Origin of the sequence: Rhodococcus sp. ACPA4 (assembly GCF_002300185.1) — a bacterium.
Taxonomy (GTDB): domain Bacteria; phylum Actinomycetota; class Actinomycetes; order Mycobacteriales; family Mycobacteriaceae; genus Rhodococcus_F; species Rhodococcus_F globerula.
Genome location: NZ_NSDY01000001.1, coordinates 3,860,903 through 3,917,795, shown reverse-complemented (window position 1 = coordinate 3,917,795; position 56,893 = coordinate 3,860,903). Strand labels below are relative to the sequence as shown.

At 61.3% G+C, this 56,893-nt stretch carries 54 protein-coding genes and 1 pseudogene (2 of these 55 cut by a window edge); 38 read left to right on the top strand and 17 right to left on the bottom strand.

The features are described from left to right. Positions 1–813: the 5' portion of a mycofactocin-coupled SDR family oxidoreductase gene (locus CJ178_RS17780; protein WP_095887260.1), read on the bottom strand. The gene continues 24 nt to the left of window position 1, outside the view; only the first 813 of its 837 coding nucleotides appear in the window; the start codon lies at positions 811–813; its stop codon lies off the left edge, out of view. A 105-nt stretch (positions 814–918) separates the two neighbouring features. Further along, positions 919–1,698 carry an IclR family transcriptional regulator gene (locus tag CJ178_RS17775; RefSeq protein WP_045065136.1) on the bottom strand — a complete coding sequence of 260 codons (780 nt, stop codon included), beginning with the start codon at positions 1,696–1,698 and terminating at the stop codon, positions 919–921. Between the two features lie 216 nt (positions 1,699–1,914). Here CJ178_RS17775 and CJ178_RS17770 point away from each other — a divergent pair, with 216 nt between their 5' ends. Beyond that, positions 1,915–2,730 carry a mycofactocin-coupled SDR family oxidoreductase gene (locus CJ178_RS17770; RefSeq protein ID WP_045065134.1) on the top strand — a complete coding sequence of 272 codons (816 nt, stop codon included), beginning with the start codon at positions 1,915–1,917 and terminating at the stop codon, positions 2,728–2,730. 6 nt (positions 2,731–2,736) lie between these two features. Here CJ178_RS17770 and CJ178_RS17765 read toward each other — a convergent pair whose 3' ends face one another. Together CJ178_RS17765 and CJ178_RS17760 are read right to left on the bottom strand one after the other, a co-directional pair. Then, a complete protein-coding gene (locus CJ178_RS17765; protein ID WP_095887259.1) occupies positions 2,737–3,375 on the bottom strand; it encodes an LON peptidase substrate-binding domain-containing protein in 639 nt (212 codons plus the stop codon). Further along, positions 3,375–3,851 (bottom strand): DUF309 domain-containing protein, encoded by a 477-nt coding sequence (locus CJ178_RS17760; protein WP_095887258.1) that lies wholly within the window; start codon positions 3,849–3,851, stop codon positions 3,375–3,377. The genes CJ178_RS17765 and CJ178_RS17760 overlap by 1 nt, the downstream gene beginning before the upstream one ends. Positions 3,852–3,939: 88 nt before the next feature. Between CJ178_RS17760 and CJ178_RS17755 the strand changes: the two genes are divergently transcribed. Then, on the top strand, positions 3,940–4,284 hold the full coding sequence (locus CJ178_RS17755; protein WP_033233427.1) for a YciI family protein: 345 nt from the start codon (positions 3,940–3,942) through the stop codon (positions 4,282–4,284). A 6-nt stretch (positions 4,285–4,290) separates the two neighbouring features. Beyond that, positions 4,291–5,532 (top strand): RNA polymerase sigma factor, encoded by a 1,242-nt coding sequence (locus tag CJ178_RS17750; RefSeq protein ID WP_095887257.1) that lies wholly within the window; start codon positions 4,291–4,293, stop codon positions 5,530–5,532. Here the strand turns inward: CJ178_RS17750 and CJ178_RS17745 are convergent, their stop codons facing one another. Beyond that, positions 5,533–6,138, bottom strand: coding sequence for a TetR/AcrR family transcriptional regulator (locus CJ178_RS17745; protein WP_095887256.1), 606 nt, complete (start codon positions 6,136–6,138; stop codon positions 5,533–5,535). It abuts the gene before it with no gap. A gap of 140 nt (positions 6,139–6,278) precedes the next feature. Here CJ178_RS17745 and CJ178_RS17740 point away from each other — a divergent pair, with 140 nt between their 5' ends. The 3 genes from CJ178_RS17740 to CJ178_RS17730 all read left to right on the top strand — a co-directional run bounded on the left by CJ178_RS17740 (position 6,279) and on the right by CJ178_RS17730 (position 8,980). Continuing rightward, on the top strand, positions 6,279–7,424 hold the full coding sequence (locus tag CJ178_RS17740) for an acyl-CoA dehydrogenase family protein (RefSeq protein ID WP_045065102.1): 1,146 nt from the start codon (positions 6,279–6,281) through the stop codon (positions 7,422–7,424). Positions 7,425–7,482: 58 nt separating this feature from the next. After that, positions 7,483–8,244: an SDR family NAD(P)-dependent oxidoreductase gene (locus CJ178_RS17735; protein ID WP_033233423.1), complete on the top strand. Its 762-nt coding sequence runs from the start codon at positions 7,483–7,485 to the stop codon at positions 8,242–8,244. Between the two features lie 97 nt (positions 8,245–8,341). Further along, a complete protein-coding gene (locus tag CJ178_RS17730) occupies positions 8,342–8,980 on the top strand; it encodes a TetR/AcrR family transcriptional regulator (RefSeq protein ID WP_095887255.1) in 639 nt (212 codons plus the stop codon). Positions 8,981–8,987: 7 nt separating this feature from the next. Here the strand turns inward: CJ178_RS17730 and CJ178_RS17725 are convergent, their stop codons facing one another. After that, a complete protein-coding gene (locus tag CJ178_RS17725; protein WP_033233420.1) occupies positions 8,988–9,446 on the bottom strand; it encodes an SRPBCC family protein in 459 nt (152 codons plus the stop codon). Positions 9,447–9,536: 90 nt separating this feature from the next. On the opposite strand from CJ178_RS17725, the gene CJ178_RS17720 reads away from it, so the two are divergent. Next, entirely contained in the window at positions 9,537–10,163 is a 627-nt protein-coding gene (locus CJ178_RS17720) for a TetR/AcrR family transcriptional regulator (RefSeq protein WP_095888028.1), read from the top strand. 37 nt (positions 10,164–10,200) lie between these two features. Here CJ178_RS17720 and CJ178_RS17715 read toward each other — a convergent pair whose 3' ends face one another. Beyond that, a complete protein-coding gene (locus tag CJ178_RS17715) occupies positions 10,201–10,779 on the bottom strand; it encodes a TetR/AcrR family transcriptional regulator (protein ID WP_095887254.1) in 579 nt (192 codons plus the stop codon). A gap of 33 nt (positions 10,780–10,812) precedes the next feature. Here CJ178_RS17715 and CJ178_RS17710 point away from each other — a divergent pair, with 33 nt between their 5' ends. After that, positions 10,813–11,790 (top strand): DMT family transporter, encoded by a 978-nt coding sequence (locus CJ178_RS17710; protein WP_257013248.1) that lies wholly within the window; start codon positions 10,813–10,815, stop codon positions 11,788–11,790. Here CJ178_RS17710 and CJ178_RS17705 read toward each other — a convergent pair. Both CJ178_RS17705 and CJ178_RS17700 read right to left on the bottom strand, forming a co-directional pair. Further along, positions 11,777–12,598, bottom strand: coding sequence for a tyrosine-protein phosphatase (locus CJ178_RS17705; protein WP_095887253.1), 822 nt, complete (start codon positions 12,596–12,598; stop codon positions 11,777–11,779). The two genes, CJ178_RS17710 and CJ178_RS17705, sit on opposite strands and share 14 nt — an antisense overlap. 32 nt (positions 12,599–12,630) lie before the next feature. Further along, the gene (locus CJ178_RS17700; RefSeq protein WP_033233415.1) at positions 12,631–13,218 is read right to left on the bottom strand and encodes a TetR/AcrR family transcriptional regulator; all 588 of its coding nucleotides are present in this window, start codon (positions 13,216–13,218) and stop codon (positions 12,631–12,633) included. A 94-nt stretch (positions 13,219–13,312) separates the two neighbouring features. Between CJ178_RS17700 and CJ178_RS17695 the strand changes: the two genes are divergently transcribed. From CJ178_RS17695 to CJ178_RS17680, 4 genes are all read left to right on the top strand, one after another. Beyond that, positions 13,313–15,091, top strand: a complete 1,779-nt coding sequence (locus CJ178_RS17695) for an ABC transporter ATP-binding protein (protein ID WP_051730404.1) — start codon at positions 13,313–13,315, stop codon at positions 15,089–15,091. Positions 15,092–15,163: 72 nt separating this feature from the next. Beyond that, positions 15,164–16,375 (top strand): acyl-CoA dehydrogenase family protein, encoded by a 1,212-nt coding sequence (locus CJ178_RS17690; RefSeq protein ID WP_095888026.1) that lies wholly within the window; start codon positions 15,164–15,166, stop codon positions 16,373–16,375. After that, positions 16,372–17,397: a phosphotransferase family protein gene (locus tag CJ178_RS17685; protein ID WP_092804230.1), complete on the top strand. Its 1,026-nt coding sequence runs from the start codon at positions 16,372–16,374 to the stop codon at positions 17,395–17,397. Before CJ178_RS17690 ends, CJ178_RS17685 begins: the two co-directional genes overlap by 4 nt. After that, on the top strand, positions 17,394–18,131 hold the full coding sequence (locus CJ178_RS17680) for an SDR family NAD(P)-dependent oxidoreductase (RefSeq protein WP_045065085.1): 738 nt from the start codon (positions 17,394–17,396) through the stop codon (positions 18,129–18,131). The genes CJ178_RS17685 and CJ178_RS17680 overlap by 4 nt, the downstream gene beginning before the upstream one ends. Here the strand turns inward: CJ178_RS17680 and CJ178_RS17675 are convergent, their stop codons facing one another. Then, positions 18,132–18,677, bottom strand: coding sequence for a ribulose-1,5-bisphosphate carboxylase/oxygenase large subunit (locus tag CJ178_RS17675; RefSeq protein WP_092804224.1), 546 nt, complete (start codon positions 18,675–18,677; stop codon positions 18,132–18,134). A 144-nt stretch (positions 18,678–18,821) separates the two neighbouring features. Between CJ178_RS17675 and CJ178_RS17670 the strand changes: the two genes are divergently transcribed. The 4 genes from CJ178_RS17670 to CJ178_RS17655 are packed head-to-tail and all read left to right on the top strand — an operon-like array spanning position 18,822 to position 21,313. Then, positions 18,822–19,322 carry a methylated-DNA--[protein]-cysteine S-methyltransferase gene (locus CJ178_RS17670; protein WP_045065083.1) on the top strand — a complete coding sequence of 167 codons (501 nt, stop codon included), beginning with the start codon at positions 18,822–18,824 and terminating at the stop codon, positions 19,320–19,322. Positions 19,323–19,365: 43 nt separating this feature from the next. Then, complete coding sequence (locus CJ178_RS17665) at positions 19,366–19,863, top strand: RNA polymerase sigma factor (RefSeq protein WP_095887252.1); 498 nt, start codon at positions 19,366–19,368, stop codon at positions 19,861–19,863. Continuing rightward, the gene (locus CJ178_RS17660) at positions 19,860–20,465 is read left to right on the top strand and encodes a methylated-DNA--[protein]-cysteine S-methyltransferase (protein WP_095887251.1); all 606 of its coding nucleotides are present in this window, start codon (positions 19,860–19,862) and stop codon (positions 20,463–20,465) included. Before CJ178_RS17665 ends, CJ178_RS17660 begins: the two co-directional genes overlap by 4 nt. Continuing rightward, a complete protein-coding gene (locus CJ178_RS17655) occupies positions 20,462–21,313 on the top strand; it encodes a DNA-3-methyladenine glycosylase family protein (protein WP_095887250.1) in 852 nt (283 codons plus the stop codon). Before CJ178_RS17660 ends, CJ178_RS17655 begins: the two co-directional genes overlap by 4 nt. Here CJ178_RS17655 and CJ178_RS17650 read toward each other — a convergent pair whose 3' ends face one another. Further along, complete coding sequence (locus CJ178_RS17650) at positions 21,314–23,539, bottom strand: MMPL family transporter (RefSeq protein WP_095887249.1); 2,226 nt, start codon at positions 23,537–23,539, stop codon at positions 21,314–21,316. It lies immediately after the preceding gene. A gap of 197 nt (positions 23,540–23,736) precedes the next feature. Between CJ178_RS17650 and CJ178_RS17645 the strand changes: the two genes are divergently transcribed. The 4 genes from CJ178_RS17645 to CJ178_RS17630 are packed head-to-tail and all read left to right on the top strand — an operon-like array spanning position 23,737 to position 27,553. Continuing rightward, entirely contained in the window at positions 23,737–24,024 is a 288-nt protein-coding gene (locus CJ178_RS17645) for a hypothetical protein (protein ID WP_033233405.1), read from the top strand. Next, entirely contained in the window at positions 24,021–24,839 is an 819-nt protein-coding gene (locus CJ178_RS17640; protein ID WP_033233404.1) for a hypothetical protein, read from the top strand. Before CJ178_RS17645 ends, CJ178_RS17640 begins: the two co-directional genes overlap by 4 nt. Before the next feature lie 25 nt (positions 24,840–24,864). Next, positions 24,865–26,796 (top strand): fumarate reductase/succinate dehydrogenase flavoprotein subunit, encoded by a 1,932-nt coding sequence (locus tag CJ178_RS17635; RefSeq protein WP_095887248.1) that lies wholly within the window; start codon positions 24,865–24,867, stop codon positions 26,794–26,796. 1 nt (position 26,797) lies between these two features. Next, positions 26,798–27,553 carry a succinate dehydrogenase/fumarate reductase iron-sulfur subunit gene (locus tag CJ178_RS17630; RefSeq protein WP_033233402.1) on the top strand — a complete coding sequence of 252 codons (756 nt, stop codon included), beginning with the start codon at positions 26,798–26,800 and terminating at the stop codon, positions 27,551–27,553. A gap of 6 nt (positions 27,554–27,559) precedes the next feature. Here CJ178_RS17630 and CJ178_RS17625 read toward each other — a convergent pair whose 3' ends face one another. Then, a complete protein-coding gene (locus CJ178_RS17625) occupies positions 27,560–28,273 on the bottom strand; it encodes an IclR family transcriptional regulator (RefSeq protein ID WP_033233401.1) in 714 nt (237 codons plus the stop codon). Between the two features lie 111 nt (positions 28,274–28,384). Between CJ178_RS17625 and CJ178_RS17620 the strand changes: the two genes are divergently transcribed. The 6 genes from CJ178_RS17620 (at position 28,385) to CJ178_RS17595 (ending at position 34,706) form a co-directional block, all read left to right on the top strand. Then, entirely contained in the window at positions 28,385–29,596 is a 1,212-nt protein-coding gene (locus CJ178_RS17620) for a 4-hydroxybenzoate 3-monooxygenase (protein ID WP_095887247.1), read from the top strand. A gap of 93 nt (positions 29,597–29,689) precedes the next feature. Then, the gene (locus tag CJ178_RS17615) at positions 29,690–31,306 is read left to right on the top strand and encodes an ABC transporter substrate-binding protein (RefSeq protein WP_257013247.1); all 1,617 of its coding nucleotides are present in this window, start codon (positions 29,690–29,692) and stop codon (positions 31,304–31,306) included. Then, positions 31,303–32,337 carry an ABC transporter permease gene (locus CJ178_RS17610; protein ID WP_095887246.1) on the top strand — a complete coding sequence of 345 codons (1,035 nt, stop codon included), beginning with the start codon at positions 31,303–31,305 and terminating at the stop codon, positions 32,335–32,337. Before CJ178_RS17615 ends, CJ178_RS17610 begins: the two co-directional genes overlap by 4 nt. After that, positions 32,330–33,151: an ABC transporter permease gene (locus CJ178_RS17605; protein ID WP_033233399.1), complete on the top strand. Its 822-nt coding sequence runs from the start codon at positions 32,330–32,332 to the stop codon at positions 33,149–33,151. The genes CJ178_RS17610 and CJ178_RS17605 overlap by 8 nt, the downstream gene beginning before the upstream one ends. Then, complete coding sequence (locus CJ178_RS17600; RefSeq protein WP_033233398.1) at positions 33,148–34,059, top strand: oligopeptide/dipeptide ABC transporter ATP-binding protein; 912 nt, start codon at positions 33,148–33,150, stop codon at positions 34,057–34,059. Before CJ178_RS17605 ends, CJ178_RS17600 begins: the two co-directional genes overlap by 4 nt. After that, positions 34,056–34,706: an ABC transporter ATP-binding protein gene (locus CJ178_RS17595; protein ID WP_033233397.1), complete on the top strand. Its 651-nt coding sequence runs from the start codon at positions 34,056–34,058 to the stop codon at positions 34,704–34,706. The genes CJ178_RS17600 and CJ178_RS17595 overlap by 4 nt, the downstream gene beginning before the upstream one ends. On the opposite strand, the gene CJ178_RS17590 is transcribed toward CJ178_RS17595, so the two are convergent. The 4 genes from CJ178_RS17590 to CJ178_RS17575 form a co-directional block, all read right to left on the bottom strand. Further along, entirely contained in the window at positions 34,703–36,253 is a 1,551-nt protein-coding gene (locus tag CJ178_RS17590; RefSeq protein ID WP_095887245.1) for a bifunctional 3'-5' exonuclease/DNA polymerase, read from the bottom strand. The genes CJ178_RS17595 and CJ178_RS17590 overlap by 4 nt on opposite strands. Positions 36,254–36,300: 47 nt before the next feature. Further along, a complete protein-coding gene (locus tag CJ178_RS17585; protein ID WP_095888024.1) occupies positions 36,301–37,914 on the bottom strand; it encodes an ABC-F family ATP-binding cassette domain-containing protein in 1,614 nt (537 codons plus the stop codon). Further along, a complete protein-coding gene (locus CJ178_RS17580) occupies positions 37,907–39,565 on the bottom strand; it encodes an ABC-F family ATP-binding cassette domain-containing protein (protein WP_095887244.1) in 1,659 nt (552 codons plus the stop codon). The genes CJ178_RS17585 and CJ178_RS17580 overlap by 8 nt, the downstream gene beginning before the upstream one ends. A gap of 793 nt (positions 39,566–40,358) precedes the next feature. Beyond that, a complete protein-coding gene (locus CJ178_RS17575) occupies positions 40,359–40,685 on the bottom strand; it encodes a hypothetical protein (protein ID WP_095887243.1) in 327 nt (108 codons plus the stop codon). A 481-nt stretch (positions 40,686–41,166) separates the two neighbouring features. Between CJ178_RS17575 and lipA the strand changes: the two genes are divergently transcribed. From lipA to CJ178_RS17510, 12 genes are all read left to right on the top strand, one after another. Next, complete coding sequence (gene lipA / locus CJ178_RS17570) at positions 41,167–42,138, top strand: lipoyl synthase (RefSeq protein ID WP_095887242.1); 972 nt, start codon at positions 41,167–41,169, stop codon at positions 42,136–42,138. A 47-nt stretch (positions 42,139–42,185) separates the two neighbouring features. Then, positions 42,186–42,533, top strand: coding sequence for a hypothetical protein (locus CJ178_RS17565; RefSeq protein WP_095887241.1), 348 nt, complete (start codon positions 42,186–42,188; stop codon positions 42,531–42,533). Positions 42,534–43,363: 830 nt separating this feature from the next. Further along, on the top strand, positions 43,364–44,788 hold the full coding sequence (locus CJ178_RS17555; protein ID WP_143547525.1) for an aromatic ring-hydroxylating oxygenase subunit alpha: 1,425 nt from the start codon (positions 43,364–43,366) through the stop codon (positions 44,786–44,788). After that, on the top strand, positions 44,785–45,192 hold the full coding sequence (locus CJ178_RS33725; RefSeq protein WP_095887238.1) for a 2Fe-2S iron-sulfur cluster-binding protein: 408 nt from the start codon (positions 44,785–44,787) through the stop codon (positions 45,190–45,192). The genes CJ178_RS17555 and CJ178_RS33725 overlap by 4 nt, the downstream gene beginning before the upstream one ends. A 55-nt stretch (positions 45,193–45,247) precedes the next feature. Continuing rightward, positions 45,248–46,249: a thiamine pyrophosphate-dependent dehydrogenase E1 component subunit alpha gene (locus tag CJ178_RS17545; protein ID WP_095887237.1), complete on the top strand. Its 1,002-nt coding sequence runs from the start codon at positions 45,248–45,250 to the stop codon at positions 46,247–46,249. Further along, on the top strand, positions 46,246–47,265 hold the full coding sequence (locus tag CJ178_RS17540) for an alpha-ketoacid dehydrogenase subunit beta (RefSeq protein WP_095887236.1): 1,020 nt from the start codon (positions 46,246–46,248) through the stop codon (positions 47,263–47,265). Before CJ178_RS17545 ends, CJ178_RS17540 begins: the two co-directional genes overlap by 4 nt. Positions 47,266–47,331: 66 nt before the next feature. Further along, positions 47,332–47,556, top strand: a complete 225-nt coding sequence (locus CJ178_RS17535; RefSeq protein WP_095887235.1) for a lipoyl domain-containing protein — start codon at positions 47,332–47,334, stop codon at positions 47,554–47,556. Positions 47,557–47,753: 197 nt separating this feature from the next. Next, positions 47,754–49,226 (top strand): 3-oxoacid CoA-transferase subunit B, encoded by a 1,473-nt coding sequence (locus tag CJ178_RS17530; protein WP_095887234.1) that lies wholly within the window; start codon positions 47,754–47,756, stop codon positions 49,224–49,226. Positions 49,227–49,484: 258 nt separating this feature from the next. Next, positions 49,485–50,693: an MFS transporter gene (locus CJ178_RS17525; RefSeq protein ID WP_095887233.1), complete on the top strand. Its 1,209-nt coding sequence runs from the start codon at positions 49,485–49,487 to the stop codon at positions 50,691–50,693. Between the two features lie 1,093 nt (positions 50,694–51,786). Continuing rightward, positions 51,787–53,538 (top strand): FAD-binding protein, encoded by a 1,752-nt coding sequence (locus CJ178_RS17520; RefSeq protein WP_257013246.1) that lies wholly within the window; start codon positions 51,787–51,789, stop codon positions 53,536–53,538. A gap of 110 nt (positions 53,539–53,648) precedes the next feature. Next, positions 53,649–54,701, top strand: coding sequence for an LLM class flavin-dependent oxidoreductase (locus CJ178_RS17515; RefSeq protein WP_095887231.1), 1,053 nt, complete (start codon positions 53,649–53,651; stop codon positions 54,699–54,701). 158 nt (positions 54,702–54,859) lie between these two features. Then, the gene (locus CJ178_RS17510) at positions 54,860–55,825 is read left to right on the top strand and encodes a phosphotriesterase family protein (protein ID WP_095888023.1); all 966 of its coding nucleotides are present in this window, start codon (positions 54,860–54,862) and stop codon (positions 55,823–55,825) included. Between the two features lie 578 nt (positions 55,826–56,403). Here CJ178_RS17510 and CJ178_RS17505 read toward each other — a convergent pair. After that, a pseudogene (locus CJ178_RS17505) lies at positions 56,404–56,893 on the bottom strand (IS256 family transposase) (its annotated part continues 785 nt past the right edge of the window); the annotation flags it as partial.

Genomic DNA, 56,893 nt, shown 5'->3' with positions numbered 1-56,893 from the left:
ACCGGCGTCGACCGGCATGACTGTTCCGCTGATGTGGGCGCTGCCCTCGGCCGCGAAAAAGAGCACCGCGCGCGTGATCTCGAAGGGATCAAGCCAGGCAACAGGCTGGCTGTGCAGTGACCGGAAGATGGGTTCCACATCGTCGGCGGTGGGGGATTCGAGGTCGGGGCGCATGTGCCGATAGAGCTTGTCGTTGTGGATCATGGGAGTGCTGATATTCCCTGGCGCAACAACATTGACGGTGATTCCGTGCTGCGCGAGATCGAGCGCAGAACTCTTGCTCAGCCCGATGACGCCCCACTTGGACGCGACGTAGGCTGCGGTGTTTGTTGCACCTTGGCGGCCGAGCATCGACGAGATGGTGATGATCCGGCCGTATCCGCGTTCGATCATCCCCGGTGCTACGGCGCCGATGGTATTGAACACTCCGGTGAGATTGCTTCCGATTGTTTCGTCCCACAGCGCCGTCGAGGTTGCTTGGACGGCACCCGTTGCGGACACTCCGGCGTTGGCGACAGCGATGTCGATACGGCCGAATTCTGAGATTCCCTGCGCTACCGCGCTGTCCATCGCAGCTCGATCAGCCACATCGGCCCGTACGATCAGCGCGCGGCGTCCGGTCTTCTCGATCAGCCGTGCGGTTTCGTCCAGGTCCTCGACAGTTGCCATGGGGTATGTGACGGTCTCACGATTTTCGCACCGATCGACAATGACGACGTCGGCGCCTCGCTCGGCAAAAGACACTGCGTGAGAACGTCCTTGGCCTCGTGCGGCTCCGGTGATCAGTGCAACTTTGCCTTCGAATTCGTCCACGGTGATTCCTCTCGTCCTCTTGGGCAGTTAGTGCCGTACTCGAATCAGTAAGCCAAAGGCTCTGTATGGACAGTCGGTGCATCTCGACTATCGAGATGGAGCAGGTCAAACGGCTGCTGCTAGGTCGTCGGCGGCCTTCCTGACCAGTGGCGTGACTCGGTCGAGATGAACCTTCTCAGCCTCGCCCGCGACACACAGTGACACCACCGCGCCGTCGGGAGTTCTTATCGCGCAACCCAAGCTGGAGATTCTTCCGGAACCGAACCCCGGGACCCTCCCGGTCGATTGATAGGCGATGCCGTGCGACGTACGAATACGTGCAAGTTCGGCGTGCAGGGCATCCAATTCTCGAGGGTCGTCAGAAGGTACAGCCGCAAGGTTTCTCTCGATCATCGGATCGACTTCTTCCGGGGAAAGCAGAGCCAGCATGGAACGCCCACCCGCGCCGCGGTGCGCGGGAAATCGTGCACCGACGCGTGAGCGCAACGCGGCGGCGAGCGGTCCACCCATCTTGTCCAGAAAGTACTCGTGTCCACCGTGGAGAACACCGAGATGAATCACCATGCCGGTGCGCAGATAGAGCTCGCGAATGATGTCGTTGGCCGCAATACGCACATGCGCTTGCGCCACTTCCGGGCCGACCGTGCCCAGCGCCCGAGGGCCGAGGCGGTACGCGCGATCGTGTCGCATGAGCCAATCCAGTTCGACCATCTCCAGGAGAATCCGGTGGGTAGTCGATCGCGGCAAACCGGTCCGCAGTGCCAGTTCTTCGAGGTTGAGCCGCTCGTGCGGTGAGGTGTATGCATCGACAATCGACGTCACGCGAGCCAACATGGATTCTCGGGTAGCTAGCCTGACCTTGGAGGTTGTGACCGTTCCATTCACGACTTTGGTGTCCTCAACTGCGTCGGAGGCAGGGAGTATCCCGCCACTCGCTGACAACAGTGGCGGTGATGCAGGACACATTCAAACGTCAGTCCCGGTGTTCGGAAGTCGAGTGCGAGGTGCGGCGCAGAGGACGTCGTCTCGACTTCCTTGTCTGCTCCCGTTGTCCGGGAGTCGACGACCTCGCCCAGTCGCAGTCGCATTACCGTCCGTGGAATGACACAACTGTTGGCAGGCAAGGTCGTTTTCATTACCGGAGCAGCGCGGGGTCAGGGCCGCAATCATGCGATTCGACTCGCTCAGGAAGGTGCCGACGTCATCGCCGTCGACGTGTGCGCGTCCGTCTCCGAGGATGTGGGCTACGCAGCTGCAACCGAGGCCGACCTCGAAGAGACGGCGCGCCTCGTTCGAGCCGAGGGGCGCGAGATCGTCACCGCAGTAGCGGATGTGCGTGACCTCGAGGCTCTGCGCGCGGCAGTGGCGTCAGGCGTCGAGAAGTTCGGTCGCCTCGACGTCGTGATCGCGAATGCCGGTATCGCAACGTGGAACCGGTTCTGGGAGATGCCGGAAGAGCAGTGGTCGACGTTGGTGGACATCAATCTCAATGGTGTCTGGCGCACGATGGCTGCTGCGGTTCCCGCGATGATCGAGGCCGGCAACGGTGGTTCCATTGTGCTTGTCAGCAGCGCTGCCGGTGTCGCCGAAGCGCCCGGTTGTGCGCACTACTCGGCGGCCAAGCACGGCCTCGTGGGCTTGGCCCGCACTGCAGCAACGGAATTGGGTAGCTTCGACATTAGAGTCAACAGCATTCACCCCGGCGCAGTGGAGACCGAGATGGGCAACGATCCCAACGTCGGCAAGGTGCTCACAACGCATCCCGAGTACATGAATTCCTACAAGTGGCCCCTCACCTCCGTTCCGCGCACGACGGTCGAGGACATCTCCAATGCGGTGGTCTACCTCGCGACAGATCTCTCCCGCGCAGTCACCGGAACGAAGATCGTCATCGATATGGGTCAGACCATGGCGTAATCGCACTCAGAGCAGATTGAACTGCGCCACCTCGATGGTGTTTTCGACTGCTTCGGACAGTGTGCGGATACGTTCGTCGGCGCCTGGCGCGGTCAATATCGCCAGGCGGTCGGCGTCGCCCATCGGAATGCTGCGGGCCAGGGCGTACAGCCGCGAACCCAACGGATCCAAGGGAGACGGTGGGGCAGGCATTCGTGGAGTCTGTTCACCCGCCCTCAGCGCAAGCTTTCCCAACATTCCGTACATGAACTCGATGCGCTCGAGCAAAGAGTCGTATTCGTAGGCGGTGACCGGTGTTCCGTTGTTCTCGTCCGGCCATAATTCGACCTCTGCACGCGGATAAGGATCATCCGGTAGCCACTGTTCGACGCGAATTCGGTCTTCCGTCCGGCAGTACAACTGATACCGCCCGGCACCCATCTCGACATGGGATTCTATGCGTGCCAGTGTGCCGACATCGTGGCGTGATTCCCCTCCGCCCACCTCGTGACCTCGAGCGATGAGGACAACTCCGAACAGTGGACCGTCGGCGGCCGCGAGAACGTTCTCGACCAGCGCCCGGTACCGGGGCTCGAAGATGTTGAGCGGCAATAATTCACCCGGTAGCAACGCGGAGCCGAGCGGGAACATCGGGAAGATAGGCATCAGGGAATTCTCAACCTCGGAATCGGTGGGGCGGGGAAATCTCCGGGCCGATCGATCTCTGCGATCAAATGCTCGGACCATGTCAGTAAACCTGCAATGTCGAGGTCGTGGGGACTTTCGATCTCGTAGTGCCTGATCCGATCGTGCCCTTGAGTCAGCAGCGATACCGCGCCGGTGGTGTTGCCGCGCAGCAAGTGCGTGAGCCCGACGGCAAGTTGGGCCATTCCCTGCCACAGGTCGCGCTCCTCGGCGGGTGCGTTTTTCCACGTTCCTTCGAGAATCTCGTGTGCGTGAAACGGCATCCCGTGATCGAGGAGGCGTTGTGCCTCGGTGATCGCCTCGTCCGGCGGTAGACGTACGTCGTCCGGAATTCGGGGAACACCTTCCGTGGAATTGCGGGGCAGTGGGCGCCCGAGACCGTCGCGCGGGCGTGCGTTGAGTGGCTTTCCGCCGACATCGCGGTCGCGTTCGGACATAAACTTCAGCCTAGCGGCAGCTCGTCGGAGTGCCTGCCAAAAGTTTTTTCGCGTCGTCTGTCGAAACAACAGACCAGGGAGTTCAGCCATGAAGTACATGTTGCTCATCTACACCGCACCCGGCGGAGACACCGAACCTCAGTGCACGATGGAGGACTGGGAGATCTACGACAAGGAAATGAAGGACGCCGGCATCTGGGTGTCCGGCGATGCCCTCGCCGACCTGACCACTACGACGACGGTTCGGGTCTCGCCGTCCGGGGAAAAGACCGTCACCGACGGGCCGTTTGCCGAAACCCGCGAGATCCTCGGCGGCTACGACGTCATCGACGTTCCTGATTTGGATGCTGCCCTGGCCTGGGCCGCGCGGTGCCCCGGCGCCCGTGACGGTGGCAGCGTCGAGGTGCGTCCGCTGGCCGGGTTCGGGGACTGATTCGCCGTGGACGAGCAGGCTGAGAACTCGGTCGAGTCCGTGTTCCGGGAGGAACGTGGACGACTCTTGGCCTCGCTCGTCCGCCGTTTCGGTGATCTGGATCTGGCCGAAGAGGTCACCTCCGAAGCTGTCGAGGCCGCGTTGGTGCACTGGCCGGTGGATGGAGTGCCGGCAAAACCCGGCGCGTGGCTGCTGACCACGGCGCGTCGCAAAGCCGTCGACAGGCTTCGGCGTGATCAGGCCTATGCAGCGCGATTGGCCGTGATGCAGGTGGACGCCGATCGTGCCGACCCGGCGCCGCCCGTGGTCGACGGGGAACTTCCCGACGAGCGGCTGCAGCTCTTCTTCACCTGCTCACATCCCGCACTCGCGGAAGATGACCGGATCGCCCTCACCTTGCGTTGCCTCGGCGGGTTGACGACGCCTGAAGTTGCCCGCGCCTTCCTGGTGCCTTCGGCGACGATGGCGCAGCGGATAGTGCGCGCGAAGAAGAAGATCCGTCAGGCTCGGATTCCCTTCCGAACTCCCAGCGCCGAAGAACTCCCGGAGCGTCTTCCGGGTGTTCTGCAGGTGATCTATTCGGTGTTCACCGAGGGGTACGCCGCCAGCTCGGGTCCGGATCTGCAACGTATCGACTTGGCGGTTGAGGCGATCAGGCTGGCGAGGATCTTGCGCGCATTGCTTCCCGATGAGCGCGAGATTGCGGGACTGCTGGCGTTGATGCTGCTCGTCCACGCGCGTCGGGATGCCCGCACCGATTCGAGCGGCGCGATTGTGTTGTTGGAAGACCAGGATCGTGCGTGCTGGGATACACCGATGATCGAGGAAGGCAGCGACCTCGTTGTCGTTGCGTTGACTGGGGGATCGCCCGGTCCGTACGGAGTGCAGGCTGCGATTGCCGCGTTGCACGACGAGGCAGCGGATGTGGAGAGCACCGATTGGCCGCAGATCTGCGCGCTGTACGGAGTACTCCTCACGCTGACGCCTTCGCCCGTCGTCGCAGTCAACCGAGCAGTGGCACTGGCGATGCGCGACGGCGATGAGGCGGGATTGATTGCTCTGGATGAGCTGTCCGCGGAGCCCAAACTTGCCGACTATCACCCGTACCACCTCGCGCGAGGCGAACTCCTGGCGCGATTGGGCCGCATCGATGCTGCAGAATCCGCGTACCGGCGAGCTCTGAAACTGGTTGGTACCGAACCTGAGCGGGCCTACTTGGAGCGTCGTCTCGGGGAGATAGTGGAGTAGCTACTTCGCGCTCGCGCCGACCATCCGTAAGGCCAAGTCTCCGTACAGCTTTCCGATGTCTTCCGGATTCGTGTAGTTGCCGGCCGGGAACCAGCGGCACACGTCGACGCACAGGGACATCAGTGCGAGCGTGACACCTTCTGCGTCGGGGATCGTGAAATCGCCTGACTGCACTCCGGCGTTGACGACTTCCCTGACCACTCGCGTCGTGCTGCGGCGAAGCGCGACGACAGTCCGGTAGTGCTCGGGGGTGAGTGCGGTGAGTTCGTATTGGACGACGCGCGCGAGTGAATGGTGCCCGGCCTGCCAACTGGCGAAGGTGCCGACCAGTTCACGCAGGCGAACCGCCGGTTCTTCACCCGGTCGGTCAGCGCTCTCGACAACCTTCAACGCTTCGGTGTGGCCTTCGTAGCTGATCGCGAAAAGCAGCTCTTCTTTCGAGCGGTAGTGCGGATACATGGCGGCGGGACTCATGTCGAGGCGCGCGGCGATGTCACGGGTAGTGGTGCCGCCGTACCCGGCGGACGCAAACGCGTCGACGGCGGCAGCACGGATGCGGGCTGCCGCTTTGGAGGGGCTGATCACCACGTCAGGTGAATCGCTCACAGTTCCTCCAGGTGTCACAGATGTCGGATGTTGACAATATCGCGCTCTCGAACCACTATAAGCAAGTGCTTAGATTCTAAGCATGCGCTTAGATTGGTCGTCACGTGCGGGAACGCCGCACCGAAAGGAAGCAACTCCTCATGCGTCGCACTCTGTACGGACCCGATCACGAGGCGTTTCGCGAATCGGCTCGCGAATTCGTCAACCGGAACATCCTTCCGGTCGCAGAGAAGCTGATCGATCAGCGCTTCATCGACCGCGAGATCTGGCTCGAAGCGGGACGCAACGGCTTCCTCGGTCTCGAGGTCCCGGAGGCGTACGGCGGAAGCGAAGCCGGTGACTACCGCTTCAACGCGGTGCTGGCAGAAGAACTCTCGCGCGCAAGTGCAGCGGTTGCTTCGAGTTTCGGCATCCACGCCGACGTTGTTGCTCCCTACCTCGTTCAGCTCACCACCGAAGAGCAGAAGCAGCGTTGGCTGCCCAAGTTCTGCACCGGCGAAATGCTGACCGCAATCGGCATGACCGAGCCCTCCGGCGGATCCGACCTCGCCTCGCTCAAGACCACGGCGGTCAAGGACGGCGACGACTGGATCATCAATGGCTCCAAGACCTTCATCACCAACGGCTACAACGCTGATCTCGTGATCGTCGCAGCCCGCACCAGCCCCGAGAAGAAGTCCAAGGGCATCACCCTCTTTGCCGTCGAAACCGGCATGGACGGTTTCGAGCGCGGACGCAAGCTCGACAAGGTCGGCCAGCACGAGTCCGACACCGCGGAACTGTTCTTCGAGAACGTGCGCGTGCCGTCCAACAACATCATCGGCGAGATCGACCGCGGCTTCATCCACATGATGGAAATGCTGCCGCAGGAACGCGTCGGCGCTGCAGTGTCCAACATTGCGCACGCTGCTCCGATTCTCGAGGAGACGCTGCAATATGCCAAGGACCGCAAGGCTTTCGGTCAGCCCATCGGCTCGCTGCAGTGGAACAAATTCCTGCTCGCCGATTTGGTGACCCGCGTCGAGGTCACCCAGGCCTACGTCGACAACTGCGTCGCCGCTCATGCGGCCGGCGAGCTGACCGCCATCGACGCAGCCAAGGCAAAGTGGTGGACCGCGCAGGTACAGAACGAGGTCCTCGATCACTGCGTCCAACTGCACGGTGGCTACGGCTATATGACCGAGTACCGGGCTGCTCGCGCCTGGATGGACGCTCGCGTCACCAAGATCTGGGCCGGATCCAACGAAATCATGAAGGAACTCATCGGCCGCGACCTCGGCCTGTAGTTTCGACCGCAAGCGCTATTTCCTCCCGAGCCCTTCGACCACAGGAGCATCACCGCGTATGTCTGTTCTCGACAAGTTCTCTCTGACAGATCGAGTTGTCATCGTGACCGGTGCGTCGTCGGGTCTCGGGGTGGCATTTGCAAAAGCCGCAGCTGAGGCGGGAGCCGACGTCGTGCTGGCAGCCAGGCGCGTCGACAAGCTCGAAGACACCGCCAAGCTCGTGCGTGATGCAGGCCGTGAAGCGTTGTGTGTGGCCACCGACATTGTCGATCCGGCCCAGGCCCAGCACATGGTCGACGCAGCTATGGAGAAGTTCGGTCGTGTGGACGTACTCGTCAACAACGCCGGCGTCGGAACCGCGGTTCCGGCAACCCGTGAAACTCCCGACGAGTTTCGTTCCGTCATCGACATCAATCTCAACGGTTCGTACTGGGCTGCGCAGGCGTGCGGTCGAGTGATGCTGCCGGGCAGTTCCATCGTCAATATCTCCAGCATTCTCGGGTTGACCACGGCGGGACTGCCGCAGGCTGCCTACGCGGCCAGCAAAGCCGGCATCGTCGGATTGACCCGCGATCTGGCTCAGCAGTGGGGAACCCGCAAGGGCATCCGTGTCAATGCCATCGCGCCGGGATTCTTCAAGTCGGAAATGACCGACCAATACAACGACGGCTACCTCGAATCGATGGCTCCCCGCTTGATCATGGGTCGAATGGGAGATCCGGAAGAACTCGCGGCAACCATGGTGTGGCTGGCCTCCCCGGCCGGCGGATACGTCACCGGCCAGACCATTGCCGTCGACGGCGGGATCACGATCACCTGACGTCGATGACGGGAGGTCATCCCGTTTGCCGTATAAGTAGCAGGTGACTTCAAACGCCGACCCCTCGGAGAACTGGGAAGACCGTCCGCCGCCGTCCATGGCTGCAACGGAGCTTTTACGTGACCTCCCGGTGACGGCGCGCGGGGTCCGGACCAGGGCTTCTCTGGTTGCGGCAGCCCGGACGGTGTTCGAGCGAGCGGGGTACCTCGACGCCCGGCTGACTGACATCACGAAGGAAGCGAACTGCTCCACGGGCACGTTCTACACGTACTTCGACAACAAAGAGCAGATCTTTGCCGCTGTCCTCGAAGTCGCGCAGGAAGACATGCTGCATCCCGGCATGGGTCGCGTCCGCGACGCGGACAACCCTTACGCTGTGCTCGAGTCGAGCAACCGCGCGTACCTGACGGCCTTCCAACGCAATGCCAAATTGATGGGTCTGCTCGAGCAGGTGGCACAGATCGATCCGGCCTTCGCGAAACTACGACGCGACCGCGGTGCAACCTTCATCACGCGCAATGCAAAAGCCATCGAGCGGTTGCAGACGGAAGGAAAGGCCGACACGTCGCTGGATCCGTTGTTGGCGTCGCGGGCACTCTCGTCGATGGTGAGTCGCTTCGCCTACAGCGTGTTCGTGTCTGAGGAACCGGGCTCAGACGGCAAGCCGGTGCCCTTCGAAGAAGTGGTCAAGACCGCTACCCAGATTTGGGCCAACGCGCTCCGATTGCAGCGGTAGCAGCGGCTCAGCGGGTTCCGCGCGCGAACTCCGCTTCGAGATTCTGGCGCAGAGTTTCCTCACTGTTGCGGACCGCGTTCTCGATGAACGGACCCACTACGAGGCCCAGCGCTTTGCCGGCTAGACCGTCGGGCAGCTTGTAGGCAAAATCGACCGCCAACTCGGTTTTGGTGTCGTCTACCCGCGTGAATTCCCAGGTAGACGAATTGGCGACATCTCCCAGTGATGAGAGTGTGATGATGCGGTCTTTCTCCCACTCGGTGATTTCGAGCTTCGAGCGCACGGTGCTCGGACCAATTTGGATTGCGGCGTCGAATGTTGCGCCCAGACCTTGATCGAACTCGCCGTCGGGGTAGAACTCGGAGACGCCGTACATCCAGTTCACGACATTCCGGTAGTCGTCTATGTAGGCAAACGCGACGTCAACGGGTACGGCGGCAACCGCGGAATGGCGAACGTGGATCATGACTGGTCCCTTGTTTATCGGTGGACATCGACTGTAACCAATGACGGTGACATGTTCGGTGTCGGCGCAAGTGGATCTACGGTAACGGTTATGACAAACGAGCCTGCTATGCCTGAATCCTGGCGACACTACGAAGACCTGGGTCTGTCCAAGCCTCTCGCTGCGGCACTGGAAGCGTTTGTCGAGCAGGGGTACCACGGGGCCTCGATTCGGGACATCGCAGCGCGAGCGGGGCTCTCGGTGCCAGGTCTGTACCACCACTATCCGTCGAAGCAGGCCTTGCTCGTCGGCTTGACCACGGTGGTGATGGGCGAGTTGCTCGAACGCAGTCGTGCCGCCGAGATCGAAGCCGGCCCAGATCCGTCGGACCGCTTCGACGCGGTGATCGAATCATTGTTGCGGTTCCACATGTTTCGACGGGAGCAGTCGTTCATCGCGTCTTCAGAGCTTCGGAGTATGGAACCGGAGGGGCGGGCAAGCTACATCGCTCAACGTGACGAACAGCAGAAGCAGGTCGACCGGATCATTCTCGACGGAGTTCGAGCGGGTGAATTCGACGCCGAGTATCCAGTGGACGCGAGTCGGGCCGTCGTGACGATGTGTGTGGCGGTGGCGCAGTGGTATCGGCCGGATGGTGAATTGTCGCCGGAGGAGTTGGTGGAGCGGTATTTGGGGATTGCGAGGTGCACGGTGGGGGCGAAGCGGGTGGGGAAGTAGCGGTGGGGGCGAAGCGGGTGGGGATGTAGCGCGGCGATCACCTGGAGTTCTTCAGCAATTCGAGGGCCGCGTCCCGGCCGACGCCGAAGGGGTCGGTGCCTATGCTGATCCCGTCTGCGACGAGGGCACCTTCGTGAAGCAGCATGAGGGACTCGACGAGGCGTTCGTCGGAGTGCCCTTCCGTCGCCAGGATTCGCCGAAAAAGGTCCATCATCTCCTGCTTCTGGTCGGCGATAACGGCGAACACCTGATGTGAGTGATCACTGAACTCGGCGTGCGCGTTGATCATGCTGCACCCCTTGCCTCCGCTCGCTTTGGACCAGGAAGCGGAAGCATCGAACACCGCACTCAACTGTTCGGCGCGAGTGTCTCCGGCTGATGCCAGCTTCTTGTCGCGAAAGGCTCGCCACTGCCGATCTCGGTCCTTCAGATATTCCACGACGAGACCGTCCTTCGAGCCGAACCGCTCGTACAGAGTCTTCTTCGTGACCCCGGCGTCCAGTGCGACGGTATCCACACCTACGGCGTGAATCCCCTGTTCGTAGAACAACTTCGACGCCGACTCCAGGATGCGACGCGCTTTCGGAGTCAACTCGGGTACGGATTCCTCTGCCATGGCCAAAAGTATACCGATCTGTATAGTCGAGGTATGAGTAAACAGATCGGTATACCTCGGATCGCGATCCCGAGATCTGCCGTGACGGCTACCTTGTCGGTCTTGTTCGTCGCGTGCTGGAGTTCGGGATTCATCGGAGCCAAACTCGGCGCGGGCAGCGCCGAGATTCCCACGGTGCTGATGTGGCGGTTCCTCCCGCTCGCCGCAGTACTCGTCCCGATTGTCTGGTTGTCCGCCCGGCGTCAGAACATGATGCCGACCCCGCGGACTCTCGGCAGGCAGGTGGTGATCGGGATGCTCTCCCAGAGCGGCTACCTGTTGTCTGTGTACTGGGCAGTCGATCTCGGCGTGAACACCGGAACAACTGCACTGATCGACGGTATTCAGCCGCTGGTGGCAGCCGCGCTGCTCGGCCCGGTCCTCGGTGTCGCAGTGCCGCGCACACAGTGGGTCGGGTTGGTGATCGGGCTGGGCGGCGTCGCGATGGTTACCGCCGCCGACGCGGGAGCCGGTACAGCGGCGCCGTGGTGGTCGTACGCGATCCCGTTCCTGGGGATGCTCTGCCTGGTCGCATCCACCTTCGTCGAACAACGTGCTCCCACGTCCACGCCGCCGCTGCAGGCGCTGGCTATCCACTGCTCAACCAGCGCAATAGTTTTCACGGCTCTAGCGGTCGCTTCGGGTAATGCCGTACCGCCGAGTGTCAACACATTCTGGATCGCATTGCTCTGGTTGATCGTGCTGTCCACCTTCGGCGGTTACGGGCTGTACTGGTTGTTGCTCCGTCGGGTCGGCATTACGTCCGTCAATACGTTGATGTTCTTGATCGCTCCCGTCATCGCGGTCTGGGGTGCGCTGATGTTCGGGGAATCCTTCACTCCGTTCACCGCGCTCGGCTTGGCGGTGGGCATCCTCGCCGTCGTTGTGGTCACCCGGGTAGGCAATCGCCCGAAGAGGCGGGACGAGGGCGAAGATGCCTGTCCGGTCAGGGCCCCGATCACGTCGCGCTGATGAAGCCCGATCGTGATGTGAACCGCTCGCGGAGCGCGGTGAGTTGCTCTGCGGTGAGCTTGAGTCCGTTGAGTGCGTAGTCCTCGACGGTGCCGAAGAGTGTGCCCATCTCGTCGAGGGCGGCGTCGAAGTAGCTGTCACGGACGCCGAGGAGGGGCCGGAGCAGTTCGGCGTCGACGCCTTTGCTTGCGGCGAAGTCGAGTATCGGTGCCGTCATGGGTGCCAGGTCGGTGTTCGTCTGCAGGTAGTCGGCGCGTACATCGGCTTCGTCGGCGCCGAGTAGGAGCAGGAAGGAGGTTGCGGCCCATCCGGTGCGATCCTTGCCGGTGGTGCAGTGGAAAAGTGCTGCCCCAGTGCGTTTTTCGTCGATGAGGTCGAGGTAGAACGTGCGGTAGGCGTCGAGCGCGGATGGCAGGCTGACGAAGTTGCGGTTCGCTTCCTCCATCTGCGAGATCCCACGCCCGCCACTGATCGTCTCGGCGTACGCGGCCGGGTCCGTCATGAGTAGTCCGGTGGCTGCGGCGTTCTGGGCATTGTCGGCGAGTACGTCGAGCCAGACCGTCCGTGTCGAGTCGGGGAGATTGTCGAGTGCGCCGTCGCGCTCGGCGGCGGTCCTCAGGTCGTACACAGTCCGAATGTCCAAGCGGGCGACCGCGGCAACGTCGTCGCCGTCGAGTTTCGCGAGCGTCGCCGAACGGTAGAGCGCGCCCGGACGGACGGTGCCACCTGCAACGGCAATGCCGCCGAGGTCGCGGAAGTTCGGGGCGGTCTTCAGGAGAACGCGACGATCGAGCGGGTGAGTTGGCATGGCTGACTCCTTTGGGTTCGGGCGGTGACGGCCTAGCCCGCGGGATCGGGCGTGATTCCGCGACGGAGACTGCGAACCGTCAGATCCAACGCTTGCAGTCGGGTGCCTGCGCCACGGTTGACGTAGTCCATGGATGTGTAGAGCAGCGACCACAGCAGGTTCTGTACCCAGTCCGAACTCATGTCGGGATCGATGGAACCGTCGGAGTGTCCACGTTCGATGGCGTCGCTGACTCCGCTGTCGTTGGATGCGGATTCGGCAAAGGAATCTTCTTGATACACACCGGGTGTGAAGAACAGGACCGTCAGAAGGTCGGCCAGTTCGAAGTACTCGTGGCACAGGCGAACCAGTGCTTCGGCACCGGTGCCATCACCGAGTCTCGCCGCTGCGCCAGCTTTGTCGACGGCGTGGGTGGCCTCTGACGCGACAGCTTCGACCAGGTCTGACCGTTCGGGAAAGTAGCGGTGCAGGGTGGTCCGGCCGACTTTTGCGGCCGATGCGATTTCGCTGAGCGTCGCGGCGGGTTTGGACGCGAACACTGAAATGGCGGCATCGAGGATTGCCTTGCGAGTGCGCTCGCGGGTTGCGCTTTGTTCTGGTGCGCTGTGGATCGTTGTCACGAATTCGAAGCGTAGCCGTGTCCGGTTTCGGTATCCAGTCTTTCCGTATCGGAATTCCCTTGCCCTTTTTGGAACATTCGTGTTCCATAAATTCATGCTCGAATCTGACGTTCGCAAATCCACGCCGAAATGGAGCAATCTCCGCGTTCTCGCCGAGTTCGCTCGCCCACACCTGGCGTCGCTCCTGCTCGGGTTGGTCTTGGCCCTGTGTGGCTCAGCGGCGACGCTGGCGACGCCGATGGTCACCAAGTGGGTTCTCGATACGCTCGACACCGGCGCTTCGCTGCAAGGGCCGATCCTGACACTGGTCGTCCTTCTCGTGGTGGGCGCAGTGCTCGGCTGCGCTCAATGGATCGTGCTCGGCACTGCCGCCGAGAAGGTCGTGTTCGACGCCAGGTCCTCGCTGGTCCGGCGGTTCCTGGCCGCGACCGTGCCCTCGTTGCAATCGCGGTCGGTGGGAGAGTTGGTCACCCGAGTCACGTCGGACACCTTGCTGTTGCGCGAGGCCGCGTCGTCAGCCGCGGTGAACATTCTCAATGCGGCCGCCCTGACGATCGGAACGATTGTCCTGATGGGTGTTCTCGATCTGCCGTTGCTGGGCGTGACCATGGTGGCAATCGTGTTCGCCTCCATCCTCTTTGCCGTTCTGATGCCCCGGATTTCCGCAGCGGAGGCCAGAACCCAGGAATCGCTCGGCAAGCTCGGTGGAGTTCTCGAAGGTGGTTTGCGAGCAATCCGGACGGTCAAGGTGTCACTCGCGGAGGACCGAGTCGGCGCTCTCGTGACGAACAATGCGGCCGATGCAAAAAAGCATGCAGTCACAGCGGTTCGAGTATCCGCGACCGCATGGACTGTCGCGTGGACCGCCATTCAAGGGTCGATCATTGCCATCTTGGGGTTCGGTGCCTGGCGCGTCGCCGACGGTGAAATGGCAGTCTCCACACTCATCGCTTTTCTGCTCTACGCCTTCACACTGATGGGTCCGGTCTCGGAGCTTGCGCAGAACGTCACCTCTGTTCAGTCGGGAATCGCGGCAGCCATCAGGATTCGAGAGATGCAGTCGATGCCTACGGAGACGCATGACGTCGCCTTGGGAGTTGTCCAGAAAACCGACCCGGTCGCGCCGTTGATCGAATTGCGCAACGTCACGGTCAGCTACCACGGGTCGACCGAGCCCGCGCTGAGCGACGTCTCGCTGGTCATCCCGCAGCGGGGACATATGGCGATCGTCGGACCGTCGGGTGCAGGAAAGACCACGTTGCTCTCGACCGTGCTGCGATTTGTCGAACCAGGAGCCGGTGAGGTTCTTCTGCGCGGAGTCGGATACAACGCGCTCGATCACCGAGCAGTGCGCGAAAGCCTGGCGTATGTCGAGCAGGAGACGCCGGTGGTGCCGGGAACGATCCGAGAGAACGTGGTCTTCAGTCATCCCGACGCGACCGATGACGAGGTGCAGGCAGTACTACGTCTGCTCCGGCTCGACGACGCGATCGAGGCCCTGCCGAACGGACTCGACACCGCTCTGACCGCCACGTCGCTGTCCGGCGGCCAACGTCAGCGGATCGCGATGGCACGTGCAGTTCTGCGGCCGAGTGCGTTGCTCCTGCTCGACGAAGCCACTGCCCAGGTCGACACGCTCACCGAGGCTGCGATAGTCGATGCGATCAACGAGCGTGCGCGCACCGGGGCTGTGGTGACGATCGCTCATCGACTCTCGACCGTGCGCGACGCCGACTGGATCGTGGTCATGGAAGCCGGCCGGATTCGCAACATCGGCAACCACGACGAGCTCATGAACAAGGACGACCTGTACCGGGACATGGTGGTTGCCGGTCGCCTTGATCATTCGGAGGCATTGCTCGAAGATTGTTGACCCGGTGAGTCGGCATGTGCGAGAGTGCTGGTACCGAACGATCGCTCGGTCGGTCTTACTTGGAGGTGGATGGTGGCAATCGATCTGACGTATGCGCCGGAGGTGACCGCGCTGATCGAGAAGACGCGCGCCTTCACTCGGGATGTCGTTCTCCCGATCGAGGACAAGCATGGCGGCGACATTGCCGTTGCAGGCGGCGACGCAACTCGTATCGAGATGCAGACCGCGGCAAAGGCTGCAGGCGTCTTCGCTCCCCATGCGCCGATCGAATACGGCGGGCACGGGCTCAACATGAGTGATCGTGCGCCGGTATTCGAGGAGGCCGGCTACTCACTGTTCGGTCCGACCGCACTGAACATCGCTGCCCCGGACGAGGGCAACGTCCATATGCTGGCCCACGTGGCAAACGCGGCGCAGAAGGAACAGTTCCTCGCGCCGCTCGCCCGCGGCGACCAGCGTTCGGCTTTTGCGATGACAGAACCAGCGCCCGGTGCCGGATCCGATCCGTCGGCCCTTAACACCCGCGCCGAGAAGGCCCCGGGCGGCTGGAAGATCAACGGCAAGAAGTGGTTCATCACCGGCGCTGACGGCGCAGGCTTCTTCATCATCATGGCGCGCACGTCGGGTGAACCCGGCCAACGTGGCGGTGCCACAATGTTTCTCGCGCCGGCAGAGTCCCCGGGATTGATCGTCGGTCGTCATATCGGAACCCTCGACAAGTCCATGATCGGTGGCCACTGCGAGGTCACTTTCGAAGATCTCTTTGTCCCCGACGAGGCTGTTCTGGGCGAGGTCGACCAGGGCTTCGCCTACGCACAGGTGCGTCTCGGCCCCGCCCGCATGACACACGTGATGCGGTGGCTGGGCGCCGCGCGTCGGGGGCACGACATCGCCGTGGCCCGGGTGGCGGAGCGTGAAGGATTCGGTTCCAAGCTCGGTGACCTCGGGATGATCCAGAAGATGATCGCGGACAACGAAATCGACATCGCGGCCACTCGCGCGCTGCTGGTTCAAGCGTGCTGGGAGCTGGATCAGGGTGGACATGCAAGCAACTCCACGTCGATCGCAAAAACGTATGCAGCGGAGGCGATCTTCCGTATCGTCGATCGGTCCATCCAGATGTGCGGTGGTATCGGTGTGTCCGACGACTTGCCTCTCGCGCGCCTGTCCCGCGAGGTCCGCCCGTTCCGCGTGTACGACGGACCGTCCGAGGTTCATCGGTGGGCAATCGCGAAGCGAGTTGTGGGCGCGGCACGTCGAGCTGCTCGAGACGGTGCGCGATGACTGAGTTTCCCGGTCTCGACCTGGTTGCCCTGCGGAAGTACCTGCTCGACTCGGACGTCGCGGTCAGCGGAGATCTCCGTGCGAAACTGATCTCCGGCGGCAAGTCCAACCTCACCTACGGGATCTACGACGACGCATCGAGTTGGATTGTGCGCCGCCCTCCGACTGCGGGATTGACGCCGTCGGCGCATGATGTGGCGCGGGAATTCCGCATCACGTCGGCACTGCAGAACACTGCGGTGCCGGTGGCTCCCACCGTCGCCCTGTGTGAGGACTCGTCGGTGATGGGTGCGACGTTCACGGTCGTCGAGTTCATCGAAGGTCAGGTGATCCGGACGAAGTCGGAACTGGATGCTCTTCCGGCAGAACAGGTCACGGCCTGCGTCGATGAATTGGTGCGTGTTCTTGCGGCGCTGCACGATGTCGACTACAAGGCCGTCGGCCTCGGAGAATTGGGGCGTCCCGACGGGTACGTCGCGCGGCAGGTGAAATTGTGGGCCGGTCAGTGGTCGCGGGTGAAGGTCGAGGATTCCGCGGACGTCGACCGCTTGGCTTCTGCGCTCTCAGAGCTGATTCCGGAGAATTCCGAGTCGTCGATCGTCCACGGTGACTACCGGATCGACAACACGATCCTCGCTGCAGACGATGTCACGAAGGTCGCGGCAGTAGTGGACTGGGAATTATCCACTCTCGGTGACCCTTTGGCCGATATCGCCATGATGTGCGTGTATCGCCATTCCGCGTTGGACCTGGTTCTCGGGGAGCCGGCAGCCTGGACCAGTTCGTCACTGCCGTCTGTTGTCGATCTGGCCCAAAGCTATTCGCGCGTCTCGGGTCGGGATCTCGGCAACTGGAACTTCTACATGGCACTCGGATTCTTCAAGCTGGCCGTTGTCGCCCAGGGGATCGATCATCGTTTCCGGGCCGGCGCGACAGTCGGTGGTGGTTTCGAGAGTGCGGGAACGGCTGTACCCGAACTGATCTCGGCGGGGCTGAACGCATTGAACGGGAAGTTCGCGTGAGTGCGTCGGCGCTCGTCACCGGCGCGTCCAAAGGCATCGGGCTGGGCATTGCGACGCGTCTCGCGACGCTCGGATACGGATTGACCATCACGGCGCGAGACAGTGAGAAACTCGACGCAGTTGCCGAGGAACTGCGCCGCGCCGGTTCGCCCGACGTTCTGGTGTTGGCCGGTGATATGGCGGACGAGAAATTTTCGGCGGAATTGGTTGCCGCCCACGGTGATCGATTCGGTTCGATGCGTGCACTCATTCTCAACGCTGGTGTGGGAACCAGTGGGCGGATCGCGGACTACCCCATGAAGCGCTTCGACAAGACGCTCGCAGTGAATCTGCGGACGCCGTTGGCGCTGCTTCAGGCGTCGTTGCCGTTCCTGCGCCTGGCAGCGGATGCACATCCGAGTGGCGGAGCAAAGGTTGTTGCGCTGGCATCGATTGCCGGCGTGTACGCCGAAAGCGGCTTGGGTGTTTACGGTGCGACCAAAGCAGCGTTGATTTCGATGATCGAGGCGCTCAACGCCGAAGAATCGGGAAACGGCATCAGCGGCACGGCAATTGCTCCGGGATACGTCGACACCGACATGTCGGCGTGGACGCACGATCGGATTACGCCGGAATCGATGATCAAAGTCGACGACATCGTCGAACTGGTCGACGGGTTGCTACGTTTGTCCGCCAGGGCAGTGGTCCCCAAGATCGTGATGACCCGAGCCGGTACCGAAGGCTACGGGGCCTGATCAACCCGGCCGATTCTCGCCACGCTTGCGGAAGAAGTGGAACCCGGGAACACCGACGATCGCCTGTTTCAGGTCTTTCACGACCCCCAGGAGTTCGTGGACTTCGGGGGAGACCGAGTCCAAGGTGGCGAGAATCGGCAGGACGGCAGTGACCCGCTCGGTGAGTTCCGGGAGCTTGTCGATCAGCGTGATGGCGGCAGTGACTTCGGATTCGCTGAGATCATCCGCAAACCTGGCAGCTAACGGAGCCAGTTGAACTGCGATGGGTTCGTACAGTTCGAGAAGTTGCTGTGCGATGTCAGATGTTTGCTCGACGGCTTCGATCAACGTCTCGGCGCGAACAGTGACGGAAGCTGCGCCGACTACGACGCGGTCTGCGTTCTCGGCTATCTGGCTGATTCGCGCAACCAGTCTCTCGACGCTCACCAACAGCGCCTCGAGGCGGGCAGGGAGCGTGAGCGCGAAAACGACCGTAGACAGCGACCAGTGCACCACATCGCTGACGGAGTGGACCAGGCTGGAACGTCCCGGCAAAACTAGAGCCATCACTCGATACTGCCTGATAATGGTCGGAAGTGCAGGCATTTCTCACATTCCTGTGAGTCGGGGCGTCTTCGAGATATGAGTAGCTCAGGCGCTGGCGTTCCCACATCGTGGCCGTCGCTACTCGATACCTGGAAGGATCGAGACATGGCGGATAACCGTACCCACACAGTGATCGAGTCGCCGATCGGGCCGTTGACACTGGTCGCGACGGCAAACGGCTTGTGCGGTCTCTACATGGCAGAGCATCGTCACAAGCCGAACGAGTCGACCTTCGGGGAGAGTTCACCCGCGAATTTCGGTGCTGTCCGGGAACAGTTGGACGAGTATTTTTCCGGAGAGCGAACCGAGTTCTCGTTGCCGTTGGATCCGTCGGGCACGGAGTTTCAGCAACGAGTGTGGGATGCGCTGCGGACAATTCCCTACGGGCAGACGTGGTCCTATATGGACCTCGCGCAAACGCTTGGCAACCCTCTGGCGATTCGTGCTGTCGCGGCGGCAAACGGTAAGAATCCGATCAGCATCATCGTGCCGTGCCATCGCGTGGTCGGTAGTGACGGGAGCCTGACGGGCTTTGCGGGCGGTCTCGACCGCAAGCGCTTTCTGCTCGAGCAGGAGTCCGGTGGAATCTCGGACGTGCTGTTCTGATGGAACGAACTCACATATCTCGTGATGCGAGCGTTTACCGATCGTGGCACTGAAACCATTCGAGAACGTCGTCACAGAGCACGGAGCGGTGGTGCTTCGGGTGTGCCGCGCTGTGGTCGGTCCGGTCGACGCGGAGGACGCGTGGTCCGAGACCTTCCTGGCGGCAATGCGTGCCTATCCGGACCTGGATCCCGGCGCGAATGTCGAGGCATGGCTCGTGACCATTGCGCACCGCAAAGCCATCGACATCGTGCGAGTACGAGGGCGCGTCGCGGTTCCTACCGACGACCTTCCGGAATTGCCGACGCGTATCGGCCTTCCGGGAACCTGGAATCACGAACTCTGGGATGCACTCGAACAACTGCCGTTCAAGCAGCGAGCGTCGGTGGCGTACCACTTCCTGGGCGGGCTGCCGTACGCGGAGATCGCCGAGATTCTGGGCAGTACTCCGTCCGCCGCGAGGAAGGCCGGCTCCGACGGTATTGCGTCCCTGCGAAAAACATACTTAACCAACACCGTTCCGGAAGGGAGCCGATCATGACTACCGAAGCTGATGTGTTCGGCGCACTCCCCGCGTCCGACCCGGAAGCGCTGGCGCGACTGCACTCACGGCTGGCTGATGCCGCTGCGGCGGCGCAGTTGATCGATGTTGCCTATCGGGTCGTTGATTCGCCGATCGGGAAATTGCTCCTCGCTGCAACGGACGTCGGATTGGTGCGGGTGGCGTTTGCCGTCGAGGGGCACGACGTCGTGCTTGGACGGCTGGCCGATACTGTCAGTCCGCGTGTCCTGCATCATCCGCGCAGGCTCGACGCCGTTGCCCGGGAGCTGGACGAGTACTTTGCCGGCGCCCGAAGGGAATTCGACCTGGATTTGGATTTCCAGCTGGCAAAGGGATTTCGGCGTGAAGTGCTGCGCCACCTTCCGGAGATCGAATACGGCCACACCGCAAGCTATTCGACGGTCGCCGCGGCGTCGGGTAGCCCGCGTGCAGTGCGGGCGGTGGGCACGGCGTGTGCGAAGAATCCATTGCCGTTGGTGGTGCCATGTCACAGAGTTGTCCGAAGTGACGGAAGCCTGGGCCAGTACGCGGGCGGCACGGAGCTCAAGGCCGTACTGCTGGACCTGGAATCGCGGCAATGAACAAGGCTGCGACGCTGACTCTTCCGTTCATGCCGCCGTATGCGACGGAGCCGTTGATCGGCGCGTTGAAGGCCCATGCGGTAGCCGGATTGGAACGTCACGACGACGGGGTTCATGTGCGCGTCGTGCCGTTGCCGACCGGTCCCGTGATCGTGTCGGTGTCATGGCACGACGATTGTGTGTCGGTGAGCGCGGACAGGGACACGGACGCCGCTCAGCTCGAGTCGGTTGTACGGCGGTGGCTCGATCTCGACGGCGATCATCGTGTGTGGGAGGCGGTGCTGGCGTCGGACAAGACGCTGGCTCCGCTGATCTCGGCCCGGCCAGGTTTACGTGTGCTCGGTAGCGTCGACGGTTTCGAGACTGCGGTGCTGACTGTTCTGGGGCAGCAGGTTTCGCTGGGGGCGGCGCGAACATTTGGTGGACGGTTTGTCGGAGAGTTCGGACTGCCCGTGAATCACGAGTTCTCGGCCTTCCCATTGGCGGAGTCTGTAGCGGCCAGTTCCCCGGACGCGATACAGAAAGCTGTCGGATTGACCAGTGCGCGTGCACGAACGGTGCACGCCTTGGCGATTGCCGCTGCCGAGTATCTTGATCTCGGCTGGGATGCCGACCCAGTGCGATTTCGTGCTGATCTTCTAGCTCTGCCAGGAATCGGGCCGTGGACTGCCGACTATCTCACCGTGAGGATCCTCGGAGATCGGGACGCGTTTGTGCCGGATGATCTGGTTCTCAAACGCGCGTTGGGTGTGTCGTCCGGCAAGGAAGCTGCGGCATTGTCGGAGCAATGGCGACCGTGGCGCGCTTACGCGTTGTTTCATCTGTGGACGAAAGAAGCTTTTCTCTAGTCAGTCTTTCGAGGTCGCCAGGCTAGATGGCCACCAGATTTTCTTGCCGATGTCATGGGACAGAGCGGGAACCAGGACGCTGCGCACGATGATCGTGTCCAACAGCACGCCGAACGCAACGGCAAAACCGATCTCGGCCAGGAAGACCAGTGGAAGAATTCCCAGGACGGCAAACGTTGCCGCCAACACGATCCCGGCCGAGGTGATGACGCCGCCGGTGACGGCAAGTCCGCGCAATACACCTGCGCGAGTGCCGAATTCACCGGTTTCCTCGCGAACACGGGTCATCAGGAAGATGTTGTAGTCGATGCCCAGCGCTACGAGGAAGACAAACGCGTAGAGCGGGAACGACTGGTCTGCGCCTGCAAAACCAAAGACGTGAGTGAAGAAGAAGCCGCTGACGCCCAAGGTGGCTGCAAACGAAAGGACCACCGTTGCAATCAGAATTACGGGAATGACCAGCGCGCGAAGCAGTAGCGCAAGAACAACGAAGATAACCGCAAGCACGATGGGGATGATGAGATTGCGGTCGCGCACCGACGCTGCTTGAACGTCGAGTGTGGTTGCGGTGCTGCCGCCCACAAGAGCGTCGGCGCCTGGAACTGCGTGTACAGCGGTCCGGAGACGCTTGATCGTCTCGAGTGCCTGTGGCGAGTCGTATGAATCGACAAGCATCGCGTTGATCATGGTTCGACCGTTGATCGGCGGGGCAGTGAAGCCAGGTGGGGCACAGCCGGCGGCCGCTGCCTGGGCGACGGCCGCTGGATTGGTCTTGATCAATTCGCTGACCTTCGCCACGTCGACTTGCGTGCACACGGACCCGGCGTCCTGGGATATACCCTCGACAGCGCTTGCCGCCTTGATGACCGCGTCGGACTGATCCGCATTCGCAGTGATGACGGCCGGTGCACCGGCTCCCGGGTCGAACGCGGAATCGTAGAGTTCTTGCCCGACAACAGCGTCCGGAGTGTTGGTGAAGTTCTGGGCCGCGGTCAGCCCATCGGTTTTCAGGCTTCCGATTCCGGCCGCGAACAACACGATGAGCAGGATCGATGCGCCGATCCACAACGAGCGATCCCTGTTGCCGACAGTTGTCGCGATCTTGCCCCACATGCCGTGCGTCGCAAGATCTGCGGCGTGATCGACGCGTGGAGTTCGGGGCCAGAACACCCAGCGGCCGACCACCGCCAGTGCGACGGGCATGAACGTCATCATCACCAGATACGTGCAGGCAATCCCGATCGCGGCCACCGGGCCGAGGCTCTTGTTGGAGTTCAACTGCGAGAAGGTCAGGCAGAGCAGTCCGAGAACGACAGTGACAGCCGATGCTGTGATCGCGGGCGCTGATTCACGCCACGCTCGTATCATCGCGTCGAATCGATTGGGGTAGCTGTGAAGTTCTTCGCGGTAACGCGAAATGAGCAGCAGCGCATAGTCGGTGCCCGCACCGATCACGAGTACGAACAAGATTCCTTGAGATTGACCGGTCAAGGTCAGGATCTCGGCCTTCGCGAGGAAGTAGATCACCATCGACGACAAGCCGATTGCCAGGAGCGCCGAGAACAGCGGGAAGAACCACAGCACCGGCGATCTGTAGACCACTAGAAGAATCAGGATGACAACGAGTAAGGCGGCGCCGAGGAGCGCACTGTCCAAGCCGGCAAAAGCGTCGATGAAGGCCACCAGGAGCCCGCCAGGACCTGCCGGTAGGACTTCCATGTCGCCGGCAGCCTGCTCGGCCGCGTCGAGGACTTTCTGTTCGGTTGCCGCGAGGTCCTCACCGGACACCGCGGCGCCGTCGTCCTTGGCGATCAGCGGAACGAAAATGGATGCAATGGTGCCGTCGGCGGAGAATTGAGTTGGCTGCATCCCGTCGGCATCGACGCCGGGTACTCGGGAAATGGCTTGGCGTGCAGATTCGACAGCAGCTTTGTCCGCATCGGTCAGCGCGGAATCCCGATGGAATACGACAAAACCAGGAATGGTCTCCACCGGAAGGAATTTCGCGGATTCATTTGCGACGACGGTGGACTCCGCAGAACTCGGAAGATACGACGAGTTGTCGTTCTTCTGAACCTCTGCGAGTTTGCTCTGGAACGAACCGCCGAAACCGCCCGCGACAAAGGCGAAGATCGCCAATGCGATCACCGTGAAGATCGGCAGGCGAAAGGCTCTGATCGCTCTGCCGTCGTTCTTTTCCGCGTCAGTGGAATCCAGTTTGGTCATCGTTCTCCTGGGGGCGCATGAGGCCGTCACCGATAAAACAACATTTTCAGTAGAACACGCGAGCAAGCCGGGTGGAACTACCGCAATTGGGGTACCCGCTGATGCGAGGAACACAACTTTCACGCGCAGGAGGTACAGCGACCCGATTGTCGAAGCCGATATGAGTCACCACTTCTACCGATCGGTTGGAGAGATTTATGTCAACCACCGAAATGCTCGAACTCGAGCGCACCATCGACCATCTCCGTCACTGTGTCGGTTCGCTGCGGTCCTTGTACGGTGACGTACCGCAGGTCCGCCGGTTGGTCAATGATCTGGAGCGGCTCGAGATCGACTCCGGCGATCTGGACGCATCGCCGCCGCACCTGACCCATCACGAACAGGCTGAACGAATCCCCGTGCCCGACACACCGTACGACGCGTCGATGTGGCAGGGCGCCGATGACGAGGGTATCGGCGGCCACCCGACCGAGCACGACGGATGAGTGCACCACCGATCGATTCGAGTGGGGTCGGTGCTTCTTCGCGTGCTCGCATTGCGGCACGCACGCTGAGAACGGACCGGTGGTGGCGAGCGCCGCTACTGACCGTACTGGGATTGTCCGTCTTCCTGGTCTACGCGACGATCCGGTCGTTCGTCCGCAGCGCGTACTGGGTCGCGGACTATCACTACCTGACACCGTTCTACTCTCCGTGCCTGAGCGACTCGTGTGCGCCGGGTTCCAGCGATTTCGGCACACCGATCGGTGAATTGCCGATGTGGATTCCGCTCGGGTTCCTGGTGCTGCCGTTCCTTCTGGGATTCCGGCTGACCTGCTACTACTACCGCAAGGCCTATTACCGGTCTGTGTGGCTGTCGCCGCCTGCCTGTGCGGTCGCAGAACCACATCGCGCGTACTCGGGTGAAACACGACTTCCGCTGATCATCCAGAACTCGCATCGGTACTTCTTCTATGTCGCGGTTGTTGTGTCGATCATCAATACCTACGACGCGATTCGGGCTTTCCACGGAGCAGACGGTGGCTTCGGGATGGGTCTCGGCACGCTGATCCTCGTCGGCAACGTGTGCTTGCTGTGGGCCTACACGGTGTCGTGCCATTCGTGTCGTCACGTCACGGGTGGACGGCTCACCCATTTTTCGAAACATCCGATCCGCTACTGGTTGTGGACGCAGGTGAGCAAACTCAACACGCGGCACATGCAGCTGGCGTGGACCACGCTCGGCACGCTCATGATCACCGATTTCTACATCATGCTCGTGGCCAGCGGCACGATCGACGACCTACGTCTGATCAATTGACCACCCAATTCTTCAGGGAGAGTGAATGACCGAAGTCGAACGGCACACCTACGACGTCGTGGTGATCGGAGCCGGCGGAGCCGGACTACGCGCGGTGATCGAGGCCAGAGAGCAAGGACTCTCTGTTGCCGTGGTCTGTAAGTCGCTGTTCGGCAAGGCTCACACCGTCATGGCGGAGGGTGGGTGCGCTGCCGCGATGGGCAACGCCAACGAGAAGGACACCTGGCAGACGCATTTCCAGGACACGATGCGCGGTGGGAAGTTCCTCAACAACTGGCGGATGGCGGAGCTGCACGCGCGTGAGGCGCCGGATCGAGTGTGGGAACTCGAAACCTATGGCGCACTGTTCGATCGGACGCCGGACGGGCGAATCAGTCAACGCAACTTCGGTGGTCACACGTATCCGCGGCTCGCTCACGTCGGTGACCGAACAGGTCTCGAGATCATTCGGACGATGCAGCAGAAGATTGTCTCGCTTCAGCAGGAAGACTTCGCGGCCACCGGAGACTACGAGGCACGCGTCAAGATATTTGCGGAATGCACCATCTCGGAACTGACGAAGGACGGCGACCGTATTTCCGGTGCCTTCGGATACTGGCGTGAGAGTGGACGGTGCGTGCTGTTCGAAGCACCGGCTGTGGTGATGGCTACCGGCGGAATTGGCAAGTCGTTCAAGGTCACATCCAATTCGTGGGAGTACACCGGGGACGGACACGCGCTGGCACTTCGCGCGGGCGCCAACTTGATCAACATGGAGTTCGTTCAGTTTCACCCGACAGGCATGGTGTGGCCGCCGAGCGTCAAAGGCATTCTCGTGACGGAGGGAGTGCGCGGCGACGGTGGGGTGCTCAAGAACTCCGAGGGCGACCGCTTCATGTTTTCCTACATTCCGCCGGTGTTCAAGGGCCAGTACGCCGAGACGGCAGAAGAAGCCGATCGGTGGTACGAGGATCAGGAGAACAACAGGCGCACCCCCGATCTGCTACCCCGCGACGAGGTGGCTCGTGCCATCAACACCGAGGTGAAGGAGGGACGCGAAACCCCGCATGGCGGTGTGTACCTCGACATCGCGTCGCGAATGCCGGCCGAGGAAATCAAGCGCCGGTTGCCGTCGATGTATCACCAGTTCAAGGAACTCGCGGACGTCGACATCACAAAAGAGCAAATGGAAGTTGGTCCGACCTGCCACTACGTGATGGGCGGGATCGAGGTCGACCCGGACTCCGGTTCGTCGAACGTACCGGGGTTGTTCGCGGCGGGGGAGTGCTCCGGCGGAATGCACGGGTCCAACCGGCTGGGCGGAAATTCGCTGTCGGATTTGCTCGTGTTCGGTAGACGAGCCGGCCTCGGCGCCGCGACTTATGTGAAGTCGCTGCCTGCTCGGCCCGTCGTGGCGGACGGCGACGTGGATGCCGCGTCACGGATGTTGCTCTCGCCGTTCGAACCTCAGGGTGACGCCGGTGCCCTCGAGAACCCGTACACCCTGCACACCGAACTGCAGCAGACGATGAACGACTTGGTCGGCATCATCCGCACCGCTGAGGAAGTCGACCGCGCGCTGCGCACGCTCGACGACATCAAACGACGGATCGATTCGGTTGTGGTGGAGGGGCATCGGCAGTTCAATCCGGGATGGCATCTGGCTGTGGATCTGCGAAACATGGTGCTGGTCAGCGAATGTGTCGCGAAAGCCGCGCTGCTGCGCACCGAGAGCCGGGGCGGACATACTCGGGACGATCACCCGGCGATGGCTGCGCAGTGGCGCAACACCCTGCTGGTGTGCGCTGTGGATGCAGCGGTCGCCGGGCGAGCGGATGTTGTTGTTCCCGACGTGCAGGTCACCTCCGAGCCGCAATCGCCGATGCGACCGGACCTTTTGGCGCTCTTCGACATCGACGAGTTGGCGAAGTACTACACGGACGCCGAACTTGCCGGCCATCCGGGAAGGAAAACCTGACATGGGCTACGACGCGAGTTTCCGGGTGTGGCGCGGCGATGCCGATGGTGGTGAGCTGCGGGACTATTCGGTTCCGGTGAACGAGGGGGAGGTGGTGCTCGACATCATTCACCGGTTGCAGGCCACGCAGACTCCGGACCTCGCGGTGCGGTGGAACTGCAAGGCGGGCAAGTGTGGATCGTGCTCAGCGGAGATCAACGGGCGTCCGCGGCTGCTGTGTATGACGCGGATGTCGACTTTTGCGGAGGACGAAGTGGTGACTGTGACTCCGATGCGCGCATTCCCGGTCATCCGTGATCTGGTCACCGATGTCTCGTTCAATTACCGGAAGGCACGCGAGATTCCGTCGTTCACACCGCCGCCCGGCTTGGCTCCCGGTGAGTACCGAATGCAGCAGATCGACGTCGCCCGCTCGCAGGAGTTCCGCAAGTGCATCGAATGCTTCCTGTGTCAGAACACTTGTCACGTCGTGCGCGATCACGAGGACAACAAGGAGGCGTTTTCCGGCCCCCGCTTCTTCATTCGGATCGCCGAACTCGAAATGCACCCTCTCGATACAGCAGACCGTCGGGACGCCGCGCAAGACCAGTCCGGACTCGGTCTGTGCAACATCACCAAATGCTGTACCGAGGTGTGCCCGGAGGACATCAAGATCACCGACAACGCAATCATCCCGATGAAGGAACGAGTCGTGGATCGGCGTTATGATCCGCTGGTCTGGCTGGGCAACAAGATCTTCCGTCGAGGTGAAACCTGATTCGGGTCAGGAAATTCCTCGGGAGATCGCGCGACTGGCCGCCTGCAGTGCCGGGACGAGGGGAGCGCTGCCGGTGTCGAGTGGAACGACAACAGATAATGCCGCGACAACGTCGCGAGAGCGGCGAATAGGCGACGCTATCGCCAGCGTGCCGAGATTGAGGTACTGGCGAGCTATGACGATGTCGGTGCGGCGGATCTCGGCCAGCAGAGAACGAAGCGTAGGTTCCTCGGTGATCGTGAACGGCGTCAGCGCCCGCAATCCGGCCGCGACAACATCGTCGAAGACGCCATGGGGAGCATGAGCCAGAAGCACCAGCCCACCGCTGGACGCGTGCAGCGGCAATCGTCCACCAGCCCGGCCGACAAGACCGACGGCGTCGTGGCTCGACAACCGCTCCAGGTAGACAGCCTCGAGGTGATCGCGGACAACCAGTTGTACGTTCTGCCCGGTGATTTCGTGCAAGTCCTCCATGAACGGCATTGCTACGGAACGTAAACCGTGTGCTCGGGGTGCGCGGGACCCGATCTCCCAGACCCGAAGTCCGATCTGAAATCGGCCGTCGTCGCCACGTTCGAGGGCTCCGAGCCTGGTGAGTTCTCGGCAGATGCGAAAGACCGTCGGCACGGGCAGTTCGGAACCCAGTGCAAGTTCGGTGATTGTCTGGCGGGGGTGCTGCGGAGTGAACAGATCGAGCAGGACCATAGCTCGTTCCAGCATTCCCGGCGGAGTAGCGACTTCTTTCACTCAATGAAAACTACCTTGTTGACGGCCCTCATGTCCCGCGACCATCCAATCAGTGAAAAGTTGTTCTCTACCGAGGAGAGTTCTATGAGTCTGCCGCCCATTCGCACCCAGGTCGGTATCGTCGGGGCCGGTCCGGCCGGTCTGATGCTCTCCCATCTTCTTCATCTTCAGGGGATCGATTCCGTTGTCCTGGAATGCCGTACCCGCGAAGACGTCGAAGGAACGATCCGGGCGGGAATTCTCGAGCAGAACACCGTGGATTTGATGATCGCAACCGGCGTGGGTGATCGGTTACTCGCGGAAGGTCATCGCCACACCGGTACCCAGATCAGGTTCGCCGGTGAGGGGCGTCGCGTCGACTTCGAAGGGCTCACGGGTCGGGCTGTCACTGTGTACCCGCAGCATGAGGTGCTCATCGATCTGATTGCGCGCAGGCTGGCAGACGGCGGCGACATTCGCTTCGGCGTCAGTGACGTCGAGGTCCACGAGCACACTGGCGATCGCCCGTTCATCACGTTTGTTGACTCCGACGGTCAGGCGCAGCGGCTGGACTCCGAACTTGTTGCGGGATGCGATGGTTCGCGAACCGGGACGCGCCACCTCATTCCGGAGCCCGAGGTACGCACCGACTACTTCCGCCAGTACCCGTTCGTCTGGTTCGGCATTCTTGCCGAGGCCCCCCGAACCTCGGACGAACTCATCTACGCCCACAGCCCGCGGGGATTTTCACTCTGCAGCACACGATCCGAGACTGTGCAGCGGCACTACCTACAGGTTTCGGTCGACGACACTGTCGACGACTGGTCGGACGATCGAATCTGGGACGAGTTGCACCGACGCGTGGACGGACCTGGCGTCGAGGTCAAGGAGGGTGCCATCTTCTCGAAGAGCATCCTGCCGTTCCGTAGCTTTGTGTGTGAACCCATGCAATCCGGCCGCTTGTTCCTGGCCGGGGACGCCGCGCACACTGTCCCACCGACCGGCGCCAAGGGCATGAACCTCGCGCTGGCCGACGTGTGGGTTCTGGCCGACGCCATGGTCGGTTTCTTTACCGCTGGGGATCGACAAGCCCTCGACTGCTACTCCGCGGCTGTGTTGCCGAGGGTGTGGCGTGCTCAGCACTTCTCGTGGTGGATGTCGACGATGCTGCATACAGCACCCGACGCGTCGCCGTTCGACATCAAACGGCAGGAAGCTGAACTCGACGTCGTGACCAGCTCCCAAGCAGGGCTGACCTTGATTGCCGAGAACTACACCGGCCTGCCGCTGCCGCAACTGGTTCACACAGTGTCCTGACGCGCTGCCGTCTGGCAAAACGTCCGCATTGCCCATTTTTTATCTGAATATCTGTACAGATGTTATTTTTATTCAGAAGAAAAGGGGCAAACAGTGGGTCTCATCCGTTCCGGAGTTCCGACGTTCGCGATCGCTGCCGTCGTCGGCACCCTGCTCGTCACGTCGTGCAGCACCCCGTCGGGCACGTCGACCGCAAGCGACGGTCTGGTCCTCGCCGACGGCTACGAACTGGGCGGATACAACCCCGTCGCCGGCTTCGGTGCGGCCGGCGAAGCCAAGATGTACGACGGTCTGGTGAGCCTGCGCGGCGGTGAGGGAATGCCTGGTTTCGAACCGGCTCTTGCCACGTCGATCCCCACCGCCAACGCCGACGCCACCCTCTGGACCGTGACTCTCCGCGGCGGCGTCACCTTCTCCGACGGCTCCACTTTTGACGCCGCCGACGTGGTTGCCACGTACAAGGCGATCCTCGATCCGGCATCAGCGTCCGAGGCGAAGTCGTCGTTCGACATGATCAGCGATGTCGTAGCGCTGGACCAGAACACCGTGGAGTTCCGTCTCGCGTACTCCTACGCACCGCTACTCACCAAGATGCTGATCGGCATTGTGCCGTCGGAGTCCGTGGCGACACCCGCTCTGGCGGCCGAGTCGACGCTCAACACCGAACCGATCGGGACCGGGCCGTACACCCTTGTCGATCTTTCACCCGACCGCGCGGTGTTTGCGGCCAACGAGAACTACTGGGACGGCGCACCGGAAATCAAGAAGCTCACGCTGCTCTATGTTCCGGACGACAACACCCGGGCGCAGCGGATGGCCTCGGGTGAGATAGACGGCACCAATCTCCCGCCGCTGCTTGCCAATACGTTCGAATCGCGGGACGGCATGTCGGTGACGGCCCATCAGTCCGCGGACTGGCGTGGTGTTTCGCTGCCCACCGACAATCCGGTAGCCGGTGACCCGGCGATGCGCATGGCGCTCAACCTTGCCGCCAACCGGCAGTCCATGATCGACAACGTTCTCGGTGGGCACGGCCGCGTCGCCGCCACGCCGATTCCCGAGGTCTACGGTGCCTCGTACAACCCGGACGCAACGTTTGCGTACGACCCGGCCAAGGCCGAGCAGATCCTCACCGATGCCGGTTGGATCGAAGGCAGTGACGGCATCCGTTCGAAAGACGGTCGACGCGCGCAGTTCACGATCATGTACAACTCAGTGGATACAGTCCGTCGAGACTTGGCCCAGGCCTTTGCATCCGACGCGCTTGGAATCGGCGTCGAAGTTGATCTCGAAGCACTGTCGTGGGATCGCATCGATCCGCGAATCAATCGGGACTCCACACTGCTCGGCGGCGGCGACGAACCGTTCGATCCCGATACCCAGGCCTACGACGCACTCAATTCCGCGTCCATCGCTCCCGGTGTCGGCAGCATCTACGACAATCCCAGTGACTACTCGAATCAGGTTGTCGACGCTGGACTCGACGTCGGTCGCCGAAGCCTCGACCAAGCGACCCGCGACGCCGCCTACCGAGATGTGCAGCAGGCGTACGTCGATGATCCCGGTTATGTGTACCTGGTCTTCCTCGATCACACGTACGTGTCGAAAGATTCCGATTGGACGATGTCCGGTCCGGTGCTGGAACCGCACGCGCACGGAGTGACCTGGGGTCCGTGGTGGTCGTTGCAGACGTGGACGCAAGAACAATGACGGCGCTCGACGTTCGAGCCGGTGCAACGTCGGACCCGGTACGATCGCACAACGCTCGCCGACGCTCCATCCTCGTGATGGTCGGGCGCCGGATGCTGTTCATCGTCCCGGTGATCATCGTCGTGTCCGCCGGTTTGTTTGCCGCCGCGGCAATCTCGCCGTTCGATCCGCTTGTCGGCTATCTGGGCACGCGGTACATGACAACCAGCGACGCGGACAAGGCTCTGATCGCCGCGCAGATGGGTTTCGACAACCCCTGGTACAGCACGTACTGGACGTGGCTGCATGCAGTGGTGACCGGCGATCTGGGCGTCTCTCGATCCTTCAATCAGTCAGTCGCCCAAGTCATCTCCGAACGACTGCCGTGGACGCTACTCCTGGTCGGCGTCAGTCTGGTGATTGCGATTCTCGCGTCGCTGGTGCTGGGAGTGCTCGCCGGAATCCGCAAGGGTGGGCTCCTGGACAGAACCGTGTCCGGGCTGTGCGTCGTCGTTCAAGGACTTCCGCCGTTTGTTCTCTCGCTCGGAGCTATCGCGCTCTTCGCGCTGACTCTCGGTTGGTTGCCAGTGGCCGGGTTGACCGACGGTGGTGCCGATCCCACACCGGCGCAGGTCATTCGGCACCTCATTCTCCCGGTCGCCGTCCTTGCGATCTCCCAAATGCCGTGGCTACTCCTCGCAGTGCGCGAATCCGTCGTCGGATCTACTGGTGAAGGATTTGTCGCCGGGGCGGTGGCGCGCGGAATACCGACTTCCACCATCACACAACGTCATATCGTGCCGACCTCGCTTGCGCCGTTCGTCAACATCATCGGAGTCCGATTGCCCGAACTTGTCGTCGGTGCGGTACTGGTGGAAGAAGTGTTCAGTTGGCCGGGAATTGCCGGTGCCATCGTCTCCTCCGCTCGGGACCTCGACATGGCGTTGCTCGCGTTCCTCACGGTCGGAACAACTCTGACGGTCATGCTCGGCTCGCTTCTCGCTGATGTGGTTGTTGCCCTCCTCGACCCGAGGGTGAGCACAGATGGCTAAACGCCGCTTCGCAATCGCCGTCGGTGTCCTGATCCTCGTCGCGCTCTACGCCGGCTTGGTTCCGTGGATCGCCGACGTCGACGACCGTGTCACCGACTTCGCGCAGGCCCGGATGGCTCCGTCGCTCACGCATCCCTTCGGCACCGACTCTGCGGGGCGAGACCTGTTTGTTCGAGTCGCTGCCGGTATCCGGACGTCGTTGCTGATCGCTCTCGCCTGCGCACTGTTGTCCACGGTGATCGGGGTGGCGGTAGGCACCACTGCCGGACTCCTCGGCGGCTGGGTGGACCGAGTTGTCATGCGCGGCACCGACGCGGTGAACGCCCTCCCGCACTTGCTGCTCGGCATCGTCATCGTCGCGATGTTCCGTGGCAGTATCCTCGCCATCGTTCTCTCGATCGCACTCACACACTGGACCCAGGTAGCTCGCATCATCCGCGGCGAGATCCTGAATTTGCGTGACCGCCCGTACATCGACGCAGCCGTCCTCGCCGGAGCCAGCCGGAGACATGTGATCACTCGCCACCTGGTTCCGGCTGCTGCCCCGCAGGCCTTGATCGCGGTGGTCCTCCTGCTGCCGCACGCCGTGTGGCACGAGTCGACGCTCTCGTTCCTCGGATTCGGACTTCCGCCCCACAAACCCAGTCTGGGAACACTTCTGGAAGAGGCTCGCAGTTCTCTGCTGCTCGGTGGTTGGTGGACGTTGGTGTTTCCCGCAGCCGTACTGGTGATCACTACCGTTGCGGTGGCGGTGGCCGGTTCGGCATTGCGTTCGAAGCTCGCGCCGCCTCGGCCATCGGAGCTTCGACTGTGAATGCCGGCCTTCGAATCGATGCGCTCACCGTCCGGATTCCGCTGCCCGGCGGCTCGGTTGTTCACGCTGCCAGCAACATCGACCTTGCTGTGCCGCCTGGGACTGTCACAGCGCTGGTCGGAGAATCCGGCTGTGGCAAGTCCATCATCGCAACATCGGTGATGAACATGCTGCCGCCTGGCACTCAGCGCACCGGTACCATCACCGTCGACGACATCGACGTGTTTTCCGGAACACCCTTCCGTGGTGGTCATGCCGCACTCGTGCCACAATCTGCCGCAACATATCTCACGCCGGTGCGGACGGCACGCTCGCAACTGCAGGAGACGATCGACGCACTCGGCACCGCCCACACCTGCGACGGCTTGGCGCAGCGAGTGGGTCTCGAACCTTCCGCCCTCGACTGCTACCCGCACGAACTGTCGGGTGGCATGGCGCAGCGGGTTGCCATTGCCGGCGCGTTGGCCGGGGACCCGTCGGTGGTCGTGGCCGACGAGCCGACCGCCAACCTGGACCGCGCGCTCACCGATCATGTTCTCGGCCTGCTGCGCGAGTGCGCCGATGCGGGTGCCGCGGTTCTGCTGATCACTCACGATCTGGCGTCGTTGACCCGAGTTGCGATCGCAGACAGGTTGGCCGTCATGTACGCCTCGCGCATCATGGAGATTGGCCCGGCTGCGCAGGTTCTGCAGGAGCCGCTTCACGATTACACCCGAGACCTGCTCGGAGCCTTGCCGTCTCGCGGGCTCAATCCCATCCCCGGATCACCCCCTCAATTGACGAATCTTCCGGACGAGTGCGTCTACTACCTGCGCCGACCGGAGTCCACGCAATCCGGTGGGCCGACCGAACTGGTCACGTTCGGAGAGCGCACGTACCGAACCCGCCGGGAGGTGAGTGCACGATGAGTTTGCGCGCCCTGGATGTCACCGGTGGCTACGAGCGTGGGCGTCCCGTCCTCGAGAATGTCTCCCTCGAGATCCCGGCCGGCCATCTGATCGGGTTGACCGGGCCGTCCGGAACCGGAAAATCGACGCTGGCAAGGATTCTCGCGTCGCTGGACGCGCCGTGGTCCGGCGAAGTGCAGATCGACGGTTCTCGCGTTGCAGGAACCAAGTTCGGTGTTCCCGCTGAGTTCAGAGGGGCGGTGTCCATGCTCTTCCAATCGCCACGCGCCGCAACTGATCCCCGGCAGACGCTGGCACGGATCATCGGGCAGCCCGCCGACATCGCGCGCCGCGATATCGACATCGAAGCACTGGCCTCGGAAGTCGGACTCACACCCGACTTGCTGGCGCGTCGCCCGCATCAGGTCAGTGACGGCCAGCTTCAACGCGCGGCGCTCGCGAGATCATTGGCGCAGCAACCCCATTACCTCATCTGCGACGAAGCCACCGCGATGCTCGACGCCGCGACCACCGCCACCATCGTTCGGTTGATCGAGCGACGGGCAACGGATCACGGTATCGGGGTGCTGCTCATCAGCCACGATCGTGATCTGCTCGACGCGTGCTGCACACGCGTTCACGAACTCGACGACATCCGAGCGGGCTAGACGCTGCTCTTTCCGTAGCTTTCGCGGACCCCGACGTCCATGGGGAATCGAACAACCGTGTCGCCGAACAGCAGTCGAGTTGCCGATGCTGCCGCAGCCAGTACGTGAGCTGTGCCGGACTCGGGGTTTCGCGTGTGCACCACAACCTCGTCGTGCTGGAAGAATACCAATTCGCCGTCCGGGTCCTCGGCGAGGCGTCGTCGCAGGTCGGCGAGGAGACACAGAGCCCATTCCGAGGCCGTTGCCTGCACCACGAAGTTGCGGGTGAAACGTCCGCGCGCGTGAGCGTCGCCGTGTGAATAGAAATCGGGAGACGGTGGGGGACACGCTCGGCCGAGCAGAGAGTGCACTACCTCGCCGCGCTCGCCGGCTTTGGCAGCCTGCTCGACGTACTCGACCGCTACGGGGAAACGCGTGCGCAGCAACGTGAGTAGCGCTTTGGCTTCACCGGCGGTGGCACCGTAGAGCACTCCGAGGATGGCAACTTTGGCTTTGGCGCGGTCGCCGCCAAATGCCTCGGCGCCAACGAGGGCGTACAGATCGTCATCACCGGCTGCCGCCATCATGCGGCGGTCGCGTGACATGGCAGCCAGAATCCGGGGCTCGAGTTGACCGGCGTCGGCCACCACGAATACGTGTCCGGGATCGGCAACAACGCTCGAGCGCATGGTCTTCGGAATCTGAAGGGCGCCGCCGCCTCGGCTTGCCCACCGGCCCGAGACAACACCACCGGGAACGTAGATGGGGCGGAAGCGATCGCCACGCACCCAACTGTCCATCCATTGCCAGCCATTGGTGCTGTACAGCTTGGCGAGTTCACGGTGGCGCAGGAGCAACGGAACCGCCGGGTGATCAACTTCCTGAAGAAACCACTTGCGCGTCGACGGCAGTTCGATGCCCTGGCGCCCGAATGCCTCGGTGATCTCGACGGACGACGCGGGGTTCACCGTCCGCCCGAAGGCGTCGCTGATCTGGGTGGCAAGTTCCTGCATGCGAACGGGGAGGTCGTACCCCGTTGGCCGGGGGCCAAGTCTCTCTTCGAGGAGTTCGCGGTGCTTCCGCGTCGAGAACGGCAACCCGGTGTGTGTCATTTCAGCAGCACTGAGCGCGCCGGCTGATTCTGCGGCAATCAGCAGATCCAGGCGCGCGTCGGCGCCGATGACAGTGCGTTGCTCCGCGAACTCCGCAACAACACCATCAGGATCGAGGACGGGAGCGGTGTCGAACAAGCCGAGACGGTCGTCGTCGGACTCCTCGGCCGGTGGTGACGGCTGACCCGCGCGCATGCTCAGGATCGCGCGGGTCAGCGAAATATCGTGGCAGCGCTGTACGTGGACGCCGGCGCGCAGCAACATCGGGTAGACCGACGCTGTGCTCGGCCAGACCCACCGTGGATGCTCGGCACTCTCGATAGCTTGGACCGCGGCAACCAGATCGGGATATTCGACGCGGTCGCCGACGGCAGTCCCGTCGGGGTCGGTGCGAACAACCGTCGCGGTGACTGCTCCCGTGGACGTCGTACTACCGGGAACCAGGACAACTCTCACTGCTCCAGTGTGACGGTTGGGTCCGACAACAACTGGCCCGAGTGCTTCTACCCCGCTTCCAGCCCGTGCATTCGGACTTCCTTTCCTTTCCAGCGGGATCGTAGCCACCGATCGTGGCTGGCCAGCACGATCGCGCCCGGACCGGTGCCCATGGCGTCCTCGAGTTCATCGCACAAGCTCGGGGACAGGTGATTGGTCGGTTCGTCCAGAAGCAGCAACTCGGGTGGACGGGCCACCAACAGTGCCAACGCCAGCCGGCGACGGTGACCGACGGACAACTCGCCAACCAACTTGTCCTGATCCCAAACCGCCAACAGGCCAAGGGAATCCAACGGAACCTTCTCGGCAATCTCCGCGCCGAGGGTCAGATCATAGATTTCCCGCGCAGTTCGGTCAGCCCGATCGAACGCGGTGTCCTGCGCCAAAAGGCCGATCGTCAGGTCGGGTTTTCGTGCCAGCGTGCCGGTGTGGTCCAGCGCGCCGGCGAGTACTGCAAGCAAGGTGGATTTCCCGGCACCATTCGCTCCGATGACCAGTAGTCGGTCGGTGGATGAGATATCGAGACTGTCCATCGTCATTCGGCCAGGAACTCGAACCTGCCGCAATGACAGGAGGATTTCGTCCTCATCCTGGGTGATGAACACGCCAGGACTGAATCGAAGAGGCTCCGGGGGTTGCTCAATCTGGTCTCGTTCCAGCTTGTCGAGCCGGCGGGTGGCACTGCGAACCCGGCGTGCGATCTGGTTCTGTACTCGACCCCCGGCGTGACCGTATCCCATTTTTTCGTTGTCGCGCTTCACATGATTCGGCGCAACCTCGTATGCACTGACACCGGCCGCGTAGCGCAACGCGTCCAGATCCTCCTGCTCTTGATCGAATCGCCGTTGCCAGTGTTCCCGTTCGGCGCGTTTCTGCAACAGATACGCGGTGTAGTTACCGCCGTAGCGGGTGGGGCCGTCCAGAGCGGGGTCGAGGTCGATCAGATCCGTACAGACGGCGTCGAGGAACGCGCGGTCGTGAGTGGCCACGACGACAACCCCGGACAGGCCGCAAAGATGCTCGGCCAGAAACGATGCCGCCTCGTCGTCGAGATGGTTCGTCGGCTCGTCGAGCAACAGCGCGGATGGTCGGCGAATCATCAGAGCCGCCAAGGCCAGCCGGCTGCGTTGACCACCTGACAACGACGAGAGGAGGCGTTCATGTTGAAGGTGTCCGAGACCTAACCCGCCAAGAATCATCGCGGCCCGCCGGTCCGCATCCCACACCTCGTGTCGCTGCGCGCGTGCAAGGCAATCCGTGTAGGCGTCGGCGGCAGTGTGATCCTCGGGCGCATGACTGAGTTCCTTTGCAGCTCTGTCGAGTTCGGCGATGATCTCGCGCGCGTCCCGGAGGGCTGTATCGAGTACGTCGGCGATCGTCGTCTTGTTGTCGTACACCATTTCCTGCTGCAGGAACGCGAGATCAGACGGTCGCTCCACGTTGCCCGCATCGGGCTCGTCCGTACCCGCGAGCACCCGCAACAGAGTTGACTTCCCGGCGCCGTTCTCGCCGATGAGACCAATCCGATCACCAGGTGCCGCGGTGAGTGAGACGCCGTCGAGTACCCGCCGCGTTCCCAGCGTGCGGACGAGATCTTGTGCAATCAACGCTGTTTCAGGCATGTTCATCACCAAGAGTGACATTGGCCGGTGCGGCGACTTCGCGTAAACGTCCCTCCGACAGACGTAACCAGCGTTCGACCTTCACCTCGGACAAGAACCGTTCGTCGTGGCTGACGACCACGAAGGCACCCTGATAGGCATTGAGCGCACTCTCCAACTGCCCGACACTGACAAGGTCGAGGTTGTTGGTCGGTTCGTCGAGTAGTAGTAATTGAGGTGCCGGCTCGGCGAACAGCACGCACGCGAGGGTCGCTCGCAACCGCTCACCACCGGAGAGGACCCCGACTGGAAGGTGAACGCGAGATCCACGAAAGAGAAAGCGTGCCAGCAGATTCATCCGCTGCGGTGCCGGCATGTCCGGGGCAAAAGCAGCGAGGTTCTCCGCGACGGTGAGGTTCACATCGAGTAGGTCGAGTCGCTGTGACACATACGCAACGCGGCCCTGCGCCTGTGCGATCTTGCCGCCAGTCGGGGGCAGTTCGCCGTTGATGATCCGCAGCAGCGTGGATTTGCCCGCGCCGTTCGGACCGGTCACCGCAATTCGCTCAGGTCCGCGGATCGCCAGATCTGCCCCGCCGTCGGCGAAGACCTCCCGATTACCGAAACGGAATTGCATCCGTTCGCCCAGGAACACTGTCCGGCCCGCAGGAACATCGGTGCCGGGCAGTTCCAACGTGATTCGTTGTTCGTCGCGCAACGCTCGCCCCGCGGTATCGAGTCGGGCCTTGGCCGAATCGACGCGGGCGTTATGCGTCTCGTTTGCCTTGCCGGCAGACTCCTGGGCATTGCGTTTCATCGTCCCGGCGAAGATCTTCGGTAGCCCGGCGTTTCCGAGGTTGCGTGCTGCGTTGCTTGCGCGACGAGCAGCGCGTTCGCGGGCCTGCTGCAACTCCCGTTTCTCCCGCTTGACGTCCTGCTCGGCATTGCGAATGTTCTTTTCGGCAACTTCCCGTGCAGCGTTCACGGCGCCTTCGTATTCGGTGAAATTTCCACCGTAGAAACGAATTTCACCATTGTCGAGTTCGGCGATGCGGTCCATTCGGTCCAGTAGGACACGATCGTGGCTGACCAGTAGCAGGCAACCGTTCCAATCGTCGAGGACGCCGTAGAGTTTGTGTCGCGCATCGAGATCGAGGTTATTCGTCGGTTCGTCGAGCAACAGCACGTCCGGGCGGCGCAGCAGTTGCGCAGCGAGACCGAGCGAGACGACCTGGCCCCCGCTGAGCGTGTGAAGTCGGCGGGTGAACGACAGGTCTCCCAAGCCGAGACGGTCCAGTTGGGCGCCGGTACGTTCCTCGATGTCCCAGTCGGAACCAATCGTGGTGAAGTGCTCTTCGGCGGCGTCCCCCGACTCGACAGCGTCCAACGCCGCGAGGATCGGCGCGATCCCCAAAACCTCGGCAACGGTGAGGTCGCCGGTCAGCGGCAAGCTCTGCGGAAGGTACCCGAGCAGCCCGTCGACGGACACGCTGCCACCGCCTATGGGCAGGTCACCCGCGATCAACCGGAGAAGGGTGCTCTTTCCGGCGCCATTCGGTGCTACCAGCCCGGTCCGGCCGCCGGGCACACTGAAGGACAGTTTCTCGAAAACCGGTGTGTCGTCAGGCCAGGCAAACGACAGGTGTGAACAGACAATGTATGAATCGGACATGATGAGACCTCGAGTGTCGCGCGGGCGCGTCAAAGCGGCTCCGCGAAAGAAATGATGTGGTGAACGACAACATGGCCACTGCGGCAGCGCTCCGAAAGCGCTTACCGGTGGCCGTCAGTGCCGGGTATTACCCGGAGATGTCGAGTTCACCAACCATTTTTCGATCTTTCTCGCTCCGATTATTCGGAACCGACCATAACACCCGAAACTGTTGCCTCGTCGATCACACAGCGCTCAATGCGCCATGCTCGATTGATTTCGCGCGGCCTCTCGCGCAATACGTCAGAAACTGTTGGGCCCGACGTCGACGCTGCTACCCGGAAGGTTACGTTCTCGATCGTATCGAGTACGAGCAGGTGGCAGGGTATGCCAATTTCCGGCTCTCCGGTAGGAGGCTCAAAGTCGAGGGATTCGACGTCGAAACCTGTTGAGATTCTTTGTCATTGTGTTGTCATCGGCAATATCGACTTACGACGCGCTGAGCCGGCGCTGTCCATGTGTCGCGTGCCGAGCGTGCGGTGATCTTCTGCCTTCTCTCGCGCCGCCGGTGCATTGAGGTGTCCGATGGGGCGCCACTGCCCGGTGGGGTGTTAGCAGGGTGTCGCGGGCTGGAACCTTGCAGCGCTCCATCAGGGGTAGCGCGGATACTCTGGTGTGCCGACCGTTAGTGGCGAGATTCTGCGGGTTCTGCACCGATGCTGGTTCCGCGTGCAGAGTGCATTTCGGCAAGCTTTGTCAATGTCTGTGGTGGCGTGTGTCGTCTTGGCGCTGCAGTTCTCCGCTCATCACGACGTCAGTCGTTCGCCGCGTGTGTCCCACACAGTCTCAGGAGCCGAATCGTGGGAGGCGGGTCCATTTGCATGGAATCCGACATCTGCATCTTTCCCTCTTCGGTGGCTGCGGCGAAAAGGCCTGCCAGAGCCTCGGTAATGTCTTCGGCCTCAATGTCATATACCGCAACGTACGGGCCGTCGTCCTGCACCGGAGCGAAGCGCCGAGCTCCGGTGAATCCGGGTATTGCGCAGACCTCGCGCAGATGTAAGCCGTACCACTCGTTGTACTCGGCTTCTCGCTCGGGCGAGCTCGGGCGGGAGGTGACGTAAAGGATTCCTTGTTCCATGCGGCTGAAAGGTAGATGAAGGATTCTTCGAAATCAATGATGGGTAAACAATTTTCAGGGGTCCGCCGGGAAAAAGGTGTAAACGGTCCGCTTCGCCGGCGTGGATTGGCGGGACGCTGTCGATGACTCCGCAATTCGTCGGGACATGTCCTTGCGGGCGGCGATCCTCGATACCAGAGGATTTCTTGACGAGTCACCAGGCGCCCTTGCCAAATGCTTGGACGTTTGACATCCTCGGTCTGGACCTCGCTCAGCTGTGAACTCTTACACCCGAGTGTTCGATGCCCAAAAGACGTCGGCCAAATACATAGTCACGCAAAGGTTATCGAGAGCGGCTCGCATCCGCCGGTGCGCGATGTCGCCAGGGTGCAGCTCCAGCCGATCGTGCGGGTCTCACATTACCGATGGCATCTCGTCATCTCGCAGCAGTCGGACTCTTCGGGCGAACTCTCGCCGGCTCCGGCGAACGAAGGAGTTCCACATGAGTATTGATGACCCCGTATCCTCCGCCGCGTCTGGCGCCCTCGGGACGTCCCCGGGTGGCCGGAAACTCCTCCGACTCGAGGTTCGCAACGCCCGGACCCCGATAGAGAGGAAGCCGCCGTGGATGAAGGTCAAGGTTCGTACGGGGCCGGAGTATCGTGCGCTCACTGAGCTCGTCGAGCGCGAAAACTTGCACACCGTGTGTCAGGAAGCCGGTTGCCCCAACATTTTCGAGTGCTGGGAGGACCGTGAGGCAACCTTCCTGATCGGTGGGGACCAGTGCACGCGGCGCTGCGATTTCTGCCAGATCGATACTGGCAAGCCGATTGAGCTGGACCGCGACGAGCCGCGACGTGTTGCCGAATCGGTTCGCTCGATGGGCCTTCGCTATGCGACAGTGACCGGTGTTGCCCGCGACGACCTCCCGGACGGCGGTTCCTGGCTCTATGCCGAAACCGTGCGTCAGATCCACCAGTTGTGTCCGGGTGCCGGTGTCGAACTGCTTATCCCGGACTTCAACGCGGATGATGCCCAGCTGCAAGAAGTATTCGATACGCGGCCAGAAGTGTTGGCACATAACGTCGAAACCGTGCCCCGAGTGTTTCGGAGGGTCCGACCGGCCTTCACCTATGAACGGTCGCTCGAGGTGATCACCAGGGCCCGCGAGAATGGACTGATCACGAAGTCGAATCTCATCCTCGGGTTGGGTGAGAACACGGACGAAGCGATCCAGGCTTTGCACGACTTGCAGGAGGCGGGTTGTCAGCTGATCACGATCACCCAGTACCTGCGACCGTCCCCGCGGCACCATCCGGTAGAACGGTGGGCCGCGCCGGAGGAGTTCACCCACCTCGAGCAGATCGCGCGGGAGATCGGCTTCCTTGGCGTCATGTCGGGTCCGTTGGTCCGGTCTTCCTACCGCGCCGGCCGTATGCACGCCGATGCGGTCGCCGCTATCTCATCCCGTTAGATCCATCCCACTTGATTCCACGTTCCGCCCGTACAAGGAGATCCCCCATGTCCTCACCTTCCGCAGATGTCGTCGAACTCGGTGGCGTTTCCGGCGGGTCCGCCGGCACAATCCGGTCCGCGGAACTCATCCAATTCGCAACGTTGTGGGCGCCCTACGGTGGCGGAAGTGACGAAGACATTTTCGTGACATTCGGCGTATCTTCGAAGGTCTACTTCGCACGGCTCGCGAAACTTCTCGCCACTCACGCCAGTTTGGTTCCGGACGAGTCGACGCGGGCCGAAATGCTCGCGGTCTGCGATCGCCGATCGGGCGGAGAAGCGCGCCAGACGCGCTCACACCGGGGTGGCGCCGCGCGCTCTGCGCAAATACACGAAAAGTTCAGTACAAATTGAGCCAGTCGGGTTTTCTGCCGCGCGTATGCGGCCGCAACTCGGCGTGAGGGTGGCGCAGTGGGGTGCTCGCATTGGGCACGGTTGGCTAGCCCTAGATCTGGGTGTAGCCGGTGGTCGTCGTGCCAGTCCCACCCTTCCGGCGTGGTCAACGTGACGTTGATGCGTGTCAGTTCGCGATCCGCCGTGCGTACGCCGAAGTTGAATGCGACGGAGACGAGTCACGCCCACGCGTCCACGTCTGACTACGCGCTGTTGTGGCAGGGCGCTGATCCGACCGTCGCAAGAATGCTCGCGTTCACACACTGGCTTCTCGCGGTCATCGCAGTACCTTGTCGGTGATACCCGCTCGGCTGGCTTACACCATTTTTCTGATACTTCCTTGATCGGCTTACACCATTTTTCTGATACGTCCTCGATCCGCTTACACCATTTTTCTGATACGTCCTCGATCCGCTTACACCTTTTTTGCAAAACTCTCCGTTGCTGCGTAGATGATGGACGGCACCCCTTGACACGGCCTTTCGATTCCTGAATGTTTGTGAAATGCCTATTGGCTCCTGGACGCTTGTGAAACGTAAGCTTTCATGAGCATGGGGTGTGGTGCGTTCCTGTTTCTGGTTGTTCTTTGTACGGGTTTTCGATGCTTTTGATTTGCTGGCTTGTTATCAGAAGGAGTCTTATGGTCAGAAGCGATCTCATAGTGGGGGCTGCAAACCGATTATGATGCCGTGATTGTGAGCTTCGGAGCTGCGCTGACGATTAGATGAAGCAAAGAAGAATCTAGAAGCAGTGCTTACCAGGTGGGTTGGAAATAACTGGAAGGATATGTTTTGACTACTCAGATCGAGCAAAACAATTTGGCCGGGGATGGCGAATTGCCGCTACCCCAGTTGGAGGTCAATCCGTGTCTCCCGGATCTCGATGTAGACACGTCCGGGGTGCCGTTCCGTATGGCGGATGGGGTGCATATTCCTGCTGAACGCTATTACGACCAAGAATTTGCCAATCTAGAGAACAGAAAGCTGTGGATGCACACTTGGCAGTGGGCTGCCCGGGTGGAGGATGTCCAGTTTCCTGGCGACTACGTTGAGTACAAAGTCGCCGAAGAGTCCGTGATGGTTGTGCGGGTCGATGAGGAGACCATCAAGGTTTTCCACAACGTCTGCCCACATAGGGCTACGCAGCTCGCGCTCGATTGTGGATCGTTCAGTGGTAAGCAGATTGTGTGCCCATTCCATGGGTGGCGATGGAACCTCGACGGGACCCAGTCGTACCTTTATGCCCGAAATGGTTTCATCGCAGAGTCAATTGATCCATCGAAGATCAATCTGAAAGAGGTTCGTTCCGAGATTCGATATGGTTTTGTCTGGATCAATTTCGACAATGATGCGCCTTCGTTCGATGAGTTCATCGGTCCGATGGATAGGCATCTCGAGCCGATGTGGATGGACCGCATGCGGGTCCGGTGGTGGAAGTACTTGGATCTTCCAGCGAATTGGAAGGTGGCTACCGAGGCATTTATCGAGGCATACCACGTCATGCAAGCTCATCCGGAGCTTGCATTCGGAGCAACAGGCGACGATTATGACGCGGACTTCCTGGAGTTCCACCCCAAGGGCAATGGGCATTTCAATGTTGGTGCCAGGATGAAGACCGATGAAGTGACAGGCGCTCCGATGGCGCCGATGCCCGTCACACACCTGCCGTTCGGTGAGTTTTTCCTCGAACAGAATCGGATTATGTTCGAAGGCACCGCCGGCGCGTACCTCACCGAACGCGAGGAGTTCATCGGCGATCGGGTCCGCCACCAAGGGCTGCCGGACGAGGAGATGGTCCCGGCCTTCTTCGCAGAATATTTCGCGTATGCGCAGGATGCCGGAATTCCGCTGCCTCCTCCCGATCCCGAGGCGTCGTCCTATGGCTACGTCTTCCCGAACATGGTGTTCCTCGGACTGACCGGCAACCTCCTGCTGTACCGGATGCGACCGATCGGGTCCGATCCGAATGTCTGCCGCTTCGAGGTGTTTGCGATGCAGATTCCGGTCGAGGCCGACGGGGAGCAGGCTCCCGCACAGCCGGAAGGCCCGCTCGCCGTGAAGGATCTGCCGTTCGTTCTGCGTCAGGACACCGAGAATATCCAGCGCCAGCAGGCCGGGTACCGGAGCAGTGCGTTCGCCGAGGCCACCATGTCTCCTCGGTTCGAGAAGATGATCTACGGAATGCATAACGAAATCGACCGCTACCTGGCACGATGAGCGATCGCACGGCGGGGAGTACCCCGACTGCCGAATCTCGACCGGACGAGCCCATCGCCGGCCGGATGACCGTGCAACCTGCCGGTCATGTCATCGAGGTGCGGGCGGGCGAGTCCCTGATGCAGGCCGCTTGGCGCGAGGGATACCACTGGCCGACGCTCTGCTTCGGGGTGGGACAGTGCACGGCCTGCAAGTGCGAACTCGTCGAGGGACTCGACCTGGTTTCTCCCCACACCGAGCCCGAGGCCGAGATGACCAGGGACCTTGCACGGCGGAGACGAAGAATTGATCCCCGCCGTGTCAGGCTCGCGTGTCAGGTGAAGGTTCGCGGCGATGTCGTGGTTAGAAAGCCCGGGGTCCGCAGGGTCGAGCAGGAAAAACTACTTCCAGAAGATCCAAACTAGAGCCCGTATTCGTGATCGAGCGGATAGCCGCTCGGCAGCCCAATGGAGTGCATCAATGACAAGTTCAATCGCCGAAGAAGTCGAACCGGTGGTCGACGCGGACATCCTTGTTCGCATATTCACGACCGCCACGAAGGCAAAGCTCTACGACGACCAGTATCGCGCAATGATGAATGCGGGAAAAGTCGGCGGGATGTACTATTCCGCGCGCGGGCAGGAAATCATTCCGGCGGCGATCAATGCCGTGCTGGCGCCGGATGACTATGTGGTGACCATGTACCGCGGCGTGCATGATCAAGTTTCGAAGGGTGTTCCCCTACGGACTCTGACCGCAGAACTCTTCGGGCGTGCGAGTGGTAGCTGCAAAGGAAAAGGCGGCCCGATGCACATAACGGACGTCGCGTCCGGCCTGATCGTGACGACCGGTGTCGTCGGGTCCGGGATACCGATCGCTGTCGGAGTGGGGCTGTCGGCTCAGATGCGTCGGAGTGGTCAAGTCGCGGTGGTGAACTTCGGGGACGGTGCTGCGAATATCGGCGCGTTCCACGAGGCGCTGAATTTGGCTTCGCTGTGGAAGCTTCCGGTTGTTTTCGTCTGCCAGAACAATCGTTACGCGGAATATACGCCGTACGATCAAGGAACGTCGGTCGATCAGATCGCGAAGCGCGGTGCGGCCTACTCGATGCGTTCCATGCATGTCGATGGAAACGATCCCGAAGCGATGTACAGAGCCGCCCGGATCGCAATCGACGCGGCACGCGCAGGTGACGGCCCATCGCTGATCGAGGCGGTTACCTATCGATTCGAGGGCCATATGATGGGTGACACGAAAGAGTACCAGCCTGCGGAAGAGTTGAAGGCTGCTATCGACGCGGACCCGGTGCCGCGATTGCGCGACCGGATCATCACGTCCGGGTATCGCACCGAAGCCGAGGTGGCCGCGATCGAGGGTGCATTGCAGAAGGAAATTGACGACGCATTCGAATACGCGATGGCAGCTCCGCTGCCTGATATTGCAGATCTGACCACCGACGTGTACGGGATGGAAACTCGATGACAGTACAAAGTAAGCCCAGCGATGGCGCGGTGGCCGGGCGTGAAATGAAGATGATCGAGGCCATCTCCGAGGCTATCGATATAGCGATGGATATCGACGATTCGGTATTCGAACTCGGTGAGGACATCCAGGACCCGAAGGGCGGTGGGTTCGGTATCCACAAGGGCCTGTCCACCAAGTACGGCCTCGAGCGCGTGCGTCCGACACCCATCTCCGAACAGGCGATCATGGGTGCGGCGATCGGCGCAGCGATCACCGGAATGCGGCCTATTCCGGAGATCATGCTCATGAACTTCATGGCAGTGTGCGCGGACCAGCTGCTCAATCATGCGGCCAAACTGCGATACATGTCGGGCGGGCAGACCAATGTTCCGCTGACCGTTCGCACCATGACCGGCGCCGGCGGCGGCTTCGGTGCGCAGCATTCGGACATGCTCGAAGGCCCCCTCGTCCACACCCCGGGATTGAAAGTCGTGATTCCGTCGACGGCGGCCGACGCAAAGGGCCTACTTTTGTCGTCGATTTTCGATGACGACCCGGTGGTGTTCATCGAGATGTACCCGTTGTACTTTTCCGCCTCGGACTTCGTGCCCGCCGGCGACTACCGGGTGCCGCTCGGCAAGGCCAGGACCGCGCGGCCAGGGTCCGACGTCACCCTCATCAGCTGGGGCCGACAGGTCCACGACTGCCTGGCAGTTGCGCACGACCTCAGCGCCGCGGGTATCGAGGCGGAGGTGCTCGATCTGCGTACGCTCGTTCCCCTCGACCTTGATGCGATTCTCGAATCGGTAGGTAGGACTCGCCGCGCCGTCATCGTGCACGAAGCGGTCCGCCGCAACGGGTTCGGGGCGGAGCTTGCGGCAACGATCAGCGAAGAGCTCTTCGGCGACCTGCATGGCCCGGTGCGTCGGGTGGCGTCAGCCGACACGCCGGTCCCATATGCATCGGTGTTAGAGCAGGCGTACATGCCGAGTCGCTCTGCAATCGAACAGGCAGTCCTGGGATTTTTTCGCTGAGCTGAACGTAGTACTGACGGCACGTTAGTGCGCGCCTCGACGATTTCTGAAGGAGAGACAAGAACGATGGAACTGAGCATTCCCAAGTTGGGGGTCACGATGGTTGAGGGCACGCTATCCGAATGGCTTGTGGCAGACGGCGCGACAGTCAGTGCGGGCGAGGGCATCTACCTCCTCGAAACAGACAAGATCGAGACCGAGATCGAGGCACCTGTCGACGGTGTCTTGAAGATCAAGGCAGAGGCAGACGAAACATATGCAGTCGGCACTGTGGTTGGAGAGCTGACCTAGCGGCCCTGTGTGGCGGTGAATGCGACACTGGAACATTCACCGCCACAACGGATGTGGTCGCAGCGTCGCATCACGCCAGCCGGCGCAGTGGCGGCGTCAGTCGGCTGTGTGAGCTCGCATCGATTGGTCATCTGGCTGCGCGCCGTGAAAGGTACTGCGCCAGAACGACTGTGCTATCGAATGTAGGGAGATTGTGAATGGACAAGGTTGTCGGCACTTTCGCCGAAGCGCTCGACGGAATAGACGATGGAGCCAAGTTATCGGTGGGCGGCTTCGGCCTGTGCGGCATTCCGAGTCTGCTGATCGCAGGTCTCTTGGAAAAGGGCGTCCGCGATCTTGTGACCGTGTCGAATAACTGCGGGGTCGACGACTGGGGGCTCGGGTTGCTGCTTCGCGAGCGGCGGATCAAGCGAATGGTGTCCTCCTACGTCGGTGAAAACAAGGAGTTCGAGCGGCAGTTCTTGGGCGGTGAACTCGAGGTGGAGCTTGTCCCACAGGGGACATTGGCTGAGAAGTTGCGCGCCGGCGGTGCCGGGATTCCTGCGTTCTATACCGCGACCGGCGTGGGCAGCCAGGTCGCTGAAGGGGGTTTGCCCTGGTTGTTCGGCCCGGACGGTGAGGTGCTCGAGCAGAGCCCGCCGAAGGGGACGGAGCAATTCGACTTCAACGGTCAGCGACGCACTTTCGTGCTCGAAGAGGCAATTACGTGCGACTTCGGACTGGTGCGGGCGTGGAAGGGCGATCGGCACGGGAACCTGGTATTCCATAGGTCGGCCCGAAACTTTAATCCGCTGGCGGCCATGGCCGCCAGGATCTCGATTGCCGAGGTCGAAGAACTCGTTGAGCCTGGCGAGCTCGACCCCGACGAGATTCACCTACCCGGCATCTACGTGCATCGCGTGCTCGCGATGACTCCGGCACAAGCAGCTGACAAGCGGATTGAAAAACTGGTTACTCGCAATCGAGTAACGAGTGGTTCGGTAGAAGTTGAATCATCTAGTCGCAGTGATGAATACGGTCAACTACGCATTGGTCTAAGTCGTGATCAGATGGCCGCCCGAGCTGCGCAGGAACTGTCGGATGGCAACTATGTCAACCTCGGCATCGGATTGCCGACTTTGGTTCCAGCCCATGTTCCCGATGACGTCGAGATTGTGCTGCAATCAGAGAACGGAGTGCTTGGCACCGGACCAGCACCGTACGTCGGCGATACAGACCCTGACCTGGTCGATGCCGGCAAAGCCACCGTCACACTTCGCCGGGGCGCATCGATCTTCGATTCGGCTGCGAGTTTCGGCATGATCCGAGGCGGAAAAATTGATGCAGCGATTCTCGGGGCAATGCAGGTCTCGACCACCGGTGACATCGCCAACTGGATGATTCCGGGAAAGATGGTCAAGGGTATGGGTGGCGCGATGGATCTGGTGGGCGGAGCCCGGACAGTCATCGTGCTTATGGAGCACATCGCCAGAGACGGCAGTTTCAAGGTTGTCGATTCATGCACATTGCCGATAACCGGCTTGGGTGTGGTCGACCGGATCATCACCGACCTCTGTGTTTTCGATGTCACAGAACATGGGCTCGCCCTCCGAGAGTTGGCGCCGGGCGTCACACTCGACTACCTCCGCGAGCGCACTGGTGCGCCCTTCACGATCTCGCTGCCAGCCTGAACGAATGAAATCTCCAAGAAGTGGAACATTGAGTAGGTCTTGCCCCCACGTCGGCATGTGCCCTCGGAATTTACCGAAATCAGCTTGATAGGAGGCAGTCATCATTAGGCGCTTGCACAACGGCCAAGCTGAAATACCGTCAGTGGCCGGTGTTGCTGAGATTGTCGGTGTCGCCCTGCACGGACGACTGGACTTCTCACGGTGTGAAGTTGCCGACCAGCCCGTTACGGCCCTGCTGCACTTCGTCAGCGAAGCCCAGTGACCGGCTCCGCGGTCACGGCTCGCGCACAACAGGCCACGGTCCCGGCGTGGGCGATTATTGCGTTGATGGCCGTAATAGGGCTGAACTTGCGTGCCTCGCTCGGCTCGATACCGCCGCTGCTCCAAGACATGACGCGTGACCTACACCTGTCCGGCCTCGCCCAAGGGTTACTGACGTCAGTTGCCGTGGCCTTCATGGGGATTGGCGCGCCGATGGGGCAGAAGGTCGCCGCTCGCATCGGAGTGAACAACGCGATGACCGTAATGCTCGGTGTGTTGTCGATCGGTTGTCTAGCCCGCGTTATCCCAGTGGGCCTGCCACTGTTCCTCGTCTCTTGCATGGTGGTCGGGGCTGGAATGGGCGGAGCCTCCGCTTTGGTCCCGAGCCTGATCATGACTCACGTTGCGCGGAGGCGTGGGTTCGCGTTGGGTCTGTATTCGGTCGGTACCTCGGTGGGCGTGGCGCTCGCAGCATGGATTGCCGTGCCCACCGATGAGTGGCTTGGCGGCTGGCGGCAAGCGCTCGCCCTTTGGGGCGCAGTCGCTGCGGTGACTTTGCTGGTCTGGGCAGGCACAGCGCGGAGGCTTCACGCGGTCCGGCCGGCAGGTCCAGTCGTCGATCATCGACTGCCATGGCGCGCACCGACCGCCTGGTGGATCACCTGGTTCACCGCTTCGGCGATGATGATCGGTTTCAGCGGGCTGGCCTGGGTTTCGCCGCTCTACATCCATCTGGGCGGCTCACAGCAGCAGGCGGCCGGCTACTTCGTGATTTTCCAACTCGCAGGGCTCTTGGCGATGCTGGCACTGCCGGTGCTCGCCGATTACACGTCCGACCGGCGACTGCTACTTGCGCTCGTCGTAGCCTTGTCAGCTGCCGGCATGCTGTGCCTTGTCCTCGCGCCACTGGAGCTCGCTGTACCTGCAATGGTCATGTTCGGGTTTGGCGCCGGCGGTAGTTCGACACTGGCGATGGTTGCACTCGTGGACGTGACGCACACGCAGGCGGACGCTGCGCGGCTCGGCGCCATGGTCATGCTCGTCGCCTACCTCGTCGGCGCGACGGGACCGGCGATGCTCGGCGTGTTGAGGCAGTTCACGGGAAGCTTCACCGCCGGATATGCAGTTCTGCTGGGGCTCGCGTTCGTCTCATTGGCGACGGTGCCGGTGTTTCACCCACGGCGAAGCCTCGAGTTCATGTCCTGAGCCAGAAATTCTCGTCCAGAGTAGGCGTTACCGCGCGAATGCCATGCGGCACCGAAACCTGGATACGAATTAGAATTAGACGGACGATTGATCCGGTAGATCTCAGCGCTTGTCAGCTTTGACGATATTGCCTGGTTTCATCGTTTCCGAATTGGTCTGTCTAGAAGTGGGTCCATGCGTGAACCCGATTCGTCAAGAATCGCGTTGTCGCGAGCGGAAAGAACATTTCCCGGAGTAACCTAGAATTCGATTCTGGTATCCGAAGTATTCGCGACTGCAGGGCTGGCGCCGGCGTGAAGATCGGCTCGGTATCCACTTGATGGCATTCTGTCCTTGTGCAGGCTCTTTAGTGGCGGTAAATCGACAGACTTAACCGTGTCTAAACGAAGCTTAATTCGCTGATCGCAAAAGAATTGAATCAGGATATGAAGTCTCGGGAAAATGTCACGCATGTGCCGTACTTCAGTTTTACGTAAAGAAGGAATCACCGAACTGAGTTTCGATAACCCGCGCCGTAAGAATGATCTCAAGCCTGATTCGATAGTGCCGATCCTCGGCTGCTTAAGGCGGTGCTGTCCACCGAGCGCTTCTTCCTGCTGGTCATGGTTGAATTCGTCCGGGTTGGATTCGGGCGCGCACTAGACCGCAAGGCCTATGTGGGAGGAAACCACCACGTCGTGATCTTGCGGATGCTCGAAAACTTCGGTAGGTCAGTTCGTGAAAAACCGTAGAGAATTGACCAAGTTGCCTCCCATCTAAAGGTGCGTCGAAATTCTTTTCCGGCCATCATGGGAAGCTTGCAGCATCGACGGAAACGATATCAGTTGCCCCTTGAGTGACTTTATTCAGGTGGTTGTTACAGAACCGTTCAGGGGCCGTTGCAGGGCCGGATAGAGCTCACAATGATCAGTGGCCTGATGGCAGAAGTTACACCATTTTTCTGACACCACCTAAATTCGTTTACACCATTTTTATGACACTCCCTCGATCCACTTACACCATTTTTCTGAAACTTGGGGTTGTCTTTCAGGATGGCGGTCTAGACCCTTGACATGACCGATCAGTTCCTGAATCTTGATGAAACGTCGATTTCATGAGTGCGGAGCTGTGGTGCGGTCCTGTGCCGAGTTGGTCCTTTGTTCAGTTTTCGGCGCTTTTGATTTATTCATCTGTTATCAGAAGGAGTCTCATGGTCAAAAGTAATGTCACTGTGAAGCCGCAAAACGATTACGACGTTGTGATTGTGGGCTTCGGTGTGGCGGGAGCGTCGGCAGCCATCGAGGCCGCCGATTCCGGTGCGAGGGTTCTCGTACTCGATCGCGGTTACGGCGGGGGAGCCGCTGCGCTCTCGGGCGGTGTGATCTACGCAGGCGGCGGAACGCGGTATCAGCAGGCAGCCGGTGTGCAAGACAGCCCGCAGAACATGTTCAACTACCTTCGTCAGGAAGCGAACGGTGTGGTCTCAGATGAGACACTCCGCCATTTCTGCGAGACGAGTCCGGCCATGGTTGATTGGCTGGAACAGCAAGGTGCGCAGTTCCAAGGAACGTTGTCGCCGTACAAGGCGTCCTACACGGCCGACACGCACTACCTGTACTACTCGGGTAACGAAACAGCGTGGCCCTACAATCTCGAGGCAGTACCGGCCGCCCGCGGGCACCGGCAGGTTGCAAAGGGCGTAAAAAGTGGGCACACGCTCACCATGAGCTTGTGCCAGTCTGCCATTGCCAAGGGCGTTGAGTTCAAGCCGTTGAGTCGTGTCAGCGAGCTCATCATCGAAGATGGTGCGGTTGTCGGTGTGGTTTATCGGAGTATGAATCCTGACGACGATGGTGGCGACAGCCACCGGAAGCTGAGCAAGGTCGGCGGAAAACTGGGGAACTGGGTTCCGCCTATCGGGGCCCGACTCAACGCCAAGGCCGAGAAACTCTGGGAGAAGAACGCCGTTGAAGTCAGCGTCCGAGCCAATGCTGTGATCCTGGCTGCCGGCGGATTCGTACTCAATTCCGAGATGATGGCCAAGCACGCCGGTCCCTTCCAAGACCCGGGCCTGCTTCCCTTGGGCACGGTGGGCGACGACGGTACCGGAATCAACCTCGGGATATCAGCCGGTGGTGTAGCCACCAATCTCGATCGGCTGGCGGCCTGGCGGTTCCTGTCACCGCCGAGCGCCTTCCTCGAGGGTGTGACGGTGGGCCCGACGGGTGCACGAATCATCAATGAGGACGTGTATGGCGCGCGTTTGGCCGAGGTCATGATCACCGAGCATCAAGGGCAGGGCTTTCTTATTCTTGATGCCAAGAGCTGGAAGAAGGCTCGCGGGCAGGTCCGCAAGCAGTGTCGGCAAGCCTTCCAATTTCCGCAAACGATGTATTTGTTCACCGCAGGGCACAAGAAGGCAGACACCTTGGATGCTCTTGCCGCCAAGATTGGCGTCCCGCCGGCTGGTCTTGTTCAGACAGTGCGCGCCTATAACGACGGAATCGCAAGTACGAGCGGCGATCCGGGCCACAAGGCGGCCGGGTTATGCACGGCGATCGAACAAGGTCCGTTCAGGGCGGTCATGATTTCCATCAAGAATTCGTCGCTGTATCCAGCCACGGTATTCACGCTCGGCGGTCTCAGGGTGGACGAGTCCTCGGGCCATGTCCTTAACAGTGCGGACCAGCCCATCTCAGGGATTTATGCCGTCGGCCGGTGTGCAATCGGAATTTGCTCCCACAGCTATGTCAGCGGTCTGTCACTTGCCGATGGTGTTTACTCGGGCCGCCGCGCTGGTGCACACGCGGCGAAAAGCGCGCAACTTCGCCGGATATCGCCTGTACAAGAAGTAACTGGTACCTGACCGATGTCAGTTAACGCACGAACACATACCTGGATTTGTCATTACATCGTTCATGACGCAGGCCTTGGGATAGGTCGAAATGGACACCAACTACTTCGGATTGGAACGCAATGAGTTCTGCATCTACTCCCCGTTATGGAGTCTTCGCTTTGTCCACCGTTCCGCCGTGGCACAGCCACAACGTAGCGGTGAACAAAGCGCTCGAGCAGATCAAACATGCCGACAAGCTCGGCTTCGAAGATGCCTGGGTGGCCGAGCACAACGGTCGCAAGTTCGGAATCACGGCTTCGGCGCAACTGTTGCTGGCCGCGGCTGCGGCCGCCACGACACGGATTCGTGTCGGATCCGCGGTCTCACGGTTGCCGATGCACCACCCGCTGCGCCTGGCTGAGGACTACGCCTACATTGACCAGTTGAGTAGTGGCCGGCTGAACTTCGGCATCGGCAAGGGTTATGATCCGGTCGAGTTCCAGGCCTACAACATAGACCTGACCGAGCGTGAGGAGCGCTACAACGAGGTCCTCGAAATCGTCATGCAGGCATGGCGGACCGGGAAGGTCAATTTCCAGGGCAAGTACCACCAGGTGCCCGGTGTCGGTGAAACGATCGACGAAGTCGAACTTTTCCCGGAGGTGTTCCAAAAGCCTATTCCGCCGACCTATGTCATGGTCAGTTCGACCGAGGAGTCACTCCGGTCGGCCGCACGCCAAGGTTTCGCGTTCGTGCTCGGAGGTGCGACCCGTGACCAGGTGAAGTCGTTGGTCGAGGTCTACCGCGAGGAGGCACGTGCGGCAGGACACTCGTTCGACGCGATCGATGAAAACCTCTCTCGCAGTTCACAGTTCAAAGCAACCCATGTCGCCGATACCGCCGAGCAGGCCAGACGCGAATTCCGCGAGGGCTATATGTGGTTCGTTGGGGAGAAGAAGAACCGTGCCAAGGTTGGCCTCAGCATCGAGGATCTCACTTTCGAGCAATACGTCGAACGCAAGATGCTCATTCTGGGGTCGCCAGATGACGTCGCGGAGGAAGTGGCATCTTTCCACAGCTACACGGGCCTCGGAGGTCTGGTGCTCTGGTTCGACGGCGGCGGGAGCCAGCCGCAGGAGCAGGTTCTCCAGTCGATGACTACGTTCGCCGAGAAAGTGCGCCCGCAACTCTGACTCTGCGCAATCGAACCGGGGTCGCAAATCGGCCCCGGTTCGATCGCGAGATTTTGGGTGGCGGTCCGAGGCCGGCCCCGCGGATGGCTTGAAGCCGTAGAGATTTGACCACTTGTAGATAGATTCCACAGCTCGCGCGTATGGAGGAATTCACACCGATGGCAAAAGTTCAGACCGTGACCGGAGAGATCGACTGCCGGCAACTCGGGCGGGTGCTCATGCACGAGCACGTGTTCGTGATAAACCACGAGTATCAGGTCAACTACCCCGAGACCTGGGACGACGACGAACGCACGGCGGACGCGGTCAATAAGCTTGTCGCGCTGAAAAGCGCCGGTATCGACACGATCGTCGACTTGACTGTGCTGGGTTTGGGTAGGGATATCCGACGGGTGCGGGCCGTAGCAGAGAAGTCGCCGGTGACGATCATCGCCGCGACAGGGTTCTATACCTTTGCCGATCTGCCTACCTACCTTCGTGTGCGGGGGCCTGGCAGGATGTTCGGGGGTGAGGAGCCTCTGGTTGGAATGTTCGTGAAGGACATCACGGAGGGCATCGCGGGAACAGGGATCAGAGCGGGAATCCTCAAGTGCGTGACCGATGCTCCTGGTGTAACTCCCGATATCGAAAGAATCTTGCGCGCCGTCGCCCGTGCACATCTCATCACCGGCGTTCCGATTTCCACGCATACCGATGCATTGGCCGAGCGCGGCCTGGATCAGCAGAAGATCTTCGCGGAAGAAGGAGTAGATCTGGGTGCTGTGGTCATCGGCCACAGTGGGGACACTGACGATCTGGATTACCTGCAGCGCTTGATTGATGCGGGTTCCTACCTCGGTATGGACAGATTCGGCCTCGACGGCATCATGACGTTCGAGAAACGAGTGGCCACCGTCGCAGCATTAGTACGGCGCGGATACGCATCGCGAATGGTGTTGTCCCACGACACTTCATGTCACACCCAGAACGTTCCTGACGACTACCGTGCAAAAAACTGGCCCAACTGGCAGTTCCAACACATCGTGGACGACGTCGTCCCCGCATTGCTGAACGCGGGCGTCGCGCCTCGAGACATCGAGACAATGCTTGTGGATAACCCGCGGGAGATTTTCACCGCCGGGTGATTCGGTGGTAACTAGCGGCTATCGGATGATGAAGCGTCACGGCAGAACGTGGATAGCGCACGCCCGGAAGCTCCCGGGGGCTTGACGTCGGTCTGTGCGCAAAAGTGCAAGTGGCGCTTCTAATCTCATGCTGCGTCGGCTGGTGAAAGCGGCTTGATTTGGACGGGGAGATCTGTGCCGGCGTCGCGAGGAGCGGCCACGCGGCGGAGTTGTCGAAGCGTGAACCGTCAGCCGTGGGACAACATGTCCGAGCTGGATATGTGTCTACAACCTCGCTACCAGGATCGTATGGCCACCAGCGACAACATTTTTCGTGAGTGAGGCAGTCCGGGCATCCGTGTCGTTCTACTCGACGTCACCCAACACCAGTGCGACGAACTCGGCTGCAATAGTCCCCACTCGGCACGGCGGGACCGCTCCTCGTGCGCCGCCACGACGAGTTAGCGCCGTATTTGTGCCCCTTCTGGATGCAGGTAGCTACTTCGAGCCTGGCACCTTGGGTCTGTCCGAGAAATGGGGTAATTGGCAGGTCGTATTTCGGGTTCTTCGGATTGGATCTGCTGTTGGCGAGCTGTGATGGGCATGCGGTCACCGAACGTGATCGCGAACGCGGTTAGCGCCGGTTGCCAGCGCATGGTCCATCGTTGTTGACCAGTTCCCTTAGGGTCCAGTGACCTGGTGACCAGATACAGGAACTTCAGCGCGGCCTGCTCCGTCGGGAAGTGTCCGTGGACGGTGACCGCACGCCGATAACGCGCGTTCAAGCTCTCGATCGCGTTGGTGCTGCACAGCACTGTTCGGATCTCGACGTCGAAATCTAGAAACGGCACGAACTGTTCCCAAGCGTTGCGCCACCGTTGGCCAATCGCTGGGTAGGCCTTGCCCCACTTGTCCTCGAACTTCTCGAACGCCGCCCACGCGGACTCCCGCGACGGGGCCCGGTAGATCGGCTTGAGGTCCTCGGCGATCTCACCCCAGAACTTTTTCGAGGCGTGTTTGAACGTGTTCCGGATCAGATGGATCACACACGTCTGGATTGTTGTTTGGGGGAAGACCGCTCCGACCGAG

Coding starts and splice junctions, on each gene's coding strand:
- CJ178_RS17720 (WP_095888028.1), top strand. CDS start 9,537: ATGACAAACGAGCCTGCTATGCCTGAATCCTGGCGACACTACGAAGAC.
- CJ178_RS17645 (WP_033233405.1), top strand. CDS start 23,737: ATGTCAACCACCGAAATGCTCGAACTCGAGCGCACCATCGACCATCTC.
- CJ178_RS17595 (WP_033233397.1), top strand. CDS start 34,056: ATGAGTTTGCGCGCCCTGGATGTCACCGGTGGCTACGAGCGTGGGCGT.
- CJ178_RS17685 (WP_092804230.1), top strand. CDS start 16,372: ATGACTGAGTTTCCCGGTCTCGACCTGGTTGCCCTGCGGAAGTACCTG.
- CJ178_RS17510 (WP_095888023.1), top strand. CDS start 54,860: ATGGCAAAAGTTCAGACCGTGACCGGAGAGATCGACTGCCGGCAACTC.
- CJ178_RS17730 (WP_095887255.1), top strand. CDS start 8,342: ATGGCTGCAACGGAGCTTTTACGTGACCTCCCGGTGACGGCGCGCGGG.
- CJ178_RS17715 (WP_095887254.1), bottom strand. CDS start 10,779: ATGGCAGAGGAATCCGTACCCGAGTTGACTCCGAAAGCGCGTCGCATC.
- CJ178_RS17760 (WP_095887258.1), bottom strand. CDS start 3,851: ATGTCCGAACGCGACCGCGATGTCGGCGGAAAGCCACTCAACGCACGC.
- lipA (WP_095887242.1), top strand. CDS start 41,167: ATGAGTATTGATGACCCCGTATCCTCCGCCGCGTCTGGCGCCCTCGGG.
- CJ178_RS17725 (WP_033233420.1), bottom strand. CDS start 9,446: ATGATCCACGTTCGCCATTCCGCGGTTGCCGCCGTACCCGTTGACGTC.
- CJ178_RS17705 (WP_095887253.1), bottom strand. CDS start 12,598: ATGCCAACTCACCCGCTCGATCGTCGCGTTCTCCTGAAGACCGCCCCG.
- CJ178_RS17565 (WP_095887241.1), top strand. CDS start 42,186: ATGTCCTCACCTTCCGCAGATGTCGTCGAACTCGGTGGCGTTTCCGGC.
- CJ178_RS17610 (WP_095887246.1), top strand. CDS start 31,303: ATGACGGCGCTCGACGTTCGAGCCGGTGCAACGTCGGACCCGGTACGA.
- CJ178_RS17655 (WP_095887250.1), top strand. CDS start 20,462: ATGAACAAGGCTGCGACGCTGACTCTTCCGTTCATGCCGCCGTATGCG.
- CJ178_RS17520 (WP_257013246.1), top strand. CDS start 51,787: ATGAGTGCGGAGCTGTGGTGCGGTCCTGTGCCGAGTTGGTCCTTTGTT.
- CJ178_RS33725 (WP_095887238.1), top strand. CDS start 44,785: ATGAGCGATCGCACGGCGGGGAGTACCCCGACTGCCGAATCTCGACCG.
- CJ178_RS17740 (WP_045065102.1), top strand. CDS start 6,279: ATGCGTCGCACTCTGTACGGACCCGATCACGAGGCGTTTCGCGAATCG.
- CJ178_RS17545 (WP_095887237.1), top strand. CDS start 45,248: ATGACAAGTTCAATCGCCGAAGAAGTCGAACCGGTGGTCGACGCGGAC.
- CJ178_RS17620 (WP_095887247.1), top strand. CDS start 28,385: ATGAGTCTGCCGCCCATTCGCACCCAGGTCGGTATCGTCGGGGCCGGT.
- CJ178_RS17695 (WP_051730404.1), top strand. CDS start 13,313: ATGCTCGAATCTGACGTTCGCAAATCCACGCCGAAATGGAGCAATCTC.
- CJ178_RS17585 (WP_095888024.1), bottom strand. CDS start 37,914: ATGCCTGAAACAGCGTTGATTGCACAAGATCTCGTCCGCACGCTGGGA.
- CJ178_RS17735 (WP_033233423.1), top strand. CDS start 7,483: ATGTCTGTTCTCGACAAGTTCTCTCTGACAGATCGAGTTGTCATCGTG.
- CJ178_RS17625 (WP_033233401.1), bottom strand. CDS start 28,273: ATGCTGGAACGAGCTATGGTCCTGCTCGATCTGTTCACTCCGCAGCAC.
- CJ178_RS17670 (WP_045065083.1), top strand. CDS start 18,822: ATGGCGGATAACCGTACCCACACAGTGATCGAGTCGCCGATCGGGCCG.
- CJ178_RS17530 (WP_095887234.1), top strand. CDS start 47,754: ATGGACAAGGTTGTCGGCACTTTCGCCGAAGCGCTCGACGGAATAGAC.
- CJ178_RS17770 (WP_045065134.1), top strand. CDS start 1,915: ATGACACAACTGTTGGCAGGCAAGGTCGTTTTCATTACCGGAGCAGCG.
- CJ178_RS17650 (WP_095887249.1), bottom strand. CDS start 23,539: ATGACCAAACTGGATTCCACTGACGCGGAAAAGAACGACGGCAGAGCG.
- CJ178_RS17605 (WP_033233399.1), top strand. CDS start 32,330: ATGGCTAAACGCCGCTTCGCAATCGCCGTCGGTGTCCTGATCCTCGTC.
- CJ178_RS17765 (WP_095887259.1), bottom strand. CDS start 3,375: ATGCCTATCTTCCCGATGTTCCCGCTCGGCTCCGCGTTGCTACCGGGT.
- CJ178_RS17640 (WP_033233404.1), top strand. CDS start 24,021: ATGAGTGCACCACCGATCGATTCGAGTGGGGTCGGTGCTTCTTCGCGT.
- CJ178_RS17660 (WP_095887251.1), top strand. CDS start 19,860: ATGACTACCGAAGCTGATGTGTTCGGCGCACTCCCCGCGTCCGACCCG.
- CJ178_RS17755 (WP_033233427.1), top strand. CDS start 3,940: ATGAAGTACATGTTGCTCATCTACACCGCACCCGGCGGAGACACCGAA.
- CJ178_RS17515 (WP_095887231.1), top strand. CDS start 53,649: ATGAGTTCTGCATCTACTCCCCGTTATGGAGTCTTCGCTTTGTCCACC.
- CJ178_RS17540 (WP_095887236.1), top strand. CDS start 46,246: ATGACAGTACAAAGTAAGCCCAGCGATGGCGCGGTGGCCGGGCGTGAA.
- CJ178_RS17675 (WP_092804224.1), bottom strand. CDS start 18,677: ATGGCTCTAGTTTTGCCGGGACGTTCCAGCCTGGTCCACTCCGTCAGC.
- CJ178_RS17710 (WP_257013248.1), top strand. CDS start 10,813: ATGAGTAAACAGATCGGTATACCTCGGATCGCGATCCCGAGATCTGCC.
- CJ178_RS17575 (WP_095887243.1), bottom strand. CDS start 40,685: ATGGAACAAGGAATCCTTTACGTCACCTCCCGCCCGAGCTCGCCCGAG.
- CJ178_RS17635 (WP_095887248.1), top strand. CDS start 24,865: ATGACCGAAGTCGAACGGCACACCTACGACGTCGTGGTGATCGGAGCC.
- CJ178_RS17580 (WP_095887244.1), bottom strand. CDS start 39,565: ATGTCCGATTCATACATTGTCTGTTCACACCTGTCGTTTGCCTGGCCT.
- CJ178_RS17535 (WP_095887235.1), top strand. CDS start 47,332: ATGGAACTGAGCATTCCCAAGTTGGGGGTCACGATGGTTGAGGGCACG.
- CJ178_RS17630 (WP_033233402.1), top strand. CDS start 26,798: ATGGGCTACGACGCGAGTTTCCGGGTGTGGCGCGGCGATGCCGATGGT.